At 39.0% G+C, this 57671-nt stretch carries 41 protein-coding genes, 4 tRNA genes, 1 other RNA gene and 1 pseudogene (2 of these 47 cut by a window edge); 19 read left to right on the forward strand and 28 right to left on the reverse strand.

The window, feature by feature from the left end; genetic code table 11:
* From rplD to AC13EX_RS23555, 21 genes are all read right to left on the reverse strand, one after another.
* Nucleotides 1–502: the 5' portion of a 50S ribosomal protein L4 gene (gene rplD, locus AC13EX_RS23455; protein ID WP_048642223.1), read on the reverse strand. Its footprint begins 128 nt before the window's first position; the window shows 502 of its 630 coding nt (coding positions 1–502); its start codon is at nucleotides 500–502; its stop codon lies off the left edge, out of view.
* A gap of 4 nt (nucleotides 503–506) precedes the next feature.
* A complete protein-coding gene (rplC, locus tag AC13EX_RS23460) occupies nucleotides 507–1139 on the reverse strand; it encodes a 50S ribosomal protein L3 (RefSeq protein WP_048642222.1) in 633 nt (210 codons plus the stop codon).
* 247 nt (nucleotides 1140–1386) lie between these two features.
* Entirely contained in the window at nucleotides 1387–1692 is a 306-nt protein-coding gene (rpsJ, locus tag AC13EX_RS23465) for a 30S ribosomal protein S10 (RefSeq protein WP_014020620.1), read from the reverse strand.
* Nucleotides 1693–1703: 11 nt separating this feature from the next.
* Nucleotides 1704–3851: an elongation factor G gene (gene fusA / locus AC13EX_RS23470; protein ID WP_048642221.1), complete on the reverse strand. Its 2148-nt coding sequence runs from the start codon at nucleotides 3849–3851 to the stop codon at nucleotides 1704–1706.
* 6 nt (nucleotides 3852–3857) lie between these two features.
* The gene (gene rpsG / locus AC13EX_RS23475) at nucleotides 3858–4325 is read right to left on the reverse strand and encodes a 30S ribosomal protein S7 (RefSeq protein ID WP_014020618.1); all 468 of its coding nucleotides are present in this window, start codon (nucleotides 4323–4325) and stop codon (nucleotides 3858–3860) included.
* Nucleotides 4326–4347: 22 nt separating this feature from the next.
* Entirely contained in the window at nucleotides 4348–4731 is a 384-nt protein-coding gene (rpsL, locus tag AC13EX_RS23480) for a 30S ribosomal protein S12 (protein WP_009053171.1), read from the reverse strand.
* A gap of 156 nt (nucleotides 4732–4887) precedes the next feature.
* Nucleotides 4888–5217: a DUF3467 domain-containing protein gene (locus AC13EX_RS23485; protein WP_048642220.1), complete on the reverse strand. Its 330-nt coding sequence runs from the start codon at nucleotides 5215–5217 to the stop codon at nucleotides 4888–4890.
* 70 nt (nucleotides 5218–5287) lie between these two features.
* Nucleotides 5288–9598: a DNA-directed RNA polymerase subunit beta' gene (gene rpoC / locus AC13EX_RS23490; protein WP_048642219.1), complete on the reverse strand. Its 4311-nt coding sequence runs from the start codon at nucleotides 9596–9598 to the stop codon at nucleotides 5288–5290.
* 48 nt (nucleotides 9599–9646) lie between these two features.
* Nucleotides 9647–13522 carry a DNA-directed RNA polymerase subunit beta gene (gene rpoB / locus AC13EX_RS23495; protein WP_048642218.1) on the reverse strand — a complete coding sequence of 1292 codons (3876 nt, stop codon included), beginning with the start codon at nucleotides 13520–13522 and terminating at the stop codon, nucleotides 9647–9649.
* A 157-nt stretch (nucleotides 13523–13679) separates the two neighbouring features.
* Nucleotides 13680–14060 (reverse strand): 50S ribosomal protein L7/L12, encoded by a 381-nt coding sequence (gene rplL / locus AC13EX_RS23500; protein ID WP_048642217.1) that lies wholly within the window; start codon nucleotides 14058–14060, stop codon nucleotides 13680–13682.
* 49 nt (nucleotides 14061–14109) lie between these two features.
* Nucleotides 14110–14652 (reverse strand): 50S ribosomal protein L10, encoded by a 543-nt coding sequence (gene rplJ / locus AC13EX_RS23505; RefSeq protein WP_048642216.1) that lies wholly within the window; start codon nucleotides 14650–14652, stop codon nucleotides 14110–14112.
* Nucleotides 14653–14655: 3 nt separating this feature from the next.
* Complete coding sequence (rplA, locus tag AC13EX_RS23510) at nucleotides 14656–15354, reverse strand: 50S ribosomal protein L1 (RefSeq protein ID WP_048642215.1); 699 nt, start codon at nucleotides 15352–15354, stop codon at nucleotides 14656–14658.
* Between the two features lie 10 nt (nucleotides 15355–15364).
* The gene (rplK, locus tag AC13EX_RS23515; RefSeq protein ID WP_048642214.1) at nucleotides 15365–15808 is read right to left on the reverse strand and encodes a 50S ribosomal protein L11; all 444 of its coding nucleotides are present in this window, start codon (nucleotides 15806–15808) and stop codon (nucleotides 15365–15367) included.
* 3 nt (nucleotides 15809–15811) lie between these two features.
* Complete coding sequence (gene nusG, locus AC13EX_RS23520) at nucleotides 15812–16369, reverse strand: transcription termination/antitermination protein NusG (protein WP_048642213.1); 558 nt, start codon at nucleotides 16367–16369, stop codon at nucleotides 15812–15814.
* Nucleotides 16370–16386: 17 nt separating this feature from the next.
* Nucleotides 16387–16575 carry a preprotein translocase subunit SecE gene (gene secE, locus AC13EX_RS23525; RefSeq protein ID WP_048642212.1) on the reverse strand — a complete coding sequence of 63 codons (189 nt, stop codon included), beginning with the start codon at nucleotides 16573–16575 and terminating at the stop codon, nucleotides 16387–16389.
* A 124-nt stretch (nucleotides 16576–16699) separates the two neighbouring features.
* Nucleotides 16700–16770, reverse strand: a tRNA-Trp gene (locus tag AC13EX_RS23530).
* Nucleotides 16771–16884: 114 nt separating this feature from the next.
* The gene (gene tuf / locus AC13EX_RS23535) at nucleotides 16885–18072 is read right to left on the reverse strand and encodes an elongation factor Tu (RefSeq protein ID WP_048642211.1); all 1188 of its coding nucleotides are present in this window, start codon (nucleotides 18070–18072) and stop codon (nucleotides 16885–16887) included.
* Nucleotides 18073–18131: 59 nt separating this feature from the next.
* Nucleotides 18132–18203, reverse strand: a tRNA-Thr gene (locus AC13EX_RS23540).
* 34 nt (nucleotides 18204–18237) lie between these two features.
* Nucleotides 18238–18310, reverse strand: a tRNA-Gly gene (locus AC13EX_RS23545).
* Between the two features lie 146 nt (nucleotides 18311–18456).
* Nucleotides 18457–18542: transfer RNA gene (locus AC13EX_RS23550), tRNA-Tyr, on the reverse strand.
* A 159-nt stretch (nucleotides 18543–18701) separates the two neighbouring features.
* A complete protein-coding gene (locus tag AC13EX_RS23555; RefSeq protein WP_482894549.1) occupies nucleotides 18702–21311 on the reverse strand; it encodes a M1 family aminopeptidase in 2610 nt (869 codons plus the stop codon).
* Nucleotides 21312–21803: 492 nt separating this feature from the next.
* Here AC13EX_RS23555 and AC13EX_RS23560 point away from each other — a divergent pair, with 492 nt between their 5' ends.
* The 8 genes and pseudogenes from AC13EX_RS23560 (at nucleotide 21804) to AC13EX_RS23595 (ending at nucleotide 38035) form a co-directional block, all read left to right on the forward strand.
* Nucleotides 21804–23351, forward strand: coding sequence for an ArnT family glycosyltransferase (locus AC13EX_RS23560; RefSeq protein ID WP_482894550.1), 1548 nt, complete (start codon nucleotides 21804–21806; stop codon nucleotides 23349–23351).
* A 482-nt stretch (nucleotides 23352–23833) separates the two neighbouring features.
* Complete coding sequence (gene pyrH, locus AC13EX_RS23565) at nucleotides 23834–24544, forward strand: UMP kinase (RefSeq protein ID WP_048642207.1); 711 nt, start codon at nucleotides 23834–23836, stop codon at nucleotides 24542–24544.
* A gap of 8 nt (nucleotides 24545–24552) precedes the next feature.
* Nucleotides 24553–25113 (forward strand): ribosome recycling factor, encoded by a 561-nt coding sequence (gene frr, locus AC13EX_RS23570; RefSeq protein ID WP_048642206.1) that lies wholly within the window; start codon nucleotides 24553–24555, stop codon nucleotides 25111–25113.
* Between the two features lie 1272 nt (nucleotides 25114–26385).
* A pseudogene (locus tag AC13EX_RS23575) lies at nucleotides 26386–29562 on the forward strand (SusC/RagA family TonB-linked outer membrane protein).
* A gap of 20 nt (nucleotides 29563–29582) precedes the next feature.
* Nucleotides 29583–31442 (forward strand): RagB/SusD family nutrient uptake outer membrane protein, encoded by a 1860-nt coding sequence (locus AC13EX_RS23580; RefSeq protein ID WP_482894572.1) that lies wholly within the window; start codon nucleotides 29583–29585, stop codon nucleotides 31440–31442.
* A 516-nt stretch (nucleotides 31443–31958) separates the two neighbouring features.
* The gene (locus AC13EX_RS23585) at nucleotides 31959–35297 is read left to right on the forward strand and encodes a VCBS repeat-containing protein (protein ID WP_482894573.1); all 3339 of its coding nucleotides are present in this window, start codon (nucleotides 31959–31961) and stop codon (nucleotides 35295–35297) included.
* Nucleotides 35294–36634, forward strand: a complete 1341-nt coding sequence (locus tag AC13EX_RS23590) for a vanadium-dependent haloperoxidase (RefSeq protein WP_482894551.1) — start codon at nucleotides 35294–35296, stop codon at nucleotides 36632–36634. Before AC13EX_RS23585 ends, AC13EX_RS23590 begins: the two co-directional genes overlap by 4 nt.
* A gap of 39 nt (nucleotides 36635–36673) precedes the next feature.
* Nucleotides 36674–38035, forward strand: a complete 1362-nt coding sequence (locus tag AC13EX_RS23595) for a vanadium-dependent haloperoxidase (RefSeq protein WP_482894552.1) — start codon at nucleotides 36674–36676, stop codon at nucleotides 38033–38035.
* Between the two features lie 16 nt (nucleotides 38036–38051).
* On the opposite strand, the gene nadD is transcribed toward AC13EX_RS23595, so the two are convergent.
* From nadD to AC13EX_RS23615, 4 genes are read right to left on the reverse strand one after another with little or no spacing between them, the layout of a single operon-like run.
* On the reverse strand, nucleotides 38052–38618 hold the full coding sequence (gene nadD, locus AC13EX_RS23600; protein WP_048642200.1) for a nicotinate (nicotinamide) nucleotide adenylyltransferase: 567 nt from the start codon (nucleotides 38616–38618) through the stop codon (nucleotides 38052–38054).
* Nucleotides 38619–38623: 5 nt separating this feature from the next.
* Nucleotides 38624–39196, reverse strand: a complete 573-nt coding sequence (gene gmk / locus AC13EX_RS23605; RefSeq protein WP_048642199.1) for a guanylate kinase — start codon at nucleotides 39194–39196, stop codon at nucleotides 38624–38626.
* Nucleotides 39197–39201: 5 nt separating this feature from the next.
* On the reverse strand, nucleotides 39202–39474 hold the full coding sequence (locus AC13EX_RS23610; RefSeq protein WP_048642198.1) for an anti-sigma factor: 273 nt from the start codon (nucleotides 39472–39474) through the stop codon (nucleotides 39202–39204).
* Nucleotides 39475–39497: 23 nt separating this feature from the next.
* On the reverse strand, nucleotides 39498–40088 hold the full coding sequence (locus tag AC13EX_RS23615; protein ID WP_020888676.1) for a sigma-70 family RNA polymerase sigma factor: 591 nt from the start codon (nucleotides 40086–40088) through the stop codon (nucleotides 39498–39500).
* A gap of 114 nt (nucleotides 40089–40202) precedes the next feature.
* Here AC13EX_RS23615 and AC13EX_RS23620 point away from each other — a divergent pair, with 114 nt between their 5' ends.
* The 8 genes from AC13EX_RS23620 to AC13EX_RS23655 all read left to right on the forward strand — a co-directional run bounded on the left by AC13EX_RS23620 (nucleotide 40203) and on the right by AC13EX_RS23655 (nucleotide 51281).
* Nucleotides 40203–41060 carry a lysophospholipid acyltransferase family protein gene (locus tag AC13EX_RS23620; protein ID WP_482894553.1) on the forward strand — a complete coding sequence of 286 codons (858 nt, stop codon included), beginning with the start codon at nucleotides 40203–40205 and terminating at the stop codon, nucleotides 41058–41060.
* A 192-nt stretch (nucleotides 41061–41252) separates the two neighbouring features.
* Nucleotides 41253–43499: an ATP-dependent helicase gene (locus AC13EX_RS23625; protein ID WP_482894554.1), complete on the forward strand. Its 2247-nt coding sequence runs from the start codon at nucleotides 41253–41255 to the stop codon at nucleotides 43497–43499.
* A 93-nt stretch (nucleotides 43500–43592) separates the two neighbouring features.
* On the forward strand, nucleotides 43593–44270 hold the full coding sequence (locus AC13EX_RS23630; protein WP_482894555.1) for a DUF4290 domain-containing protein: 678 nt from the start codon (nucleotides 43593–43595) through the stop codon (nucleotides 44268–44270).
* A complete protein-coding gene (gene murA / locus AC13EX_RS23635; RefSeq protein WP_482894556.1) occupies nucleotides 44270–45577 on the forward strand; it encodes a UDP-N-acetylglucosamine 1-carboxyvinyltransferase in 1308 nt (435 codons plus the stop codon). Before AC13EX_RS23630 ends, murA begins: the two co-directional genes overlap by 1 nt.
* Nucleotides 45578–45900: 323 nt before the next feature.
* On the forward strand, nucleotides 45901–46578 hold the full coding sequence (locus AC13EX_RS23640; RefSeq protein WP_339901768.1) for a response regulator transcription factor: 678 nt from the start codon (nucleotides 45901–45903) through the stop codon (nucleotides 46576–46578).
* The gene (locus tag AC13EX_RS23645; RefSeq protein ID WP_339901767.1) at nucleotides 46547–47851 is read left to right on the forward strand and encodes a sensor histidine kinase; all 1305 of its coding nucleotides are present in this window, start codon (nucleotides 46547–46549) and stop codon (nucleotides 47849–47851) included. Before AC13EX_RS23640 ends, AC13EX_RS23645 begins: the two co-directional genes overlap by 32 nt.
* Before the next feature lie 425 nt (nucleotides 47852–48276).
* Nucleotides 48277–49026 (forward strand): glycosyltransferase family 2 protein, encoded by a 750-nt coding sequence (locus tag AC13EX_RS23650; protein WP_339901766.1) that lies wholly within the window; start codon nucleotides 48277–48279, stop codon nucleotides 49024–49026.
* A complete protein-coding gene (locus AC13EX_RS23655; RefSeq protein WP_339901765.1) occupies nucleotides 49023–51281 on the forward strand; it encodes a lipid-A-disaccharide synthase N-terminal domain-containing protein in 2259 nt (752 codons plus the stop codon). Before AC13EX_RS23650 ends, AC13EX_RS23655 begins: the two co-directional genes overlap by 4 nt.
* Before the next feature lie 40 nt (nucleotides 51282–51321).
* Here AC13EX_RS23655 and AC13EX_RS23660 read toward each other — a convergent pair whose 3' ends face one another.
* Nucleotides 51322–51891 (reverse strand): DUF3109 family protein, encoded by a 570-nt coding sequence (locus tag AC13EX_RS23660; protein ID WP_339901764.1) that lies wholly within the window; start codon nucleotides 51889–51891, stop codon nucleotides 51322–51324.
* A gap of 371 nt (nucleotides 51892–52262) precedes the next feature.
* On the opposite strand from AC13EX_RS23660, the gene rnpB reads away from it, so the two are divergent.
* Both rnpB and AC13EX_RS23670 read left to right on the forward strand, forming a co-directional pair.
* Nucleotides 52263–52662, forward strand: an RNA gene (rnpB, locus tag AC13EX_RS23665) — RNase P RNA component class A.
* Nucleotides 52663–52690: 28 nt separating this feature from the next.
* Nucleotides 52691–53848, forward strand: a complete 1158-nt coding sequence (locus tag AC13EX_RS23670; RefSeq protein WP_048642191.1) for a sigma-54-dependent transcriptional regulator — start codon at nucleotides 52691–52693, stop codon at nucleotides 53846–53848.
* A 184-nt stretch (nucleotides 53849–54032) separates the two neighbouring features.
* Here the strand turns inward: AC13EX_RS23670 and AC13EX_RS23675 are convergent, their stop codons facing one another.
* Nucleotides 54033–55028, reverse strand: coding sequence for a LuxE/PaaK family acyltransferase (locus tag AC13EX_RS23675; RefSeq protein ID WP_482894557.1), 996 nt, complete (start codon nucleotides 55026–55028; stop codon nucleotides 54033–54035).
* Between the two features lie 77 nt (nucleotides 55029–55105).
* Here AC13EX_RS23675 and AC13EX_RS23680 point away from each other — a divergent pair, with 77 nt between their 5' ends.
* On the forward strand, nucleotides 55106–55777 hold the full coding sequence (locus AC13EX_RS23680; RefSeq protein WP_482894558.1) for a hypothetical protein: 672 nt from the start codon (nucleotides 55106–55108) through the stop codon (nucleotides 55775–55777).
* A 25-nt stretch (nucleotides 55778–55802) separates the two neighbouring features.
* Here the strand turns inward: AC13EX_RS23680 and AC13EX_RS23685 are convergent, their stop codons facing one another.
* Nucleotides 55803–57671, reverse strand: partial view of an alpha-ketoacid dehydrogenase subunit alpha/beta gene (locus AC13EX_RS23685; protein WP_482894559.1) — the 3' portion only. It continues 552 nt past the right edge of the window; the window shows 1869 of its 2421 coding nt (coding positions 553–2421); the start codon falls outside the window, past its right edge — the gene reads right to left on this strand; it ends in the stop codon at nucleotides 55803–55805.

A 57671-nucleotide genomic window follows, 5' to 3' on the forward strand; every position in this document is an offset into this window, starting at 1 on the left:
ATGACAAATAAACATTTGGGTTGTTTTCACCAACCACTAGAAGTGTCTTTTTATCTGATAAAGATAGTTTGGACAACAGATTGATATAATCCTTGGTCTTAGGTGCATCAAAAACCAAATCTTCCAAAATCACTAAACCGTTTTCTTTGGCTTTGTAACTTAGTGCAGACTTTCTGGCAACCTGCTTCAATTTCTTATTTAACTTAAAAGAGTAGTCTCTTGGCTTAGGGCCGAATACTCTTCCTCCTCCTCTGAAAATTGGAGATTTGATAGAGCCAGCACGTGCGCTACCGGTACCTTTTTGTTTTTTAATCTTTCTGGTAGAACCGGAAATTTCAGCTCTTTCTTTAGATTTATGCGTACCCTGTCTTCTATTGGCCAAATACTGTTTTACATCCAGGTATATGGCGTGATCATTGGGCTCCATGGAGAAAATATCTTCAGAGAGCGTGATCTTCCTTCCGGTCTCTTCACCGGTTTGTTTTAATATTGCTAATTCCATCTTATTACTTCTCTAGAATCACAAAAGAATTTTTGGCTCCCGGTATAGAACCACTAACTAATAGCAGGTTCTTTTCAGGATATATTTTAAGTACTTTTAAATTAAGTACTTTGACCCTGTTACCACCGGTTCTTCCTGCCATTCTCATGCCTTTAAAAACCCTTGAGGGCCAAGAGCAAGCACCGATAGAACCTGGATGACGTTGTCTGTTGTGCTGGCCGTGAGTGGCACCGCCAACTCCTGCAAACCCATGACGCTTAACAACACCTTGGAAACCTTTTCCTTTGGAAGTTCCTATAGCATCAATAAAATCACCTTCGACAAAGATCTTGTCAGATACCACAGTTTTACCCATGTCTACCTGACCTTCGAATTCCACTCTGAAATCCCTAAATTCAACAACTTTCTGCTTTGGAGTTGTACCAGCCTTTTTGAAATGGCCGATTAATGGTTTGGGCGTATTTTTTTCCTTACGCTCACCATAAGACAACTGTACAGCGTTGTACCCGTCTGATTCTACATTTTTTACTTGCGTCACTACGCAAGGACCAGCTTCTATTAACGTGCATGCGACATTTCGTCCATCGGCACTAAAAATACTAGTCATTCCGATTTTCTTACCTATTATTCCAGACATCTTTGGATATATGATATACAATGATTCACAAGTGTATACACACCTGTCCCCTTTAAAGGATTGCAAAGTTAGTAATTTAATTTCAGGTAACAAACTGCAACCTGAATATTTTCAAACAATTAGCTTAGGAAACATCCCCAAACAAATGAAAATTCTAAGATTTATTTAAAGCAAAGCGAAATGTTTGCTCCAAAAAAAAACCTGCACCACAATTGGTACAGGTTTTTCTAAATATTATAAGTGAAGATCACACTTTAATTTCAACATCTACTCCACTTGGAAGTTCGATTTTCATCAAAGCATCTACTGTTTTAGAACTGTTAGAGTAAATATCTACCAATCTCTTGTAAGTACAAAGCTGAAATTGTTCTCTAGCTTTTTTGTTTACGTGTGGAGATTTCAATACTGTAAATTTCTCTTTTTTAGTAGGAAGAGGAATTGGCCCAACAACTACTGCACCTGTAGATTTTACAGCTTTCACGATCTTCTCTGATGACTTGTCCACCAGGCTATGATCGTATGACTTTAGTTTTATTCTGATTTTTTGATTCATGTTCGATTATTTTAAGCCTTCTCTCCTTTTACTTTAGCAATAACAGCTTCAGCAATGTTACTAGGAACAGGGTCATAATGTGAGAAAGTAAGTGAGGCGGATGCCCTACCGGATGAAATGGTTCTCAAATCTGTTACATAGCCAAACAATTCTGACAATGGAACGGATGACTTGATAACAGTTGAAACACCTTTGGTATCCATACCTTTCATCAAACCTCTTCGACGGTTTAAGTCACCTGTAACAGGTCCTGTATACTCCTCAGGAGTAACAACTTCTACTGCCATGATTGGCTCCAATAATTGAGGCTTACATTTTTTAGCCGCTTCTTTGAAACCTAATCTTGCTGCCATTTCAAATGACACTGCATCTGAATCGACATCGTGAAAAGAACCATGAAACAACCTTACTTTCATAGCTTCAACCGGGTATCCAGCCAACGGACCATTTTTCATAGACTCTGCAAAGCCCTTCTGAATTGAAGGAATAAATTCTCTTGGAATCACACCCCCAACAATGCCATTTACAAAATCCAATCCAGCTTTGACTTCACCAGTTTCAGGATCAGCTTCTTTTGGTCCAATCTCGAACACAATGTCTGCAAATTTACCTTTACCACCTGTTTGCTTCTTGTACACTTCTTTGTGTTCAACACTAGCAAAAAGAGCTTCTTTGTAAGCTACCTGAGGAGCACCTTGGTTGATCTCAACTTTAAACTCACGCTTAAGTCTGTCTATAATAATCTCAAGGTGAAGTTCACCCATACCTCTCAAAATAACTTGACCAGTTTCATGGTCAGTATTTACGTGCAGTGTAGGATCTTCCTCAACCAACTTGGCAATGGCCATACCTAATTTGTCAACATCTGCTTGCGTCTTAGGCTCAATTGCATAACCAATAACAGGCTCAGGGAAAGTCATTTCCTCTAAGACCACTTTGTTCTTCTCATCACAAAGTGTATCGCCTGTTTTTATATCTTTAAAACCAACACCGGCACAAATGTCTCCAGCTTCTACCCTATCAATAGGATTTTGCTTGTTGGAGTGCATTTGAAGCAATCTTGATATTCTTTCTTTTTTACTTGTTCTTGTGTTGTATACATAAGAACCAGAATTCAACTGGCCTGAATAAACACGCATAAAAGCCAAACGACCTACAAATGGGTCAGTAGCAATTTTAAATGCTAAAGCAGCAAAAGGCTCATCACTGTCAGGATTTCTTACTACAGATTCTTCAGTATCAGGATTTGTTCCTTTTACAGGAGGCAAATCAAGAGGTGAAGGCAAATAAGCCATTACAGCATCCAAAAGCGCTTGAACTCCTTTGTTTTTAAAGGCAGAACCACACAATACAGGAGAAAAGTCCATGTTGATTACTGCCTTACGAATAGCAGTCATCATTTCTTCTTTGGTAATGGAATTTTCATCCTCAAAGAATTTGATCATTAAATCCTCATCATAAGAGGCTACCTGCTCAATAAGACTTTGTCTGTATTCAGTAACGGTCTCTTTAAGATCCTCAGGGATTTCAATAACTTTATAAGTCATCCCTTGATCTTCTTCATTCCATACTATGGCCTGATTCGTGATAAGATCAACTACTCCCTTAAATGTATCTTCAGCTCCAATTGGAATTTGAAGAGGTACAGGGTTAGCACCTAATTTATCCTTAATTTCATTAATGGCATTAAAAAAATCAGCTCCGGCACGATCCATTTTGTTTACAAAGCAGATTCTTGGAACGTGGTATTTATCAGCTTGTCTCCAAACTGTTTCGGACTGAGGTTCCACACCTGATACAGCACAAAATAAGGCTACAGCACCATCCAGCACTCGAAGGGATCTTTCTACCTCAACGGTAAAATCCACGTGACCAGGAGTATCAATCAAGTTGATTTGATATTCTTTAGTATTTTCTAAAGGCTGTCCCTGATCGGTAGGGTACTTCCATTTGGTAGTAGTAGCAGCTGAAGTGATGGTAATCCCTCTCTCCTGCTCTTGCTCCATCCAGTCCATAGTAGCAGCTCCATCATGTACTTCACCAATTTTATGTGACAAACCAGTGTAATACAAAATACGCTCGGAAGTTGTTGTTTTTCCGGCGTCAATGTGAGCCATGATACCTATGTTTCTTAAATATTTTAAGTCTTTCTTAGCCATTACTTATTAAAATCTAAAATGCGAGAATGCTTTATTGGCTTCCGCCATTCTATGCGTATCGTCTTTTTTCTTCACAGCTGCGCCTTCTCCTTTAGAAGCCGAGATGATCTCTCCAGCCAATCGATCCATCATGGTTTTTTCTCCTCTTTTTCTAGCAAAAGTAATCATCCACTTAATACCTAAGGAAATTTTACGGTCAGGCCTCACTTCCAAAGGTACCTGGAAAGTTGCACCCCCAACTCTACGACTCTTTACCTCTACAGCAGGAGTAATATTGTTAAGCGCTTTTTTCCAAACCTCAAGACCATTCTCACCTACTTTTTCTTCTACTTTGCCTATGGCATCATAAAAGATTCTGTAAGCAATACTTTTCTTACCATCCACCATAAGACAATTGACAAACCTGGTGACCAAAGTGTCATTGAATTTGGGGTCAGGAAGAATATACCTCTTTTTTGGTTTCGCTTTTCTCATTTTATTCTGTTATTAAATTATATTATTTTTTAGCGGCCTTTGGTCGCTTGGCTCCGTATTTAGAGCGACCCTGCTTACGGTCTTTTACACCTGCAGTATCCAGTGCTCCACGGATAATATGGTATCTTACTCCTGGTAAATCTTTAACCCTTCCACCACGGATCAACACAATAGAGTGCTCTTGAAGGTTGTGACCTTCTCCAGGGATGTAAGCATTAACTTCCTTACCATTTGTCAATCTAACTCTTGCCACTTTTCTCATGGCTGAATTAGGCTTCTTTGGTGTAGTAGTGTACACACGGGTACACACACCTCTCCTTTGAGGACATGCATCCAAAGCCCTTGACTTGGATTTGCTCTCAAGAGTGGTTCTACCTTTTCTAACTAACTGTTGTATAGTAGGCATTAATAGATAAATTATTTAATCTGCTTTAAACTTATAAAATTCGGATTGCAAAGGTAAACAAATCAATAAAACAAACAAAATTAAGGAGTTATAATTTTACGCGACTCAAATCAACTATCATTACAATAATTGAGTTTATCACCTTATTCCTCCTTATTATGCTTCTCCTAATGTTCCCCCAAAATTCATTGGGAATTGAGGGGCATCCTTCCCTCCTTGTATTTTTCCAAATGCTTTTTCGTACTTCTCAAGATTGTCTTTCAATGCATGTAAAAGTCGTAAAGCATGATCTGGCGTCATTATAATTCGTGATTTAACCTTTGCCTTAGGTATTCCAGGCATTAAACGGATAAAATCCACCACAAATTCTGAGTTCGAATGGGCTATCATCGCCAAGTTGGAATAAATTCCCTCAGCAATTTCGTCTGTTAGCTCCACATTTATTTGTTGCTTTTGCTGCTCCTCAGTTTTTTTATCATCTTCCATAATAAATCTCGAATAGGATAAAAAAAGGTCTGCTCCACAAAGCAGACCTTCTGTATTTAGGAATTAGTTTTTATTTAACTGTCTCTCGAACTTTCTTGCTACCCGCCTCTTTTTCAGCAGTCAACAACTCATATTCTTCTTTTGATCCAACGATCAAATTATTGAATTTTCGTTGCCCTGTTCCTGCTGGAATAAGGTGACCCACAATGACGTTCTCTTTAAGTCCAAGTAGCTCATCTCGCTTGCCTCTAATAGCAGCCTCACTAAGTACCTTAGTGGTCTCCTGGAATGAAGCAGCAGAAATAAAGCTTTCAGTACCCAATGACGAAGCCGTAATACCTTGCAAAGTAGGTCTGGAAACAGATGTTTGTGCATCTCTTACTTGAACCACTTTAAGGTCTTTACGTTTTAGGCTAGAGTTCTCATCTCTAAGTCTTCGCGCAGTGATTATCATACCCGCTTTAAGCGTGGCTGAATCTCCAGGCTCTACAACTACCTTCTTGTCAAGGATCATGTCATTTTCCTCACGGAAAGCCCACTTGTCTACAATTTGATTCTGAAGGAAACCTGTATCTCCAGCATCAAGTATTTCAACTTTCTGCATCATCTGGCTAACAATTACCTCGATGTGCTTGTCATTGATTTTTACACCTTGTAGACGGTATACTTCCTGAATCTCATTTACCAAGTACTCCTGAACAGCTGTTGGGCCTTTGATAGACAATATATCGTTAGGCGTTATCGCTCCATCAGAAAGTGGTTCTCCAGCTCTAATGAAATCATTCTCTTGAACAAGGATGTGCTTAGAAAGAGATACCATGTACCTTTTCTTAACTCCATCTTTGGATTCAATGAAGATCTCACGATTACCTCTTTTGATACCACCGTACAATACAACTCCATCAATCTCAGATACCACTGCAGGGTTTGAAGGGTTCCTTGCTTCGAAAAGCTCGGTAACTCTTGGAAGACCACCGGTAATATCTCTTGTCTTACCAACAGATCTTGGGATTTTCACAAGGATTTGACCTGCTTTCACATCCTCTCCTTTTTCTACGGAAAGGTGTGCCCCTACTGGAATGTTGTAAGACTTGGAATCATCTCCATGTTCTACTACAACCGCAGGGTTTTTGGTTTTATCCTTAGTGTCTATAATTACCTTTTCTCTATACCCAGTTTGATCATCAGCTACTTCCTTGTAAGTTATCCCTTCAAGAATTGCTTCAAAATCAACCTTACCGTCAAACTCAGAAAGAATAACCGCATTGTATGGATCCCAGGTACATAAAGAATCACCTTTGGTAATTTTCTGACCATCTTTTACATTAAGAATCGCTCCGTAAGGAACATGGTTAGAAACCAAAGTTTTTCCTGATTTTACATCATTAATCTTGATTTCGCCTGATCGGCCCATTACGATAGAAACATCTTCACCATCTTTATTGGTGGTTTTGATCCATCTAAGCTCTTCTTCGAATTCTACAATTCCATCAAATTTGGAATTGATGTTCGCTTCAACCGATATATTGGAAGCTGTACCACCAACGTGGAACGTTCTTAAGGTCAACTGAGTACCTGGCTCACCAATAGACTGTGCTGCGATTACACCTACAGACTCTCCAACTTGTACAATACTACCAGTTGTAAGGTTACGTCCGTAACATTTACAGCAAACACCTCTTCTGGTTTCACAAGTTAATACAGAGCGAATTTCTACTTCTTCTACTGCAGATTCATCAATGATCTTAGCAATATCATCACTGATTTCTCCACCAGATTCAAGAATTAACTCATCTGTTAAAGGATCTATTACATCATGAACTGCGATTCTACCAACAATTCGTTCAGATAATGGCTCAACGATCTCATCATTGTCTTTCAATGCTTGAACTACAAGCCCTCTCAAAGTACCACAATCCTCTTCAGATACAATCATATCCTGCGCTACATCCACAAGTCTTCTAGTCAAATATCCAGCATCAGCAGTTTTTAGTGCTGTATCCGCTAGACCTTTCCTTGCACCGTGAGTAGAGATAAAGTACTCCAATACATCCAATCCTTCTTTAAAGTTGGATAGAATAGGGTTTTCAATAATTTCTCCAACAGATCCTTGAAGATTTTTCTGAGGCTTGGCCATTAGACCACGCATCCCACCCAACTGTCTGATTTGCTCACGAGAACCACGGGCTCCGGAGTGCATCATCATGTAAATGGCGTTGAATCCTTGATTATCTTCCTCCATCTGACGCATAAGGATATTTGTCAGGTTAGAGTTGGTTCGGGTCCATATATCGATGACCTGATTGTAACGCTCGTTATCAGTGATCAATCCCATCAAGTAGTTGTTCCATACCTGATCTACATCAGTGGTAGCTTTCGCTATCAATGGATCTTTCTCATCTGGGATAATTACATCATCAAGTCCCATAGAAAGTCCACCTTGGAAGGCTGTTTGGAACCCTAAGTGCTTGATATCATCAAGAAACTGTGCAGAACGAGCAATACCACAAATCTTAACCACTTCAGCAATGATTTGCTGTAATTTTTTCTTGGTCAATAATTCGTTTACGAATCCTACCTCTTCTGGCACAAACTGGTTGAAAATCAATCTACCAGCCACTGTCTCTATTATTTCATCTGCTAGAGAACCGTCGTCTTTTCTAACTTTAACTTTACACTTGATGAAAGCATGTTTTGAAATGGCACCTTCATTCAGTGCGATCAATACCTCTTCAAGTCCATAAAAAGTCATTCCTTCACCTTCTACTACCTTCTCAGGAGTAGATCTCATTCCCTTGGTTACATAATACAGTCCCAAAACCATATCCTGTGAAGGAACAGTAATAGGTGCACCATTGGCAGGGTTAAGGATATTGTGTGAAGAAAGCATCAATGTAGAGGCTTCCAAAATAGCTTCATGTCCCAAAGGAACGTGAACGGCCATCTGGTCACCATCAAAATCCGCATTAAAGGCAGTACAAACAAGTGGATGAAGTTGAATTGCTTTTCCTTCAATCAACTTTGGTTGAAACGCCTGAATACCTAGCCTGTGCAAAGTTGGTGCACGGTTTAGCATTACAGGGTGGCCTTTCAGAACGTTTTCAAGGATATCCCAGACAACTGGGTCTTTCCTATCGACTATTTTCTTAGCAGATTTTACAGTTTTTACAATACCTCTTTCTATTAGTTTCCTGATAATAAAAGGTTTGAAAAGCTCCGCTGCCATATTCTTAGGCAATCCACATTCATGTAGTTTAAGCTCAGGCCCTACTACTATCACAGAACGTCCGGAATAATCAACCCTTTTTCCTAAAAGGTTTTGACGGAATCGACCCTGCTTACCTTTCAACATGTCGGACAGGGATTTTAATGCCCTGTTTCCATCAGATCTTACCGCATTGACTTTCCTTGAATTGTCAAATAAGGAATCAACAGCTTCCTGAAGCATACGTTTCTCATTTCTAAGAATTACTTCTGGTGCCTTAATATCTATTAGTCTTTTTAGACGGTTATTTCTAATAATAACCCTTCTGTAAAGGTCATTCAAATCCGAAGTAGCAAATCTACCACCATCGAGAGGAACCAAAGGACGAAGCTCTGGTGGAATAACTGGTACCATTCGTACAATCATCCATTCAGGCCTGTTTTCTATTCTTGTCCTGGCATCTCTGAAAGCTTCAACCACTTTAAGTCGCTTCAATGCTTCAGCTTTTCTTTGCTGCGAAGTATCTGTAGCGGCCTGGTGTCTAAGGCTATAAGATAGATCATCCAAATCAAGTCTTGCCAAAAGCATTTCAAGCGCTTCAGCACCCATTTTGGCAATAAACTTATTCGGATCATCGTCATCCATCATTTGATTTTCCTTAGGAAGCTTATCCATTATATCAAGATATTCATCCTCGGTTAGGAAATCCAAGTATTGTAACCCATCATCTGCTTTAATTCCAGCATTGATGACTACATACCTTTCATAATAAACGATTTGATCCAGCTTTTTTGTAGGCAGTCCCAAAAGATAACCAATCTTATTAGGAAGGGATTTGAAGTACCAGATATGCGCTACGGGCACAACCAATTCTATGTGGCCCATTCGCTCTCTCCTTACCTTCTTCTCGGTAACCTCTACACCACAACGGTCGCAGATGATTCCTTTGTACCTTATGCGCTTGTATTTCCCACAATGACATTCCCAGTCTTTTACCGGCCCGAAAATTCGCTCACAAAACAATCCACCCATTTCAGGCTTGTAAGTTCTGTAATTGATCGTTTCAGGTTGTGTAACCTCACCATGCGAACTGTCCAAGATGGACTCAGGTGAAGCCAAACTAATGGTGACTCTGGAAAAGTCGTTGTTTAGTTTTTTATTTTTTCTGAACGCCATAGTTTTTATGTGTAATTGAAGGCCATTAAAGGCCTAATGGTTTCTAAGTTAGTCAAGCGTAATCTCCAATGCTAGTCCTCTAAGTTCATGCACAAGTACATTGAACGACTCAGGGATGTTAGCTTTAGGTAAATTCTCACCTTTTACGATCGCTTCATAAGCTTTAGCACGTCCTATAACATCATCAGATTTCACTGTTAAGATTTCTCTTAGTACATGAGAAGCTCCAAATGCCTCGAGTGCCCAAACTTCCATCTCTCCAAAACGCTGACCACCAAACTGTGCTTTACCACCCAATGGTTGTTGTGTTATAAGGGAATATGGTCCAATTGATCTTGCGTGCATCTTGTCATCTACAAGGTGACCCAATTTCAGCATGTAAGAAATACCAACTGTTACCGGCTGATCAAATTTCTTACCTGTAAGTCCATCAAATAAGTAAGTCCTACCAAATGAAGGCAAGCCTGCTTTTCCAAGTTCTTCAGCAACTTCTTCAGTAGTAGCTCCGTCAAAGATTGGAGTAGCATAGGTTTTACCTAGAATCCTTCCTGCCCAGGCAAGAACGGTTTCATAGATTTGACCTATATTCATCCTAGAAGGTACACCAAGTGGGTTCAACACAATATCCATAGGCTGTCCGTCAGCAAGGAAAGGCATGTCTTCATCCCTTACAATCCTTGCAACAATCCCCTTGTTACCGTGTCTACCCGCCATTTTATCTCCTACCTTCAACTTACGTTTCTTGGCAACATATACTTTGGCCATCTGAACAATACCAGCAGGTAATTCATCACCTACTTCTAAGGTAAACTTGTTCCTTTTGAAGATACCTGAAATTTCATTTCTTGTATTGGTATAGTTTTTCACCAATTGCTGAACCAAAGAATTGGTATGCTCATCTTCTGTCCAGTCATCCAAAAGGATATCTGAAATAAGATTCACTTCTTCAGGAACATTGTAGTTACTTTCATCCCTATAAGGGTTCTTAGCAGGGAATAGGTTGTTTTCAATGTTTTGATAATTGAATTTAACCCCTTTGCTAATTATTTCATCTCCAAATTTGTGTTTAACACCTTTAGAGACTTTATCTTCTAGAATGGTAACCAATTTTTGGATCATTCTAGATCTAACACCTAACAAATCTTTGCTATACTGCTGCTTAAGTTTTTCAACGTCAGCTTTCGCTTTTGCACGAAGATCTTTGTCTTTTTTAGGTCGAGAGAATAATTTGGTATTGATCACTACACCATTCAAAGAAGGTGAAGCTTTCAATGATGCATCTTTTACATCACCAGCTTTGTCACCAAAGATTGCACGAAGCAATTTCTCTTCCGGGGTAGGATCAGTTTCACCCTTAGGTGTTATCTTACCAATGATTATATCTCCTTCTTTTAGCTCAGAACCAACTCTAATAATACCGTTTTCATCAAGATTCTTAACGGCATCTTCAGAAACGTTAGGGATTTCAGAGGTTAACTCTTCTTCACCACGTTTGGTATCTCTCACTTCGAGTTGGAATTCTTCGATATGTATGGAAGTAAATACATCTTCCCTTACTACCCTTTCGGATATTACGATTGCATCCTCAAAGTTATACCCTTGCCATGGCATATAAGCCACAAGAAGATTTTTACCCAATGCCAATTCACCTTTATTGGTAGAATAACCTTCTACCAATACTTGACCTTTGACCACCTTTTGTCCTTGTAATACAATTGGGGTGAGGTTTATCGTGGTGTCCTGGTTGGTTCTTCTGAATTTAATCAGTTTATAAGTCTTGTACTCATCACTGAAATTTACCAGTAATTCGTCATCAGACAATTCATATTTAACGGTGATTTTCTCAGCATCTACATAATCAATCACGCCATCAGCTTCGGCCAATATTAGCGATCTTGAATCTATGGCTGCTTTTCCTTCCAAACCGGTACCTACTATAGGTGCTTCGGCTTTTAATAAAGGAACTGCTTGACGCTGCATGTTGGAGCCCATCAATGCACGGTTGGCATCATCATGTTCCAAGAACGGAATTAAAGATGCGGCAACAGATACAATTTGATTAGGAGCGACATCCATATAGGAGATCTCTTTTGGCTCAAGTACAGGGAAGTCACCTTCAAATCTGGCTTTTACTTTATCATTGATAAAGACGCCCTTGTCATCAAGTGGAGCATTTGCCTGGGCGATATTATTATCATCCTCTTCTTCAGCCGTAAGGAATACGACATCTTCAGGCTTCATACTTACTTTTCCTTCACTTACTCTACGGTAAGGAGTCTCTAAGAATCCCATGCCATTGACTTTGGCATGTACGCAAAGAGAAGAAATCAATCCAATATTAGGACCTTCAGGAGTTTCAATGGTACAAAGACGTCCATAGTGAGTATAGTGAACATCACGTACTTCAAATCCTGCACGTTCCCTGGATAGACCACCTGGACCTAAAGCAGAAAGTCTTCTTTTATGGGTCAACTCCGCAAGTGGGTTGGTCTGATCCATAAACTGACTAAGCTGATTCGTGCCGAAGAAGGAATTGATTACAGAAGAAAGCGTTCTAGCATTGATAAGGTCAACGGGTTTAAAATCCTCGTTATCCCTAACATTCATTCTTTCTCTAATGGTTCTGGCCATTCTAGCCAAACCAACACCAAATTGGCTATATAGTTGTTCCCCTACAGTTCTAACCCTTCTATTGCTTAAGTGATCAATATCATCGACTACAGCTTTAGAGTTGATGAGACCAATAAGGTATTTAACGATAGAGATAATGTCCTGAGTAGTAAGGACAATTTTTTCGGAATCAATATCTAAACCTAATTTTTTATTGATTCTATACCTACCTACTTCACCTAAATCATATCTTTTGTCAGAAAAGAAAAGACCGTGAATAACTTCTCTGGCTGTAGCTTCATCAGGAGCTTCAGTATTTCTAAGCTGACGGTAAATTACCTCTACAGCTTCTTTTTCAGAGTTAGAGTTATCTTTTTGGAGGGTATTATAAATAATGGAATAATCAGCAATATTGACATCCTCCCTATGAAGGATGACACTTTTAGTACCTGACTCTTGAATTAAATCTATATCTTCATCAGTTAAGATACTGTCTCTTTCCAATAGCACTTCATTCCTATCAATAGAGACAACCTCTCCTGTATCTTCATCTACAAAATCCTCTACCCAAGTACGAAGTACCCTTGCAGCTAATTTTCTTCCGATGATCTTTTTCAGATTGGATTTATTGGATTCTACTTCCTCAGAAAGTCCGAAGAGGTCCAATATTTGTTTGTCAGATCCATAGCCTATAGCCCTCAATAGGGTAGTAACAGGGAATTTCTTCTTCCTGTCTATATAAGCATACATCACATTATTGATATCGGTAGCAAATTCAATCCAGGAACCTTTGAAAGGAATAATCCTGGCAGAGTATAACTTGGTACCGTTGGTATGTTTACTTTGGGCAAAGAAAACACCAGGTGAACGGTGTAATTGAGAAACAATTACCCTTTCAGCACCATTGATGACGAATGATCCTTTTTCCGTCATATAAGGAAGATTTCCTAAGAAAACTTCTTGTTCTATGGTTTCAAAGTCTTCGTTGTCCTCATCGGAGCAAAGCAATCTTAATTTTGCTTTTAATGGGACAGAATAGGTAAGACCACGGTCAATACTTTGAGAGACATTGTATTTTGGAGGATCTACGGTATAGTCGATAAATTCAAGGGTGAAATTTTCCCTAGAGTCACTAATGGGAAAATTTTCTGAAAAGACCTTGAAAAGACCATCCTGCCTTCTTTTCTCTGCAGGAGTATCCAACTGAAAGAAATCTTTAAAAGATTGCAGTTGAATATCTAAGAAATCCGGATAGTCTTTGACTACCTTAATGGATGAGAAACTTTTCCTTCCGGTTTGATTCTGGATAGCCAAGGCAGTATATAGTTTTAGTGAAAATTTATATATTTATAATACAATCTGCACTTAAAAAAATGCAATTGTTTTGATGTCCATAAACAGGAAAAGACCTGACTGAAAAGTCAGGTCTATTTCTGCTTAACCAATCCTAAGAGGAGTTGGTTATTCAATTCTATTTAAGCTCAACTTCAGCTCCAGCTTCTTCAAGTTGTTTCTTAAGAGCTTCAGCTTCTTCTTTGCTTACGCCTTCTTTAACAGCTTTAGGAGCGCTATCAACTACTTCTTTGGCTTCTTTTAGTCCAAGACCTGTCAATTCTTTAACAAGTTTTACGACTGCCAATTTTTGTCCACCTGCAGCTTTCAAGACAACATCAAAAGAAGTTTGCTCTTCTTCAGCAGCACCATCGCCAGCGGCTCCACCAGCAGCTACCACAGTAGCAGCAGCAGCAGCAGGTTCGATACCATAATCATCTTTCAAAATTGCGGCTAACTCATTTACCTCTTTTACAGTTAAGTTAACTAACTGCTCAGCGAATGCTTTAAGATCTGCCATTGTATTAAATATTTAAATTGATTGTTATTTACTAATTTGAATGTTTTTATTAAGCTTCTTCTTTTTCGGCTAGTGTTTTCACTAGACCTGCAAGAATATTTTTCCCGCTTTGAAGCGCTGAAACCACGTTTGTAGCTGGAGATTGAAGAAGAGAGATAACCTCGCCCAACAATTCCTCTTTGGATTTCAGTTTTGATAGCATTTCCAGATTTTCTTCTCCTAGAAACTGAGCACCTTCGATAGAAGCACCTTTAAACCAAGGTTTTTTATCTTTAGTAGCTACCTTTTTCCTGTAATCTAAAATTACTTTAGCAGGAAGGTTTCCAACTTCTGGTGAGAACAATATACCTGAAAAGCCTTTTAAGGCATTTTCTGCAAATTCAGAATAATCTGTATCGAGATTTTCCAAGGCCTTTTTTATAAGCGTATTTTTATATATCTTATATTCCAAACCTTTATCGAAGCACATTTTTCTGAAACCATTTACCTGAGCTACACTAAATCCTGATGCATCGGAGATATAGAAATGCGGAGTAGACTTTAGCTTTTCGGTAAGTTCGTCAATTATGCTTTTTTTGTTTTCTCTAGTCATAATTTATAAACCTTGAATACTACTCTTATCAATAACGATACCCGAAGACATAGTGCTGGATAAATGAATACTTTTAAAATAAGTACCTTTAGCAGCGGTTGGTTTCAATTTGGAAATGGTAAGAATTAACTCTTCCGCATTTTCCTGTATTTTCTCAGCAGAGAAAGAGGCTTTACCAACACTTGCGTGGATAATACCAAATTTATCTACTTTAAAATCTATTTTACCAGCCTTTACTTCATTAACTGCTTTCCCTACATCCAGGGTAACAGTACCAGACTTTGGATTAGGCATTAGTCCACGAGGACCTAACACTCTACCAAGTCTACCTACTTTTGCCATTACGTTAGGAGTTGTGATAATGACATCAATGTCAGTCCAACCTCCCTCAATCTTTGTAATGAACTCATCCAAACCAACAAAATCAGCTCCTGCTTCTTTGGCTTCTTCTTCCTTATCAGGACTACAAAGTACTAAAACCTTAACTTCTTTACCTATACCGTGAGGCAAGGCCACTACACCTCTAACCATTTGGTCAGCTTTTCGTGGATCTACACCAAGACGAATGTCTAGGTCTATAGAAGCGTCAAATTTAGTTGTTGTTATGTCCTTAACAATGCTAGAAGCCTCCGCCAAGGAATATTGTTGGCTTGGGTCGTATTTAGAAAGAGCTTCTTTTTTCTTTTTTGTTAACTTAGCCATTTTTTACGTATTATTCCTCCCAAGGAGCTTTTCCTGAAACCGTGATCCCCATACTTCTAGCTGTACCAGCCACCATTCGCATAGCAGAAGGTATTTCAAAAGCATTCAAATCGGGCATTTTCACTTCTGCAATTTCTTTGACTTGATCCCAAGATACAGAGCCTACTTTTTTCCTATTTGGTTCGGCTGAACCACTTTTTAATTTTGCTGCTTCCAAAAGCATTACTGCTGCAGGAGGCGTCTTTACGACAAAATCAAAAGACTTGTCCGAATAAATCGTAACAAGAACAGGAAGAACCTGGCCCATTTTTTCCTGAGTTCTAGCATTAAATTGCTTACAGAACTCCATTATGTTCAACCCTTTTGAACCAAGGGCTGGACCAACTGGAGGAGATGGGTTAGCCTGGCCACCCTTTACCTGTAGTTTCAGATAACCAGAGATTTCTTTAGCCATTTCCTAATCTAGTTTTTCTACTTGAATAAAGTTTAATTCAACAGGAGTATTCCGACCAAAGATCTTAACCATAACGTTAAGTTTCTTCTTGTCATCAAATACTTCTTCAATCATTCCCGAGAATCCACTAAAGGGACCGTCCATTACTTTAACAGTCTCTCCAACTATAAATGGTGTATCCAGTTTTTCTGCAAACTCATCAATCTCTTCAACTCGTCCTAAGATTCTGTTGATTTCTGATTGACGTAATGGCTCAGGGGTTTTGGAAGCCCCCCCTTGGTTTGACCCTAAAAAACCGATTACTCCCGGTATACTCGTAATTACGTGATTGGCTTCTCCATGTCCGAGATCCGCATTGACCAATACATATCCTGGAAAGAAATTTCTTTCCCTGACACGCTTTTTGCCATTGCGCATTTCATATACTTTCTCAGAAGGTATTAAGACTTCAGGAATATAATCCTCCAACTTTTGTCGGGCAATTTCATTGTCCAAATAAGTCTTTGCTTTTTTTTCCTGACCTGCCACTACCCTGAGCACGTACCAATTGTGATCTGCCATCCCGTTATTTAATATTCTTAGAATAAATCATAAAACCATGTCATGATATTTTCGAAAGTCAAATCGATAAGACCGATGACCAATGCGAAAATTAATGAAGCCACCAATACCAAAACAGCACTGTTTTGAAGTGTAGAGTATTTAGGCCATGTGACCTTATTCCTCATTTCATCAATGGACTCAATTACAAAATTTTTAACATTCATCCTTGTAAAATTTGTTTTTCAAAAGCTCCTTTCACCCTATAAAGATTAATCAAACTCTTGATTATAACATGTAAAGATTCGGCTTCCTTGCCTTACTCTTCATGGTTTTATCTTCCTTAGATTGCACGGGCGGAGAGATTCGAACTCCCATCAACGGTTTTGGAGACCGCTATTCTGCCATTGAACTACGCCCGTGAGTATTACGTACCTCAAATAAGGAACGCAAAAGTAGTGAATCTATCCCTAAGAAACAAATGCGATCCCGAAAAATTCAAGATCGCATTTGTAATAAGGTCTATCAATAAATGATTAGTCCAGTATTTCAGTTACTTGACCCGCACCTACAGTTCTACCACCTTCTCTGATGGCAAATCTTAGTCCTTTTTCCAAAGCGACTGGGTTGATCAATTCAACTTTTATAGTGATGTTATCACCTGGCATTACCATTTCAACATTCTCAGGAAGAGTAATCTCTCCTGTAACGTCAGTAGTTCTTAAGTAAAACTGAGGTCTGTACCTGTTAAAGAATGGAGTATGTCTTCCTCCTTCTTCTTTGGAAAGAACATAAACCTCTGCATTGAAAAGCGAGTGAGGTTTTACTGAACCAGGCTTACAGATGATCATTCCTCTTCTGATTTGGCTCTTCTCAATACCTCTTAGCAACAAACCAACGTTGTCACCAGCTTCTCCTCTATCTAGGATCTTACGGAACATCTCTACACCAGTAACGGTAGATTTTAATCCTTCAGCTCCCATACCTATGATATCAACTGCCTCACCTGAATTGACAACTCCTCTTTCAATTCTTCCGGTTGCTACAGTACCTCTACCTGTGATAGAGAATACATCTTCAACTGGCATCAAGAAGTCTTTATCAACTGCTCTTTCAGGAAGTGGAATGTGTGAATCCACAGCTGCCATCAATTCCATTACAGTATCTTCCCATTTGGCTTCACCGTTAAGTGCACCAAGAGCAGAACCTGCAATTACAGGAATATTGTCTCCATCAAACTCATAGAAAGAAAGAAGTTCTCTAACTTCCATTTCTACTAATTCAAGTAATTCGGGGTCATCCACCAAATCTACTTTGTTCATGAATACTACCAAAGCCGGTACACCTACCTGACGGGCAAGAAGAATGTGCTCTCTGGTTTGTGGCATTGGACCATCAGTGGCTGCAACTACAAGAATTGCACCGTCCATCTGAGCAGCACCAGTTACCATGTTTTTAACGTAGTCAGCGTGACCTGGACAATCAACGTGGGCATAATGTCTTGCCTCCGTTTGATATTCTACGTGAGAGGTGTTAATTGTAATACCTCTTTCCTTTTCTTCCGGCGCGTTATCGATGGAAGCAAAGTCTCTTAATTCAGAAAGACCCTTTCTGGCCAATACAGTGGTAATGGCAGCAGTCAAAGTAGTCTTACCATGATCGACGTGACCAATCGTACCTATGTTTACGTGTGGTTTGGAACGGTCAAAGGTTGCTTTTGCCATGCGTGAAAATCCTCTGTTTAGTTAAAGATTAAATTTCGTTAAAATTGATAAATGTTCAGAGCCAACGACGGGATTTGAACCCGTGACCTCTTCCTTACCAAGGAAGCACTCTACCCCTGAGCTACGTCGGCTTTTTACATCCAGTTATGCCTTTAATAAGCATAGAGCGGGAGACGAGGCTCGAACCCGCGACCTGCAGCTTGGAAGGCTGCCGCTCTACCAACTGAGCTACTCCCGCTTATTAATTAATCTGCCAATTTTTCAATTGGCCCACAAATTCTTTATTTAATTTTTAGAATCCAAAAATTTCCAGCTTTATAACAAAAAAATTGTTCTAAACCAGAATATTTTGTGCCCTATTCTCGGCAATTCCCGTTAAGAAATTGGTGGGGGAAACAGGATTCGAACCTGTGAAGACATAAGTCAACGGATTTACAGTCCGTCCCAGTTGGCCGCTTTGGTATTCCCCCAAAAACTCAATAAATGTTACTCACGAATTCTTCTTTTAGATTTCTTTGTTGTCGTAACGGATGGCAAAATTATACCCTTTTGTTAAACATTCAAAATATTCTAAAAAAAAATCTTAGCTTTTTTTCAAAAAGAAAAGTATCTCACTAATCATCAGCATTTTAATTATTTTCTAAATATGGAGAAATATAATACTCCTGGTATTGTCGAATCATTTCATCCTCCTCAGCAGCCTGAATTGACTTGACAAGCGTTAAGACACCTGCCTCATCAATAAACCCAAACAAGGACTGAAATGCGGCCAGCCTTACATAATTCTGCTTATGACCAGATGCAAGCTCACCTAATGTGGAAATCGCCTGAGCAGTGGACACCCCTTCTACACTAGCGAAAAAGTCCCCGTAATAACCCAGAAAATAATACAAAGACTCCCCATCCAGCTTATCCAACTTCTCTTGCATCCATACTGCTTCTACTGCTATTTTCTCCCTAGTTAAATAATCTGCCAAGGGAGCTATGATTCGTATGTTCTCCTCTTCTTTCAACCTTTGGTACAGCTCCCTTTTCTCCGACACATTGTCCTCAATATCCAAATAAGCAGTCAAAGCTGCACCGGCAACCTGATAAGATGGGGCATTGATCAACCTGTAAAACAATTGCTCAAACTTACCACTGTTCATCCCCGCCAAGGCCTCAATAGCAGCTGCCCTCACTGCATTATTAGGGTCTTCCTCAGCCATTTTAAGCACTTTCTGTTCCAATTGTAGTACTTCCCCCGCCTCTGCTTCCAAGCGATTTAGACGATGCAAGGCCAGTTCCCTTACCACTGAAAAAGAATCCTCCAAGGCTGCCTGCATGGTAGCTAAGAAATCTAGCTCATCACTGTAATTACTGGTTAAACTATCCAAAGCTTCTACCCTCGACAAGCCCGAGGTAGACCAGCGGAACTGCTCCTTCATTAATTCCCCTCCACGGCGCTCCTCTCTCGTGCTTAAAATTTCACTAAACTCATCAAAAAGCACCAAGTCTGTACCCGGCCCATTCTCCAAAGCAAATTGCTGCATGGCGCGATCCATGGTATAGCTTTGCTCTATTCGTTTCCCTTCTTTGTAAATACTTACTTTAAACGGGATTTGAAATACTGGAAACCTGGAAACATCCTGAAGCTGTTCTAATGTCAGTTTAACATTGTCAGGTTGTGAGTAATCCCAACTGACTTTCAATTGTGGATGACCTGCAGAAAGAAACCATTGGTTAAAAAACCAGTTTAAGTCCTTACCTGAAACTTTTTCTAAAGCCAGCCGAAGTTGGTGTACCTCTACACTATTGAATGCATTGTCTTTCAAATAAATCCTTAACCCTTCAAAAAACACCTCATCCCCCAGTAATTTCCTTAACATATGCAGTACCCGACCACCTTTGGCATAGGTGTGACTGTCAAACATGTCCTCACTGTCTTCGTGATAAAAGCGAATCAAATCGACCTGCTTTTCCTCTGCTTCACCCATGTATTGTTCTATGGCATTAAAATGATGCATATCTGCCTGGTCTCGCCCTTCTTTATGCTCAAGCCACAAGTATTCAGAATAATCAGCAAAGGCTTCGTTCATGGCCAAATTAGCCCATGATTCGGTGGTAACATAATTGCCAAACCATTGATGAAAAAGCTCATGGGCGATGATATAATCCCACTCGCTATCCAATGCCTCTCTTTCATTCAGGTTAAGGGCTTCCATGAAAATAGAAAGGGTGGTATTCTCCATGGCTCCAGAAACAAAGTCCCTGACAACCACCTGATCATATTTCTGCCAGGGAAATGGCATTTGAAGCAATGAAGAAAAGAAACTTATCATTTCAGGGGTGTTCTCAAATACTTTCTTTGCACCTTCCTCGTATATTGGTTCAACAAAATAACGCAATGCCAAACCATCAATACTATCCTCAATGACTGCAAATTCTCCCACAACAAGGGCTGACAAATAGGGTGCATGAGGTAAATTCATCTGCCAATGGTCTGTTCTTGTGCCATCAGCATTTGTTTGACTGTCTACCTTATTCCCATTGCTAAGACTTATGTATTGGTCTGGTACCTTAATGAAAAAATCATGGGTTTGTCGCTCATTGGGACTGTCAATGGTTGGAAACCACTTGGAACTATGCACTGTCTCTCCCTGCGTCCAAATCTGTACGGGCTTGTCTTTTTCCTCTCCCTCCGGATTGATAAAGTACAATCCTTTGGTGTCCGTAATGGCTGCACTGCCCGCTTTTCCTCCCCTTTCTGGAAATGCAGTATAGGCAATAGCAACTTGAAGGGTATCGTATCGGTTCACTTGCTCCGGTAAAAGCAAAATCAATTTCTCTTGATCATACTTATAAGTTAAAGGAATTTCTTCCGCTCCTATAAGAATGCTGGTATTGTGTATATCAAAATCTTTAGCATCCAAAACCAACACATCCTGAGGATAGGCATATGGTTTTAAGGTCAGTAAAGCCTCTCCATTTACAGTTTGCGAGGAATAATCAAATTTAACTTTTAACTGGGTATGCAATAAGTCGAAGTCCCTATTATTACTAGCTTGGTACCCTTTAATTTTCGCCTCTTTTTCTCTAATTAATCTTTCCCGAGCTGAATTATCAGATGTTTTTGTGCTATCCACCGACTCAATTGGGGCGACATCCACTGCATCTCCTCTGGTCGATACTGTTTTACATGAAGTAAAGATGAGCGAAAGAGCCAGAAAATAACCTGTAGTTCTAAAGATAATTGGCATGAATATTTTGCAATTTGATGGTAAAAAAGGGTTTGCCAATGCCCTACCTCTAGTTTTTAAACCCATACAGCAAGACAATTTGGTTACTTGTCAAATGTAAAGAAAGGATTAAAATTAAACCAAGCATTTCGTTTATATAATCTTTCCAGTCCTCAAATGTTTTTCGCTAACGTCAGAACCTTGAAAATAGTATTATTGGATTGAATCCGAATAGGGCAATAGAATTCGGACTAATCAGACTTCCACTAATTCAATTATAAGCAACCTACTAGTTATAAACAATATGATTAGAGAAGGCATTGAAAACCCATCAAACTGAAATTGACTTTCTTCATCCCTCCCAAATTCATCTGGGATGGGCTAATTGAGGTTTTTGTTCGATCTATTGTAATAGCATTTAACTCAAATTCAAAAGGTTAAATAAAAACAATCTCAATAAAGAAAGGAATTGCATAGCCCGTAATTTTAGATTTTTTCAACTATTTTTATGAAATGCGCCAACCATCAGTAAATACTAAAACATGGGTTTTGGGTAGTTTTATACTACTGAAGTTTTTATTGCAATATTTTCTGATAAGCCCTATATACGAATTACACCGTGATGAATTCCTTTACCTGGACCAAGGGCATCACCTAGCTTGGGGCTATCTTTCCGTTCCTCCAGCTACTTCATGGTTTTCTTCAATCATTATTTTTCTGGGCAATGCTGTATTTTGGGTGAAATTTATTCCAGCATTGTTTGGGGCATTGACCATGCTGCTGGTTTGGAAGGCTATTGAAGAACTTAAAGGCGATTTATTTGCATTGACTCTTGGCGCTACATGTGTATTGTTTTCCTCTTTACTTAGAATAAACACTTTGTATCAACCGAATTCTTTAGACATCTTGTGTTGGACAACCCTTTATTTTATTCTCATAAAATACTTCAATACTCAAAACGCTAAATTCCTTTATTACGCGGCAGTGATTTTCGCTTTAGGTTTTTTGAACAAATACAATATCGTTTTTCTTGTGCTCGGTATTTTTCCAGCCCTACTATTGACTCCGCAACGAAAAATACTATTAAGAAAGGATTTGTATTATGCGATTGCATTGGCCTTGTTACTAATAAGTCCCAACTTAATATGGCAATTCTTTAATGATCTTCCTGTTGTTTGGCACATGAAAGAGCTGGCAGAAAAACATCTAGTCCATGTTGACAGGCTTGATTTTCTTAAATCACAATTTCTATTTTTTGCAGGCTCCTTAGTGGTGATTGTTTCTGGATTATATGCCCTTTATTTTCATCCGCCCTACCATAAATTCAAAGTGTATTTTTGGTCTTTCTTTTTTACACTTCTCCTCTTTCTATCCCTAAAAGCCAAGGATTATTACGCTATAGGCCTTTATCCTATATACATTTCCTTTGGATCAGTCTACTTATCTGGCTTGTTAAAAAACAATTGGAAATATTCCCTCAGGCCAATAATCATAATGATTCCTTTATTGGTTTTTATCCCTTTTTATAATATTTCATTCCCGAATAAGACGCCTGCCTATATTTTAAGTCAAGCAGACAGCTATAAAAAATCAGGAATGCTTCGTTGGGAAGATGGCCAAAACCATGACTTACCTCAAGACTTTGCCGACATGCTTGGTTGGAAGGAGCTTGCTAGTAAAGTGGATGCCATTTACGAGAAAATAGCGTCAACTTCCTCATATCAAACGCTAGTTCTCTGTGATAACTATGGTCAAGCAGGAGCAATAAATTATTACAGTAAACATTCCATCAGAGCCGTTTCTTTTCATGCAGATTACATCAATTGGTTTGATTTTGATCAGCAATACAAACATTTGATAAGGGTTAAAACTTTCGAGGAGAAGGACAGTGAACTGGAAAAAACTGTCCCCTATTTTTCAAATGGTGAATTGTCGGACTCCATTTCAAATCCGTATGCAAGAGAATTCAAAACGATGATTTACACCTTTAGAGACGCCAAGATTAATGTTAATAAGCGGATAAAGCAGGAAATTGAAACTATTAAAAACAAGAAAAAATAAATGGCTTGAATTCCTATTGTAAACCAATACAGCGGACAGGCTATTTCGGACTGGGTTTGTCCCTTCCCTCAAATTCCCTTGTTGAATTCTTGCAACAGGCAATGGTAATTATCCAAGATTTTAGCTTTATCCTAAGGAAATTTAAGCTGCCATTTACTTCTCGCTTGGAAGAAACTGGTTTTTTGGAATTATTCTAAACAAAGTGCTCCGATTACTTAATTCGACATCATAACGGGTATTCAATTGTTTTTTTTATTTATTTTAATCCATTTTCTCCTAACTTAGTCGCTTAAACAAAAATATTCTTCAAAGCGAAAACTTTAGACCAAAGCACAAAATTCGCATGATTTGTGCCATTTTTACCCTTAAGATTTAGTATTCTAAAAACAAGGATTTATATTTGTCGGGCTTATTGAGATCAATAAATTTTTAATAGTCCTAATCAAGGCCTTTCACTAGTAAAACAGAAAATAATTCGCAAGATGAAATACAAACGAATACTCCTTAAGCTTAGCGGTGAAGCCCTGATGGGAGACAATAGCTATGGCATTGACTCAAAGAGACTTCAAGAATATGCAACCCAAATCAAAAGCGTTCATGACCTTGGCGTAGAAATCGCCATAGTAATTGGAGGTGGAAATATCTTTAGAGGTGTACAAGCCGGCAAGGTAGGTATAGACAGGGTTCAAGGTGATTACATGGGCATGCTTGCTACCCTTATCAACGCAATGGCATTACAAAGTTCTCTTGAGCAAAATGGCATGTACACACGTCTAATGTCAGGGATCAAAGTAGAAAGTGTCTGCGAGCCTTTTATTAGGAGGAGAGCAATTCGCCATTTGGAAAAAGGGAGAATCGTTATTTTTGGTGCAGGTATAGGTAACCCTTACTTTACTACCGATTCTACAGCCAGTCTTAGAGCAATTGAAATTGAAGCAGAGGTAGTACTGAAAGGCACTCGTGTAGATGGTGTATACACAGCAGATCCTGAAAAAGATGCTACAGCAACCAGGTATACCAATATTACTTTTCAGGAGGTTTACGAGAAAAACCTGAATGTTATGGACATGACTGCCTTTACCCTTTGTCAAGAGAACAACCTTCCAATTATCGTTTTTGATATGAACAAAAAGGACAACCTTTTGGACCTGATTAACGGTAAAGAAGTAGGAACATTGATTACATCTAAATAAAATAACCCATGGAAGAGATCCAGCTATACTTAGAAGAGGCAAAATCACTAATGGATAAATCGGTGAAACATACTGTAGCCGAATTGGTGAAAATCAGAGCCGGAAAAGCAATGCCTAATTTTTTGGACGGAATTATGGTATCCTATTATGGCAATCCTACTCCGCTTCAACAAGTAGCTTCAATAACCACTCCTGATGCCAGAACCCTGGCCATCAAACCATGGGAGCAAAAGTTGATTCCTGAAATAGAAAAAGCCATCATCAATTCAGACTTAGGCCTAAATCCTCAAAACAATGGAGAAATGGTTTTATTGACCGTGCCACCACTTACTGAGGAACGAAGAAAAACACTGGTAAAACAGGTTAAGAATGAATGCGAAAATGGTAAAATAAGCATCAGAACCATTAGAAAAGACACCAATGTAGGTTTGAAAAAGCTTCAGAAAGAAGGCGCATCAGAAGATGAGGTCAAGAGAGCTGAAGACACTGTTCAAAAAATGACGGACCAACATTCCACTAAAATAGATGAGCTTTTTAGTAAAAAGGAAGAAGAGATCATGAAAATCTAATAGCCTGACAATAGGATAAAAACCTAAGCCCTGCATTTTCAAAATGTCAGGGCTTTTTATTTTTTAATCGCTTTCGAATTCTAACCCTTACAATTTTTTTCTCTATAAGGGAAAACAGTATTCTATTTTAATCCGCAATAATCATCCGTCTTTCTAATACATTATGGGATCTCATCTTGAACCCGAAATATGCAATAGACATTCTATTACGTGCTGAAATCGCTTTAAACTCAGCCACTTCGTTGCTGTTTTCAATTTCACCATAGCGGTGTTATACTAAAATCTCCAAACAGTCTGATTTTCTTGCGATTGCAACACTTCCCGTAAACACGGGACAGGCTTCACCCCTGACCATTGTCAGGGCGGAGAAATTCTATTACATAATCCGGGTTGAATAAAGAAATCTTATCATAGGGTTTTTCTTTAAAAAGAAGGGGATTCTATTTTTAAAATATTTCAATGAGCTTTGATTGCTCTTTAAAGAAATTGCCTTAACAAAGCTTGAACCAGAGGATTAATAATTTGAGCCCAAAGGCCTATTTGAATTGGTTGACCAATAAATACAGCTTGACAAGAAAAGAATTGATCATTTGGAAAAGCAGGAGCTGCAAGATGGAAAAATTCCTTTCGGGATTTTAGATAAGCTTAAAAAGAAATAAAGAACAGGCAGCCATAAGCCGACTATTCTTTTCTGTATTAAACCTTATAAGGCAAATATAAGCAAATAGCAGGAGATAAAAAACCTGACCAATAGGCTCTGAAAGCACATCCAATAAACCTACTGTTAGAAGGCTTAGCTAATAAGCAAAGTGTTTATTTGACAATTAATAAATTGAAATAGTAAAACAAAGCCAAACCCAATTTCAAATAAATCAAAATTTAAGCGCAATCACATAGGAACTCTTGTGATATACGATAGAATTTATTGTTCAGCAGACGTACTTTTTGGTAACAGAAACCTAAAAACAAAGCTAATTTACCTTTCAAACCATAAATAAACCTTAATCAGCATTTAGCTCTTACTTTTATTATATTTTATCACAGAATCCCTATTTATAGTTTTAATAATTTTTTGGTCATAATAATACAGATAAAATATTTAATTAACAGTATTTTTAACACTTCAATAGAATAATCGTGCAATATTAACATTAAGAAATACCAGCTAAAAACGCAGCTACAGCATCCTATTGTTTATATTAAAAATTACCATCAACTTTAAAGTGTCGATTTAACATTAACTTAATTATTTTTAACCTAACTAAATAAAGAATGCAAAACTATTTACCCAAAACAAAATTGTTTTTGCTAGGTCTGGCCTTGCTTTTAGCAAGCAGCCTAACATTGCATGCCCAATCCAGGGAAGTGACAGGGACAGTCATTTCAGGAGAGGATGACCTCCCTTTACCGGGTGTGTCAGTATTGGTAAAAGGTACCGTAAGAGGTGCTGTTACTGATATTGATGGCAAATATTCTATCTCACTTCAAGAAAGCGATCAAACAATCGTTTATTCTTTCGTTGGTTTTGAAAGTCAAGAAGTGACGGTAAATAACCAAAGTACGATTGACATCACCCTACAACCAGACATGCAGTCATTGAGTGAAGTAATTGTAGTTGGGTATGGCGAACAGAAAAAAGAAACCATAACAGGCTCCGTAGCCACTGTTAAGGGTGCTGATCTGGTAAAATCACCCGCCATGAACCTTTCTAACTCAATCGCAGGTAGAATGTCTGGGGTAATTGCTGTCAATAGAAGTGGTGAACCAGGCTATGACGGTGCTGGAATTAGAATTCGTGGATCCAACACCCTTGGAAACAACGACGCACTGATTGTGATTGATGGTATTCCCGCTAGAGCTGGTGGTATTGACCGATTAAACCCTAATGACATTGAGACCATCTCCGTTTTGAAGGATGCCTCGGCAGCCATTTACGGTGCAAGGGCAGCGAATGGTGTTATTCTGGTTACAACCAAAAGAGGTAAAGAAGGCAAACCAGAACTTACTTACCAGTTCAATCAGGGTTTTGCTCAACCTACCACTATACCTTAATTGTCTGATGCCGCACAATACGGCGAAATGTTAAATGACCTGAATGTTTATGAATTACCTACCAACGAATGGCGAGCTGCTACAGACGCCTATCGGTCTACTGGCACTTATTTAACACAGGGTGGACAGGAAAGAACTGCCCCATTTAGTCCAGAAGCATTGGCTTTGCATAGGGCAGGTACTGACCCATGGAACTACCCCAATACTGACTGGTATGGTGAAACTTTAAAAACATGGTCTCCTCAAACAAGGCACAACCTTCAACTGAATGGTGGTTCCGAAGGTTTGAGATACATGGCTTCATTGGGTTACCAAAATCAGGATGCCTATTATAAAAACTCCGCGACAGGATTTAAGCAATATGACATGCGAATCAACCTTGATGCAAAGATCAATGAATACATCGATCTGCAAATAGGAGTATTGGCACGTCAAGAATACCGTTTCTTCCCTACAAGAGGAGCAGGAGCTATTTTCAGAATGCAAATGAGGGGAAAACCACATGAGCCAGCTTACTGGCCTGACGGCAGACCTGGTCCAGATATTGAAAACGGTGAAAACCCAGTAGTGATCACTACCAATGCCACTGGTTATGACAGAGATACCAGAAACTATTTCCAAACCAACGGTGCATTGAACATTAAAATACCTGGAATAGAAGGGTTGAAATTTCAAGGAACTGCAGCAGTTGACAACCTTAGCAGATTACAGAAAAGATGGGAAACCCCTTGGACGCTGTACCAAAGAGGCAATGGTTTTGAGGCAGATGGAGTAACTCCTATCTTGGTTCCAAGTCAAAGGGGACCTGCTGAGCCTAGATTAAGACAAACCAACATTAATCAGCTAAACATACTATTAGGTGGTTTGCTTACTTACGAAAAGAAAATTGGAGACCATGGCTTCAATGCATTGGCCGGTGTCAACAAAGAAACCGTAGAAGGCAATGACTTCTTTGCCTACAGAAGGTACTTTATTTCACCTGCCATTGATCAGATGTTTGCCGGTGGAGACTCTGAAAAAGACAACGGAGGTGGTGCTTTCACCAGAGGTCGTTTAAATTACTTCGGTAGGGTAGCCTATAACTACCAAGAAAAATACCTTTTTGAATTTCTTTGGAGATATGACGGCTCTTACATTTTCCCTGAAGCCTCTAGATTCGGTTTCTTTCCAGGCGTAATGGCTGGTTGGGTAGTATCTGAAGAAAGCTTTTGGAAAAACAATATTTCAGCCATGGATTTCTTTAAAGTCAGAGGTTCTTGGGGGCAAATGGGTAATGACCAAATCTATTACGATGGATCCTTACAGGAATACCAATTCCTAGCCACTTATGGTTTCAGAAGTCAGATATTAGAAAATACAGAAGCCAAAACCTTGTACGAAACAAGGGTTCCAAACAATGCCATTACTTGGGAGGTAGCAAACAATTCTAATATTGGTATAGAAGGCCAAATGTATCAAGGCAAAGTTTTCTTTGAATTCGATTATTTCTATAACAAGCGTACCAATATCCTTTGGAGAAAGAACGCTTCAGTACCTCAGTCAAGTGGATTAGCTTCTTTATTGCCTGCTGAGAATATCGGAGAAGTAGAAAACAAAGGTTTTGATCTAAACATTGGTTACAGAGGACAAAAAGGAGACCTCTCCTATAGCATCAGTGCCAATGGTGGTTATGCCAAAAACAAGATCCTATTCTGGGATGAGCCTCCAGGAGCACCGGCATGGCAGCTTTCTACCGGAAAGCCAATGAACACTCCAAACCCAGTTTACTTGTATGATGGAGTATTCCCTAACCAAGCCGCTATAGATGCAGAAACTTTAGATTATTCTGATATTACCAACAACCTTCGTCCAGGCGATATGAAGTTTGTAGATTATGATGGTGATGGTTCTATCACTCCTCTAGACAGGGTAAGACTTGATAAAAACAATATCCCAAGGTTTCAGGGCGGTGTCAATATTAACGCCTCTTACAAAAACTTTGACTTAGCAATTTTGTTTCAAGGAGCAGCCGGGGCAATTGCACAGGTAAGCCTTGGAGAATCAGGAAACATTGGTAATTATCTGTTAGAATTTTATGAAAACAGGTGGACCATAGACAATGAGAGTACTGAATATCCTAGAATTGCCAACAGAAGTGACCAGTATTATTCCAATGGAAATGATTTTTGGTACAGAAGCTCAGACTATATTCGATTGAAGAACTTCGAAATAGGCTATACTGTTCCTCAGCAATTTGGAGAAAGGTTTGGCATCAGCAATTTAAGGTTCTATGCCAATGGACTAAATCTCGTTACTTGGGATAAATTAAAAGTCTATGATCCTGAATCTGACAACGCTACAGGACAATATTACCCTCAAGCAAGAGTAATCAACGCAGGTCTGTCTGTAACATTCTAAATCCTAAAACATTGAATATGATGAAAAATATAAAATATCTAGGGTTGGCATTAACGATCTCTTTTCTCAATTTTTCTTGCGATGAAGAGTTTTTAAATGCACCGCCCCAAGGAGAAGTTTCTGAATCTGCCGTATGGACAGATCCAGGGCTTGCAGAAGCGTTTGTGACTGACCTTTACCGAGGTTTAGGTCAGGGCGGATTTAGCGAGCAAGCATTGGCCTCATTAACCGATGAAGCCATTTTCACCCATCCAGGTAGAAATATCACCACAGTAACTGAAGCAAGATCTAATCCACAAGAACCAGGTTGGATGGATTACACGAGGAACTGGCCCGACTTATACAGTAATTTAAGAGCGACCAACATCGCCATCGACAACCTTACCAGCCCTTCTTTTTCTAATGATGGAGGTATAGCAGATCGATTACTAGGTGAAGCTCACTTTATGAGGGCCTACTTTCACCACCAATTATTAAGGAACTTTGGAGGTATACCGATTGCCAACAAAACCTTTACATTGGAGGAGGAAACTTACGAACTTCCGAGAAACAGCTATGAAGAGGTGGTAGATTTTATCGTCGCTGACCTAGACAAAGCGGCTACTTTATTGGCAGGAAAAGACCTCACCAGAGGTAGGGCCAATGAAATTGCAGCGCTTGCCTTGAAATCAAGGGTATTGATTTATGCAGCATCTGACTTGCATGACATGGCAGCAGCTTCTTCAAAATCCTCAGTTATTTCAGCTTACCAGAATAAGGAACTGATTGGCTACACAAGTGGTAGCCAGACAGAGAGATACCAACAGGCAGCAGCAGCAGCCAAAGCGGTACTTGACAAAACTAGTGGAAACATGCTTGATTTGTCAGCGCCTTTGCCTCGGGAAGAAGCCATACAGACCTATATGAACAATTCACTTTCAAGGAATGGGGGAGAGAATGAAATAATCTTCGGAAGGTATTTCTTGGCTCAAAAGCCAGAAACTGGTGGACGTCATGGTCTCCACAATGGCCCCAATGGATACAATAACTGGGCAGGAAACACGCCTGTACAGCTACTAATCGATGACTATCAAATGATGGATGGTTCTGACTTTGACTGGGCTGATGATGAGCATGCAAGTGCGCCTTATGAAGACCGTGAACCTAGATTCTACGCTACCTTCCTTTACGAAGGAGCTCCTTGGAAGCCACGTTCTTCTGCCAATCAGGCAAGGGATCCACTGGGACAAATCCAAACAGGAACCTACGAGGTAGTTAATAGCGAAGGTCAAAAAGTTACTCACTTTGGCCTTGACACCAGAAACAGTCCCATTGAAGATTGGAATGGTAGTTATACAGGCTATTATATCCGTAAATTTATTGAGCCAGATCCAAATTTCGTAGACCAGAATACCTGGCAAGAAATTCCTTGGCCAAACATTAGATTTACCGAGGTTGTATTTAACTATGCGGAAGCCAATATTGCCCTTGGCAATGACGAAGAAGCGAGAATGTGGTTAAATAAAATCAGATTTAGAGCAGGCCTACCGGCTCTGACCGCTTCAGGTGAAGAATTAATGGAAGCTCTTATCGATGAAAAACGAAAAGAGATGGTCAATGAAGAACAGCGTTACTATGATGCAAGACGCTGGATGATTGCACCAGAAACCCTGGGAAGACAACCTAATGGAATCAATATAGTTGGCACACTAAAATCCGGGAAAAATGTTGAAATTTACAGTTACAATACTGAAAATTACGACTATTCCTATGAGGTGATCGACATAGATCCAGGTAAGGAAAACCGACTCTGGTTGGATAAAATGTATTTTATGCCAATTAACTTTGATGAAATGCAGCGGAACAGAGAACTTATCCAAAACCCAGGATACGAAGATTAAAACTTTCTAATTTAAACAATATAAAAGAGCGGTCACTTGATCGCTCTTTTTTTGATTATCTTAAAATCAAAAATCAGGATTACTAATAATCCTCCAACCTTAATTTGGGCAGAAAAGCTACTCATAAAAAAAGACAGGCTCAGATCCTTTCCTCTTGTGATTAATCCCGGATTATAATAGGATTTCTCCGTCCTGACAATAGTCAGGGATGAAGCCTGTCCCGTGTTTACGGGAAGTATTGCAATCGCAAGCACAATCAGCCTGTTTGGATATTTTAGCATAGCACCGCTATGGTGAAATTGAAAACAGCAACGAAGTGGCTGATTTTAAAGCGATTTCAGCATGTAATAGATTATCTATTGCATATTTCGGGTTAATACAAGCCTTACCCCCATTAACAATTAGAAATGAGTATTTAAGCTTGAATTATAAATCTAAATTTAACAGATAAGCCCAGCCTTTATAAGGAGAAGCTGTCAAAACTCATTATATTTGTCTCTCCATCTTATCATCCCTATGTCCAATATTCTACGCAGTAAAATACAGTTTATTCTCCCTCTATTGGTATTGATTGGCTGTCAAAAGGTATCCATTGAAACGAATGAATTAAAGCAATTTACGCTTTTAACCCCTCAGGAATCTGGGGTGATGTTTGAGAATACACTTACTGAGGGATTGAACACTAACATACTCATGTATGAATATTTTTATAATGGCGGAGGAGTAGCTGTTGGGGATCTTAATGGGGATGGATTGGAGGACCTGTATTTTTCTGGAAATATGGTTGAAAATCGGCTCTACCTCAACAAAGGAAACATGCAATTTGAGGACATTACAGCTCAGGCAGGGTTGGCCACCAGAGCTGCTCCCTGGAAAACAGGAACAGCCATGGCTGATGTAAATGGAGATGGCCTTTTGGATATCTATGTTTGCTATTCGGGCAGCTTACCACCTGAAAAAAGAAGAAATGAACTTTACATCAACCAGGGGAATAATGAAAACAATTTGCCTTCTTTTAAAGAAATGGCATCCCATTATGGGGTAGATAGTGAGGCCACAAGTACTCAGGCCAGTTTCTTTGACTATGACAATGATGGCGATCTGGACCTTTTTCTACTTAACCACAATCCTAAATCGCTACCCGTGTTGGATGAAGCCAATACCACAGAAATTTTGAGAAAAACAGACCCCGCCGGCCCTCAACTTTTCAGAAATGATGGAGAAACTTTTACAGAGGTTACAGAAAAGGCGGGAATTTTAAAGGTGGCTTTATCCTATGGCCTAGGAGCCGGAATAGCAGACATCAATGGTGATGGCTGGCAAGACATTTATATCAGCAATGACTATACAGTTCCTGACTATTTGTATCTTAATAATGGTGACGGAACCTTTACAAACAATATTGACAATGCTTTGGGACATATTTCTCACTTTTCTATGGGAAATGACATTGCAGACATTAACAACGATGGACATGCAGACATTTTCACTTTAGATATGTTGCCTAAAGACAATAAAAGGCAAAAGCTTTTAATGGCTCCAGACAACTACGAAAAATTTGAGTTCGGTCTAAAAATGGGTTTTCATCACCAATACATGCGCAACATGTTGCACATTAACAATGGCAATGGGGATTTTAGTGAAGTTGGACAAATGGCAGGCGTATCAAATACAGACTGGAGCTGGTCTGCCTTGTTTGCTAATTTTGACAATGATGGATTAAAAGATTTGTTCGTCACCAATGGTTATGCCAGAGATTACACCAATCAGGACTTCCTGAAATTCATGGCCGATTACCTAAAAAACAATAAAAACGGACTTAGAAGGGAGAACATCCTAGATTTAGTCCATCAAATGCCCTCTTCAGATCTGCATAACTACATCTACAAAAACCTAAACGGCTGGCAGTTTGAGGAAAAAGTGGAAGCGTGGGGCTTCGATCAAAAAATAAACACGAATGGCACAGCTTACGCTGATCTGGACAACGACGGAGATCTGGACCTGATAACCAATAACGTCAATCATCCAGCTTCTATTTATAGAAACAATTCGGATAGCCTTGCCAGTAAAAATTATTTAAAGGTAGATTTAAAAGGAGACCGTAAAAACAGCTTTGGCATAGGCGCAAGAATACGTATTTATACCAATGGTGAATTGCAACAGCAGGAGCAAATGCCTGTCAGAGGCTACCAATCTTCCGTGAGTCCAACCCTACATTTTGGCTTAGGAACAACTAACAGTATAGATTCTTTGGAAATTCTATGGCCAGGCGGTCAAGTAGAGCGCCTACAAAACATTAAAGCAAACCAAACCCTCACCCTTGCTCAGCAAAATGCGGATGACAAAGTATATAAGCAGGAAAAGACACTAACTTTGTTAGCTGAAATCCCTTCCCCTATTGACTATAAACCCATTTCGAAATCAACCAATGATTTCAAAAGGCAGCCATTAATGGTAAACCCAATATCTTTCTCGGGGCCGGTGATGGTCAAGGCTGACATCAATAATGATGGCTTGGAGGACATTTTTATCGGAGGACAAGCCGGCGAATCAGGCCGATTGTGGATGCAACAGCAGAAAGGTGTTTTCAAAGAAAAGAAAACACCAGCCTTTGAAACTGACCGAGATCACCAAGACACCGATGCCATATGGGCTGATTTTAATGGAGATGGAAACATTGATTTGTATGTAGCTAGTGGAGGGTATGGGGATTTCCTCCCAACAGACGAACGCCTACAGGACAGATTATATCTAAGTGACGGAAAGGGGAACTTGACCAGAAATAAAAAAGCCCTTCCAACAATGCTTAACAGCACCGGGACAGTAGCCCTAAATGACCTTAATAATGATGGCTTTCCGGATTTATTTGTAGGTAGTAGAGTGATTCCAGGCCGCTACCCCGAAATTCCAAAAAGTTACCTCCTAATAAATAATGGAAAAGGCCTTTTTCAGGATAAGACGGACCAATGGAGCAAGGAACTTCGTAGCCTTGGTCTGATTACCGATGCAGAATGGGTAGATTTGAATGGAAACGGCAATGCAGAATTGATTGTAACCGGAGAATGGTTACCTCTTACCGTATTTGAAAATGATGGTCAAAACCTCCACAATGTCAGTGCAGACTATTTTAAACAAGAATATAGTGGCTGGTGGAATAGTCTCCACATCTCAGACCTGAATTCAGACGGCAGACCAGATATTATAGTCGGCAACCAAGGCTTAAATAGCCAAGTGAAAGTTAGTCCCGAGGAACCTGCGGAAATGCATTACAAAGATTTTGATAATAATGGAGCTATAGATCCCATTTTGAGTTTTTACATTCAAGGAAAAACTTACCCTTTCCTTACAAGAGATGAGCTTCTGGATCAAATCTCCATGATCCGTACCCGTTTTACGGATTATGAAACTTATGCTGAAGCTGGATTAGAAAATATTTTCAGCAAAGAGGAATTGGAAAATGCAGGATACTTCAAGGCAACCTTATTAGAAACAAGTCTTTTTCTTAACAATAAAGAAGGATTTCAAAAAACTACCCTACCTTCGGAAGCTCAAATATCTCCTGTATTTGCCATAGAAAGCTTGGACATTAACAAGGATGGTCATTTGGATTTGATTCTGACAGGAAATATTTCCAATGCCCGTCTCCGCTTTGGTAAATATGATGCCAACCATGGCCTGGTATTTTTAGGCGATGGCAAAGGCAGTTTTGAATACCTCCCTCAACGGTTTTCAGGATTAGATTTAAAAGGAGATGTTCGAAGTATTTTAGCAATTGATGACCTACTCCTATTTGGCATGAATCAAAAAACGATAAAAGCTTACCAAGCGGGGCAAAATAAAACATACTTCAAATGAATTCCTTAAAGACATACATTATTACATTTGTTTTCGTCCTAACAGGCTTGCTGGCATTAAATTCCTGCCAAGGGCCTCTACCCAAACAGGAAATTCCTGCTAAAAGCATCGCATGGATCACTGAGAAAATGACTGAATTGATGGTTCACGACATCACCAACCCTCCCTTAGCAGCAAGGTTTTATGGATATGCTTGTCTTTCTGGCTACGAAACCATTGCAAGTAAGAATAAAGATTACCCATCATTTGCTGGGTTTTTAAATGAACTACCTCTAATAACAATCCCTGAAAAAGAAAGCCCTTCCATAGAAATAAGCGCACTATTTGCCATGCTTCAAACGGCAGCTGCCATGCAACCTTCTGGATCGGAGCTAGAGTCATTAAAGCAATCCATCTCTGATTCATGTACAGTATGGGGCTATTCAAAAGAAGAGATTTCTGCTGCAGAACAATATGCCACAGAAATCAGTGAACAAATCTTAAACTATGCGCAGAAAGACAAATACCGGGATATAAGCAATTACCCTAGGTATCAACCTTCAGAAGGAGAAGGAAATTGGTACCCTACCCCACCTGGATATTTTGCCCCGGTGGAGCCCTATTTTAATACGATCAGGCCATTTACCTTAAAAGCGGCCGACCAGTTCAAGCCCTTACCTCCAGTACCATTTTCTACAGATCCTAACTCGGAATTTTATGCTTTGATGCAGGAGGTTTATTCTCTAGAAATGAACCAAGTACAACGAGAAATCGCAGGGTTCTGGGATTGTAATCCATTCGCTCTGGAGGAAACAGGACACCTTATGGTAGGAATCAAACAGATCTCCCCTGGCGGGCATTGGATGGGCATCACCGCAATTGCTTGCCAGCAATCAAACTTGGATTTTTATGAAACTTTAAAAATCAACTCTCTGGTAGCTATCGGCTTAATGGATGGATTTATTAGTTGTTGGGATGAAAAGTACAGGAGTGACAGGATAAGACCTGAAACAGCCATCCGCAAGTACATAGACCCCAACTACCGGCCCATGCTTCAAACACCACCTTTTCCTGAATACCTTAGCGGACATTCGACTATATCAACCACTTCAGCTGTCATTCTCACTCACTTTTTTGGTGAAAATTACAAGTATACAGATACTGTAGAGGAACAATACGGTTTGGGCAGTAGAAGTTACACTTCATTTATGCATGCATCGGAAGAGGCAAGCATCTCCAGATTATATGGAGGCATACACTATATGGACGCCATCACTAGGGGGCAGGATCAAGGCAAGGAAGTCGGCAATTGGGTCATTAGCAGCTATGAGAAACACATAGAAAATTCGAATAATTAATAAATAAGTAATAAAATCACTTTTATCATCATTACAATTATGGCATCATTAAATACAAAACCTTTTTTAAAAACCCGCCTTTTAGGGCTGGGTTTTGTGTTCCTATTTTTACTGGGTTCATGTAATAAAAGTGACAACTATAAAAAGCTTTTGACGGAAAGTTATTACCTGATTGAAGCCAATGAAAGTTTGACAGAAACACTGGTTCATGATATTTTCTCACCACCGGTAGCGAGTCGGGTTTATGCCTACCCTTCTATAGCTGCCTACGAAACGGCTGCACTTGAAGCCCCAGATCAATACAATTCTCTAATGGGGCAAATGAATGGTTCAAAACCACTTTCAATAAACCCCTCCAACTATTCAGAGGCAAACTTTCAACTAGCAAGTTTAGCTGCCTATTACAAGATTGCCATTCAATTAACATTCTCAGAGCAATTCCTTACAGGTCAGCGAGATGTCTTGTTTAAAGAATTAAAGGATGCCGGGATGCCAGAAAAAGAATTTCAGGCTTCAATAGAATTAGGCGATGCTGTAGCAGATGAAATCATGGCTTACGCTTCAGAAGACAATTACCACCAAAGCCGTTCTTTTGGGAAATATAATGTAAAAAATGACTTAGGAACTTGGAAACCTACCCCTCCTGCCTATATAGAGGCCATAGAACCACATTGGAATAAAATAAGGCCATTTTTCCTTGACTCTGCAAGCCAATTTGTACCCGATGCACCGCCGGCATTTGACACTATTCCATCAAGCACCTTTTACATTGATGCCAAAGCGGTAATGGATGCTCGGATAAATATAAATTCGGAAGAAGAAGAAATCGCTTTCTTTTGGGATTGTAATCCTTATAAAATGAATGTGAAAGGTCATGTAATGTTTGCCGAAAAGAAAATCACTCCTGGAGGCCACTGGATGGGTATTGCAGGGATTGCAGTGAAAAACAAAGGTTTAGATTGGAAAGGAGTGGCTGAAACCATGGCTACTACCTCTATTTACCTATTTGATGGTTTTATCTCTTGTTGGGATGAAAAATACCGAAGCTCACTGATTAGGCCAGAAACCTATATTAACCTTTATATGGACAAAAATTGGTTACCATTATTACAAACCCCTCCATTCCCTGAATACACTAGTGGGCATAGCGTAGTGTCTAGCGCTGCTGCCGAGGCTTTGACAAGATTATTAGGTGAACCTTTTCATTTTGTTGATTCCACAGAAATAAAATTTGGACTTGGGGTAAGAGAATTTGACTCTTTCCGCATTGCCTCAGAGGAGGCGGCTATCAGTCGTTTTTATGGAGGTATTCATTATCTTCCTGCCATTGACAATGGGGTAAAGCAAGGAAAAGGAGTAGCCAATTTGATCAATCAAAAAATAAAGACCAGAAAAGAATAAGTTTTAATACAAGAATTTAAATGAAGAATTTTTTATCCCGTATATAATCCATTACATGCGGGTGTAGCAAGTATTTAACGGAGCCACCTTTACTTATTGTTTTGCGGATAAATGTCGCAGATATATCTAGTAGAGGTGCCTCCACAAATTCAATATTTTTATGGTCTACCGATTTGTTTTTTCCCGGACGGGGGTAAACGTAAATCTTGTATTGGTTTAGTAACTCCTCACTGTTCTTCCACTTGTGAAAATGATTCAGGTTATCTCCTCCCAGAATAAGAGAAAATTCATGAGAAGGATATTGCTCGGAAAGGTAAGTAAGGGTGTCAATGGTATAACTAGGCCTAGGCATATGAAATTCCACATCCTTTACTTTAAATTTAAAATGATCGGCTGTGGCAAGCTCCACCATTTTGAGTCTATCAAACTCATGTAACAGGGACCTGCTTGATTTCAATGGATTTTGTGGAGATACAATAAACCAAACCTCATCCAAGTCTGTTTGATCCTGCATGGTATCAGCAATGATCAGATGACCAACATGAATTGGATTAAATGATCCAAAATACAACCCTACTTTCAAAACGGCTATTTATTTATAAAATCCTTTACCAATTTTTCAGCTTCTTTGAAAGAGCGCTCCAAGTCTTCATTGACAAGGACAACGTCGAATTCTTTTTCAAACCCCATTTCAAATTTGGCTTTATAAATCCTCCTGGAAAGACTTTCTTCAGATTCTGTCCCTCTGTCACGCAGCCTTTGGGCCAAATCCTCCATAGAAGGGACTTTTACGAAAATGGAAAGGGCTTTGTCTCCAAAATAATTTTTAAGATTTATTCCTCCCTTTACATCAACATCAAAAATCACATGCCTTCCTTGGGCCCAAATTCTATCAATTTCTTCTTTTAGGGTTCCATAGAAGTTGCCTGCATAGACTTCTTCCCATTCAATAAAGGCATTCTGATTGATCTTTTCTCTAAATTCATCGGGTGATAAAAAGTAGTAGTCTTTACCATTCTCCTCTTCCCTTCCTCGCTTGTCTCGGGTACAAGCCGAAATAGAAAAACCAAGAAGTGGCTCATATTCTAACAGATGCTTTACTATAGTTGTTTTACCAGATCCGGAGGGAGCTGAAAAAATAATTACTTTTCCCTGAGACATATACCTTATTTTAATTCCTGAATTTTCTGCCTGATGGTGGCTGCCAATTCAGAGGGAACCATCTGCTTGGTACACTTATTTTGCAAAATCTCTTTGATAACTTTTTCCAAATGGTAATGCTCAAAACAAGGTTGACATTTTGCTAATTTTTCATTTAGCATCTCCTTTGAACCAACCGCTCCCTCTCCATCCAAAATGCTTTCTAATAGTTCAAAGCATTTATTTTCATCGCTACAGTTTTGCTTTCTTTCGCTGGATGTGTTTAGATTCTTGTCCATTTTAAGTATTTTCGATGCTATTTTTATTCTTCTTCAGTATCATAACCCATATTTTCAGCATAAGAACGAAGTTTATCCTTTAAAAGGTTCCTCGCCCTATGAAGTCTTGATCTGACAGTACCTATAGGGATGTCCAATATCTTTGCCATCTCTTCATAGGTAAAACCTTCCAAATCGCAAAGTATAATCACCGTCCTGAAATCTACAGCAAGACTATTGAGCGCATTTGATATCTCATCGCCCAACATGTCCTTGACTGCATCCACTCTCAGATCAGAGGTCATACTATAGTCAACATTATCAGAGTTATAATAAGTTTCCACCTCCTGATAATCTACCTTAGCGGGTTGCTTACTCTTCTTCCGATATTCATTGATAAAGCTATTTTTCAATATTCTAAATAGCCAAGCTTTCGCATTGGTCCCTTTCTCAAAAGAATTAATAAACCTATAAGCCTTAAGGTAGGTATCCTGTACCAAATCTTTGGCATCATCCTCATCAAAAGTCAACCTGTACGCAAAATTGTACATAGAGTCTATATGAGGCATGAATTCATGGTCAAATATGTTATTTTTATCTTTATCAGAATATTTTTTTCTTTGTACTTCGGACATAGACCATAAAATTACTAATTGGGTTTATTTATAACTAATTTTCCTCAAGAAAGTCGCTATTATTTCATTATTTTGACCCACGATGAATTTTCATTAAATCTCGCAGATAGTAATATGCTCTTATTTCGGCTGTTTTCCAAACTACCATTGGAAGTCTTATTTATTTTTTCTGACCTATTATACCTTTTGGCCTATTATGTATTGGGGTATAGAAAAAAAATTGTACTCAGTAATATCAAGCATGCCTTCCCAGAAAAAAGCGATAATGAGGTAAAGTCCATTGCACGAAAATTTTATAGAAATTTCACTGATTCAATGGCTGAAACTGTCAAACTATTGACAATGAGCGAAAAAGAATTGAGCCGAAGGTTTGTAGCAAAAAACACTAATTTGGTCTTTGACAAGGTAGACAATGGGGAAATAGTAATCGGCATGTGCGGTCACTTTTTCAACTGGGAAGGACATTTAGTAGCTGTTTCCTCAAAAATTTCCAGTAAATGCGAAACAGTTTACACCAAATTGAGTCAACCATTTTTTGAAAAAGTAATGAAATCCATTCGCAGCAGATTTGGAGCCATGCTTACTGAACGAAAATCATTTCAACGGGCCTTTTTAAGACAACGAAACCAGCCCCGGCTCATCGTACTTGCAGCAGACCAAAGACCTAACCTGTCGGATATTAGATACTGGACAGAATTTATGAATAGGGAAACCGCATTTTTCGAAGGCGGTGAAAAATTAGCGAAAAAATTCAACTGCAGAGTGATTTACGCTCATACCAGCAAACCCAAAAGGGGACATTATATTTTTGAATACCAGGAAATAGCCCTCCCTCCCTACACGGATGATTCACCCCATTCCATTACGGATAAATTTATTTTTCACCTTGAAAACAACATCAGAGACTGTCCTTCACTCTACCTTTGGTCCCATAATAGGTGGAAACAAAAGAAGCCTTCCTTAGTAAATTAAAGGTAAACAGGCCAAAACAATTTGCCTATTTAATAAAAACAGAGACGTGGATTAAAGACAAAAAACCATTATCTTATATCTACAGTTTAAAAATAAAGACATTAAAAGAGTAACAAGGCGTATGCTGGAAAAGAATTGATAACTTTGAACCAGTTATTACTGCCGCTCTGAATACAGAAAATCGAATATTATATGGATTATTTAGCCACCCTCAACCCTCCTCAATTGGAAGCTGTAGAAAAAACAGATGGTCCAGTTATGATTATTGCTGGAGCAGGGTCAGGAAAGACAAGGGTACTAACCTATAGAATTGCCCATTTAATCCGCCATAAAAAGGTGGATGCATTTCAAATACTTTCACTCACGTTTACCAATAAAGCGGCGAGTGAAATGAAGCAGCGAATTGAAAGGCTCATAGGATTGGAAGCGAGAAACACCTGGATGGGGACTTTTCACTCTGTGTTTGCAAAAATCTTGAGAGTAGAAGCCGAAAAATTAGGCTACCCCAGTAATTTCACCATTTACGACAGCGATGACAGTAAATCTCTCATCAGGTCCATTGTAAGAGAAATGAAACTGGACGATAAGGTCTACAAAGCCAACACCGTTCTATCCAGAATCTCTGGTGCCAAAAACAGGCTAATAGGGTGGGAGGCTTACCTTAATGACCCGTATATAGCAGCAGACGATGAAGCAGCCATGAAACCCAAAATGGGGGCCATCTATAAAACTTACCAAAACAGGTTGTTTAGATCTTCAGCAATGGATTTTGATGACCTGCTATTCAATACCAATATTCTGTTTCGCGATCATCCTGATGTTTTGTACAAATACCAACAGCGATTTAGATACGTAATGGTAGATGAGTTTCAGGATACCAACCTATCCCAATACCTTATCACAAAGAAGCTGGCGGCTGTTCACCAAAACATCTGCGTAGTAGGTGACGATGCTCAAAGTATCTACGCTTTTAGAGGGGCTGATATTCAGAACATCCTCAATTTTGAAAAGGACTATCCTGATTTATTTGTGGTCAAATTGGAACAGAACTACCGGTCCACAAAAAACATCGTAGAAACAGCCAATTCCATCATAGCCAAAAACAAGTCACAGCTGCAAAAGAATGTCTGGACACATAATGATTCAGGAGACCTGATAGAACTTATGAAAGCCTCTTCTGACAATGAAGAAGGCAGAATGGTTGCAGCGACAATTTTCGAAGAGAAAAACAACAAGCAGTTAAGCAATAGCGATTTTGCTATCTTATACCGGACCAACTCCCAATCAAGGTCCATGGAGGAAGCCCTAAGAAAATCAGGGATTGCCTATAGAATCATTGGGGGCCTTTCCTTTTACCAGAGAAAGGAGATCAAAGACTTGATGGGCTATTTTAGGTATGTGGTCAATCAAGAAGACGAAGAGGCCTTCAAAAGAATTATCAATTACCCTAAGAGAGGGATTGGCAATACCAGCGTAGAAAAGCTATTGCTTGCGGCCTATGAGCATGATATTTCATTGTGGAAAGTGCTTACAAATAGCCAAAGCTTCCTATCAGGAAGAGGTGCCAATGCAGTTTCCGACTTCTGCACAATGATCAACAGTTTTAAAATGGAGATAGAAAGAAAGGATGCCTTTGAAGCGGCAACTTCTATAGCCAAACAATCTGGATTATTGCGAGACCTTTATGAAGACAAAACAATAGAGGGGTTAAATAGGTATGAAAACGTTCAGGAATTACTCAACGCCATCAAGGAATATGTGGACAATGATGAGAATGAAGACAAATCCTTAGGTGCATTTCTTCAGGAAATCGCCTTGCTAACAGATGAAGACCAGAACAAAAACGACCAAGACGCCGTTACAATGATGACCATCCACTCCTCCAAAGGGCTGGAGTTCAGGTATGTCTTTGTAGTAGGAATGGAAGAAGATCTTTTCCCCTCACAGATGATGATGCAAAGCAGAGAGGATCTGGAGGAAGAAAGGCGGCTGTTTTATGTAGCCACCACAAGAGCCATGGAAAAGCTTTATTTCAGCTATGCGCTCACCAGATACAGGTACGGTAGGTTACTTAATTGTGAGCCCAGCAGGTTTTTGGAAGAAATTGATCCTACCTTTATTAAGGTTAATAAAAAAATAAGTAGCAAGCTTTCAAGTTCATTCCGAGAGAGCGAGGGAAAACAGGGCTTTGTAGGTTTAAAGAAAAAGCCTGCCGTGAGAAGTACTACCACGAAATTGCACAACCCGGGTCCTGATTTCAAACCCTCTAATACCAATGCTTTGCAAGAAGGAATGAAGGTAGAACATCCTAAGTTTGGCTTTGGAAAAGTCAACGCCATTGAAACTGAAGGAACCAACAGAAAAGCACATATTCATTTCGACCATTTTGGAGATAAAACATTATTACTTAGCTTTGCAAAGCTTCGCATAGTAGAATAAAGAACGATCATAGATGCCAGAAGTGCCAGGGACTTACTAATGCGTATTTTTTAGTATATTCACAGAAGTTCAGGAAACTTAAATGCAGGTGTCATGGTAAATAATGAAAAGCCTAAAAACAAAGTTATTTTGAAAGAATACGGAAAAAACATCCAAAAATTAGTGGATTATGTAAAAACTGTTCCCGAACAGGATAAAAGGACAGAATATGCATACGCACTTGTGGAGTTGATGAAACAACTCAATCCACTATTAAAAACCGAAAGTGATCAAAAACTTTGGGATGACATGTACATAATGTCAGATTTCTCACTTGAAGTTGACGCACCTTTCCCAATGCCTGCCAAGGAACTTTTAGGCAAAAAGCCGCTTCCTATAGGCTACCCAAAGGGAGAAGTACGCTTCAAGCATTACGGAAGAAACATTGAAAAGCTCATAGCAAAAGCCATTGAGATTGAAGATGATGGAGAGCAGGAAGTCGCATTGATCTATATTGGTCAGTTGATGAGAAGCTTTCATTCTACCTGGAACCGAGAAAACTTTGATGATGCCATTATTATAGATGACATTAAAACCCTCTCCAAAGGTAAACTTCACATCGACCTTGAAAAGGTCAGGGAAAACGGACTCTTTGAAACCAGCATGCGTAGAGACTTCAAAAGCAATGTTCCTACTACTCCTTCAAACAACAACTCCAATGGTGGAAGAAGGAATTATTCCGGCGGAAAGAGAAGAAATAACGGTTCAAATAGCAAAAAAAGAAGAAATTAATGGCATCATTCCGGGTAAACGGAGGGACGAAACTCAAAGGTGAAATCACTCCTCAAGGCGCAAAAAATGAAGCCTTACAAATCCTCTGTGCCGTATTACTTACACCTGAGGAAGTCATCATTAACAAAATCCCCAACATTAGGGACGTTAATAAATTGATTGAACTACTCTCTGATATGGGAGTAGTCGTTCAAAAACGCGGGCCGGAAAGTTATTCCTTTACCGCCAAAAACATAAACCTTTCCTATCTGGAAACAGAAGAATACCTAAAACAAGCTTCCAGCCTAAGAGGATCAGTGATGCTTCTAGGCCCATTACTCTCAAGGTTTGGAAAAGGCCGAATTTCTAAACCCGGTGGTGACAAGATTGGAAGAAGACGTATGGATACGCATTTTACGGGTTTTCAAAAGCTTGGTGCAAAATTCCATTATGATGCTAAAAATGAACTCTATAAAATTGATGCCAGTCAATTAAAAGGGACCTATATGTTATTGGATGAGGCATCAGTCACAGGTACAGCCAATATCATTATGGCTGCCGTAATGGCTGAGGGAAAGACCACCCTATACAATGCGGCCTGTGAGCCATACATACAGCAACTTTGCCTAATGATCAATAGCATGGGAGGTAAGATATCCGGCATTGGTTCTAACCTATTGGAAATTGATGGGGTGAAAAATCTAAAAGGTACAGAGCATACCCTCCTTCCTGACATGATAGAGATTGGATCCTTTATTGGCTTAGCTGCTATGACCCAATCTGAGATCACTATCAAGGATGCTAAGGTTGACAAACTAGGAATAATACCCGACACTTTCAGAAGACTGGGTATTCACCTGGAAATCAAAGGAGATGACATCTACATCCCTGCAAGGAAACATTTTGAGATAGAAACTTTTATAGACGGCTCTATTTTAACTGTCTCAGATGCCATATGGCCGGGTTTCACCCCTGATTTACTAAGCATAGTGCTGGTGGTGGCTACCCAAGCCAAAGGAACTGTTCTGGTTCATCAAAAAATGTTTGAAAGCAGGTTGTTTTTTGTGGACAAATTAATTGACATGGGGGCCCAAATCATCCTTTGCGACCCGCACAGAGCCACTGTAATAGGCCTGGACAGAAAGTATCCGCTAAAGGGTATCCGAATGACTTCACCAGACATAAGAGCGGGGGTATCACTTTTGATTGCGGCCATGTCCGCTGAGGGTGTTTCAATAATCGACAACGTTGAACAAATTGATAGAGGCTATCAATACATTGACCAGCGCCTGAATGCGCTTGGAGCTGACATTGTAAGGTTTAATTAACAGATGCTATTTACAATCAAAGGTGGAAAAAACTTCATCTTGATTGTATTTTTGTATATAAATAATCATTTCCTTTTAACCGAAAACTGCAACAGTCATTTTTACTATTGCAATTTTCGGTTTTTTTTTCGTCCAAACGGTAATAGACTTGCAATTTTGACAATCCCTATAACCCATTTTACAAAATTTTGATACCTGAAAGTGATTTCATATTAAAATAGAAGATCTATTGGGCATTTCGGGTTTGAATAAAATAAATGGGTTTATTTCCTGTACTTTGATAAATGCTTTAAGTCTTCAATATAAATTTATATCTTAAAACCATGAAAATCCTGGTAATAGAAGATGAGAAAGAATTGGCAACAGACATTGTCAATTACTTGACTTCGGGAAATTACCTTTGCGAAGTAGCTTATGATTTTTATTCTGCATTAGAAAAAATAAGCTTGTACATGTACGATTGTATTTTGCTCGATCTCATGCTACCAGGAGGAGATGGCTTTCAAATCTTAAAAGAGTTGCGTAGCCAAAACAAGCAGGATGGTGTAATCATAATTTCTGCTAAAAATGCTTTAGAAGACAAAATAAAAGGCCTGAATATTGGTGCTGACGATTATTTAGCCAAACCTTTTCATCATTCTGAATTGGCAGCTCGAATCCACTCCGTCATACGGAGGAAGCAATTTGATTCCTCCAATTTAATTGAATTTAACGAGCTAAAAATTGACCTACTTTCTAAAACAGTAACAATAAATTCATTACCCATAGTCCTTACCCGAAAGGAATACCAATTATTATTATTTTTTATAGGAAACAAAAACAGGGTTTTGTCCAAGAGCGCATTGGCAGAACATTTGTCAGGAGATGTAGCGGACATGTTTGATAGCTTTGATTTTGTATACGCCCATGTGAAAAATCTTAAGAAAAAGCTAAATGAACAAAACTATGGCGGCTACCTTAAAACCATCTATGGAACGGGATACAAATGGGAAACATCATAAACTTCTGGATGGTCCTTTTAAGGCATTTTCGATTTATTCTCTTGCTATTTTGGTGCTTAGTATCCCCAGTTATTTTCTGGTGGTAGATTGGATTTGGGTAACCGAAATCGACGACAATCATGAGATAATAATGGAGCGGATAGAAAATAGATTTGATCAGGTACATGTATCAGATCAGGATCTAGAAACGATACTTAATACATGGAATATTTTACAGCCAAGTTCCACCATCACTAGTATAAACAACCTTCCATCCAAACCTGACAGCATCTATGAAATCACCAAATACAATGAATATGAACAGGAATGGGATCGTTTTCGAGGATTGCAATCTGTAATAGAAATAAATAAAAAGCCTTATTTACTAAACGTCGAAACCAAAATCGAGGAATCCTATGAAACAATTTTTGCAATTGGTTTAATTACTTTACTGATGTATGGGTTCCTAGTCTTTGGCTTTATCCGGTTGAATAAAAGCATCTCAAAAAAAGTTTGGAAACCCTTTTACCTTACCCTCTCCAAGTTAAGGGAATTTGATATCAATGAGGAAAAAAAGGTGGTATTTGAAGAAAGTGAGATTGAGGAATTTAATGAATTGAATCAAACCATTGGTGCCCTTATCAATCAAAGTATAAATGCGTATAACCAGCAAAAATCCTTTGTTGCGAATGCTTCTCATGAACTCCAAACACCTATCGCTTTAGTAAAATCTAAGTTGGACATTCTCCTTCAGCAGAAAAGTCTCTCGCAGGAATATGCTGATTTAATACAAGAAATTCAACTCCCATTATCCAGATTAACTCGGGTAAATAAAAACCTTCTCTTACTTGCCAAAATTGAAAATAGCCAGTTTGGCGATTTGGAAAATGTAGATTTCCTAGTTCTTCTAAATAAAAGTGTGGACTTGCTCCATGATTATATTGAAGAGAGAAATATCAAGTTTGAAAAACAAATCGGAGATTTTGAAACCGTTTCTTGCAATAAATTCTTAGCGGAAACTTTAGTCAACAACTTACTCTCCAATGCAATCAGACATACTCCTGTCGGTGAATCTATTACAGTTAAATTATTCAATAGGGTTTTGATTGTTTCAAATTCCGGTAAACACAAATTAGAAGAAAAAGCACTTTTTAAAAGATTTTCAATAAGTACTACCGCTACCACGAATAGTGGCTTGGGTTTGGCTATTGTTAAGGAAATATGCAAACAAAATGGTTGGACTATAAGCTACGAATTTGAAAATTCTACTCATTTTTTTTCAATACGATTCTAAAATTCAAAATATCTTCCAAATTCATTACCACATTTGATCAATTAAAATCTTACTAAGCAGATACAAGTCAAGTCAGCTTTTTCGGTAGAAAACCTTCACCCTTATCCCCACACCTTCAGCGCAGCTAGGGAGGAGCTCTTCTCCGGGAATTTTAAATTGAATTCTAGGTTTAAGTTCTCAGAATCCACAACAGGCCAGTTGACCTTAATTTACCTTGCACAGGATATCTTTCTTCAAGGTAAAACAAAGCATAGGTAAAGCATAGGTTTTATTGGATATAGGAATAAAAAAGACACTCCCAAAAGGGAAGGGCGATTTGTTGATAAATGCCACTGATTAATTAAATACTATGGTTATTCAAAAAAATAATTTCAGTAATAGCAGTGCTGAGAATAGACTATAATTACAGTTTTAACCATTTCACTATGAAAGAAACGCCTAATAGTATCACCATAATTATTCCGGTTTTCAATGAAGAGGCTGGTATTAAAATGATTATCCCTGCTTTTGAGAATTACCTTAACCATACCAATTTAACTGCTAGTATTCTTTTTGTAAATGATGGTTCAACCGACGCTAGTTTGGTTCAGATTAAAAAAGCTTGCTCTCAATATGATTTTGCGAATTACATATCATTTGATAAAAACACTGGGCTTAGTGCTGCCATTAGGGCAGGGTTTCAAACCGCAGACACCTGGTGGGTGGGGTATATAGATGCTGATTTACAAACCAATCCATCTGACTTTTTAAAACTGGAGCCCCTTATTCATAATTACGACCTGGTAACTGGAAAACGACAAGTCCGGAGAGACAGCCGAGGAAAAAAAATAGCTTCAGAATTTGCCAATTGGTTTCGGAATTCCTTGCTACACGATAACATTAGCGATTCAGGTTGTCCCCTAAAAATAATTCGACGAAAAGTGGCTTTAGACATGCCCTTCTTTAAAGGTAACCACCGTTTCTTTCCTGCATTGGCGTTACTTCAAAGAAAAAACATTACCGAAGTCCCTATTAATCATTACCCTAGGTTAACAGGGAGGTCAAAATTTAACGTTTGGAATCGACTATTGTCTCCATTGCAAGATACTTTAGCAATCAGATGGATGATGAAAAGAAAAACTCCCTATATCATTTCTGAAAGTTCCATCAGAAAAGACAAAATTGGCATAATGTGAAAAATTGGCCTTTACTTGGAATTGGGTTTCTTGCCCAAGGACTTTTCTCTGCCAGATTCTTAATTCAGCTTGTTAAGTCGGAAAAGGCAGGTAAAGTATTGTCTCCTGTGATTTTTTGGCAATTGAGTTTAATGGCTTCTTTCCTCCTGCTTGTTTATGGGACCTTCCGTGAGGATATGGTTATCGTTGGGGGACAGTTGATAGGTTACTATATATATATCCGTAATTTACAGATCCTCAACGCATGGAAAGCTTTTACCACTACATTAAGGTTGGTTTTTTTGCTTCTTCCCCTGTTTTTTTTACTCTACCTGCTATTTGTAGCACATTATGACTTTTTTATATTGGTAAATAACCCTGAGATTAGTAAGGTTTTATTAACCTGGGGCACCTTTGGTCAAGCCATATTCACCTTACGTTTTGTTGTACAATGGCGCCATGCAGAAAAGAAAAGGAAGGCTGAGTTTCCATTAGCTTTTTGGTACATTAGCCTAGTTGGTGCACTACTCATCGCTTCCTATGCCATCTATAGAAAAGACAGTGTTTTGTTTATCGGCCAAGCGTTTGGTATCATCGTCTATTTGCGTAACCTTATGATTAATTCTGGAAAAGTAAATCTCAGTCGACAACCTTACTTATACAGGTTAAAAAGAATCCGACTCTTTCTTCTAATCTTATTTACAGGTTTGGCCTTATTCTTTAACCTTGGTTCATGGTCGGTAACAGAATCGAGTGAGGCAAGATATGCTGAGATTTCCAAAGAAATGCTAACTAATGGTGACTTATTACATCCACAATTGATGGGCATCTATCATTTCCATAAACCTCCAGTAACTTATTGGCTGACAGCTCTCAGCTTTAAGCTTTTTGGCACTTCGGCTTTTTCTGCCCGCCTGTTTCTCCAATTGGCCGCTTTGATATTGATTTGGCTAGTTTATAAGATCGCACTGGTCTTTTTTAACAACCCAAATCAAGCATTCCTCGCGGCTATGCTCTATGCCTCGTTTCCTACTTTGATTATAGGTAGTAGGGCCCTGACGACTGACATGTATTTGACTTTATTTGTCACTGCAACCATGTATTTTTGGTTTTTATATTGTAAGAAACAAAAACCCATTCTTCTTATCTTATGTTATGTATTCCTTGGCTTTGGTTTTTTGACCAAAGGACCTGTGGTATTAATTGTACCGGCTATGGTCAGCTTGTTTCAGGGATTGGTGCAAAAACAGAATCTCGGATCTTGGAAGATACATGTAATAGGCATTTTTTTAATGTTGGCAATAGGATTAAGTTGGTTTGTGTATTTGTATTTGGAGGATGCCCGATTTTTAAATTATTTTCTTTTTAAACACACTATCCAACGGTTTGCAACAAACACTTTCCAAAGGGGGCAACCATTTTGGTTTTACATCGCTGTTTTATTGGGAACTGCTTTTCCTTGGGTAATCCTATTATTCAAGCAATTCCCCGTTAGATGGAAAGATTTTCAAAACAATGGCACCCTTCTGCTTATGTGGGTACTTTTGCCTTTGTTATTTTTCTCTATGAGCCAATCAAAATTGGTTTTGTATATTTTACCCATTTACCCTGGGTTGGCAATTGGTACAATTTATTATTGGGAAAAGCTGAAACCTACCCAGCATAAGATATGGGAGAGGTTTCAATCCGCTTACCACATAGTACTGATGATTACCCTTTTAAGCTTGCCATTAATGGACACTAGAATTTCCCTTAATTATAAATATTATTTCATCTGGTTTATACTCGCTTCTCTTTTGGTCACTATACAGCAGGTAAATATCAGAAAATTAGATCGAACAGTAATTTCAGCCTTTATTTTTACATTAGGTCTAACGTGCATGTCTACCTATTTCTTGAGCCAAAACCCGGGAGTCATTAACGATACCCATCGCGTCACGGATTGGATTTTAGATCATGAACAAGCTGAATCCCGTGTTTACATTTATGATAAACGTATGCCATCAGGACTTTTCAATTCCAATCTTCAGGTAATATCTGTTTTTGATGGAGACGAAAGTTTAAATAGAGAAACCCAATTTCAACAAGATCAAAGCTGGAAATCTCAACTTATAAACATGGAGTCAAACCCTGATTGGATTACTTCATCAGCTCCACATAGGTCCATTTGGATAATGAAAAGTAAAAAGAAATTACCCCAAACCGATGAAAACTTTAGTTGGGTACAACTAAAGGAAATAGATGGATGGAAAATAGTAAGACTCGTAAAAAAATAAAGCTTTAAATACAAAGGCTCTTAATAAAACACAGGAGGGATTATTCCTCCACTCCGATTTCCTCAAGAAGCTCTGCATACCATTCTTCTCCATACTTCCTTATAAGCGCTCCTTTTAAAAACCTATAAAGCGGTACCCCTAAGGAGTTTCCTAATGAGCAGGCAGGATCACAAATTTCCCAGCGATCATAGTTCAAGGCCTCATATTCATCATACCTGGTGATCCTAATGGGGTATAAATGACAGCTAACAGGTTTTTTAAAAGTGGTTTCGCCGTGATTGTAGGCATCTTCTATTCCACATTTCAAAATTCCTTTTTCATCCGTTGTAGCAAATGCGCAGGCTCCATTTTCACCGATAGTAGTCGTCCCTTTTTCATTTTCTTGGTCGATTACCCATGTTCCTTTGTCAGCAATTGCTTTTCTACCTTCATCTGTAAGAAATGGGGCTATGGAAGGGTAATCTTTTTCAAGAATTTCTATTTCATCATCTAAAAGAGGCGCCCCGGCATCTCCCTCCACACAACAGGCTCCTTTGCACTTTTCCAGATCACAAACAAAAAATTGTTCTTTTATATCATCACTGATTACCGCATTACCAACTAATATCATATGCTCATTTTTTTACAAAGGTATAGTTTTCCTAAATAGGTTAAAAATAAAAATTAACCTATAGCCTAATAAGTCCTACACACTTTTAAAATCACAAGCTTATGTACATTGCCCCAAAAGGAACCAAAGCAAAATAAAAATCAATACAGTACTGAAGCATCCTCCACCTAATTTGTAGGCACCATATCCCGCGATTAATCCTTTGAATAAACCTTTCATAGCCCTTTGTCAGTTAAATTATCACATACCTAATAGAAAGATACTCAATAAATTTGAAGGGAGAAATAGATTTAATGGATATGAAAAGGGTAAACCATTAATAAAAACCGATATCATTGTGAATTATGGCTTTATTTAATTTATTTTTGTGAAGTGCAGGCTGGTTTGTCGCTGTTCTTGGTGATTCATCAAGAAAAGAGGAAAGTCCGGGCAACATAGAGCACCATACTTCCTAACGGGAAGGTGTACTGGTAGCAATACCAGTATAACAGATAGTACCACAGAAAAGAAACCGCCCCGGCTGGTTATCCAAATGGGGTAAGGGTGAAATGGTGGGGTAAGAGCCCACCGGGTACCGGGTGATCGGTATTGCAAGGCAAACCTTATGGGTTGAAAGACCAAATAGGCTTCGGTCATTGGGCTGCTCGTCCAAATCTAACAAGATAACCGAAGTGGGTAGGTCGTTGGACCTTTTCTGTGAAGAAAAGGCTAGATAAATGGCAAACGCTTTGTAAAAAGTTACAGAACCCGGCTTATAGGCCTGCACTTTTAATTTTACTAATTAACGGATAGCATTAATATGCCGAAAATTTTGATAATAGATGACGAAAAAGTCATCAGGTCTACGCTTAAAGAAATTCTTGAGTATGAGAAATACGAAATCTTTGAAGCCCAAGATGGTGAGAAAGGTCTCGAAATGATAAAAAACGAGGATTTTGATTTGGTCCTATGTGACATCAAAATGCCAAAAATGGATGGAATGGAAGTGCTTTCTAAAGCCAGCGAGCTTAGCAAGCAACCTCAATTCATTATGATTTCTGCTCATGGATCTATCGAAACAGCGGTAGAAGCTACCAAAAAAGGCGCCTTCGATTTTATCCCAAAACCCCCTGATCTCAACAGGCTATTATTAACGGTTAGGAATGCCCTAGACAAAAAAGAACTGGTTCAGGAAACAAAAGTGCTGAAGAAAAAGCTTTCTAAAAAGCTGGACATGGTCGGTGAGTCAAAAGCCATTTCTATAGTAAAAGAAACCATAGAAAAAGTAGCACCAACAGATGCTAGGGTTTTAATTACAGGCCCAAATGGAACTGGTAAAGAACTGGTGTCCCATTGGATCCACCAAAAAAGCAGTAGAGAAAAAGCACCTTTTATCGCTGTCAATTGCGCCGCAATACCTGCCGAATTGATCGAAAGCGAATTGTTTGGTCATGAAAAAGGAGCCTTTACCTCGGCGAACAAACAAAGGCAAGGGAAATTTGAGCAAGCCAATGGCGGCACACTTTTCCTTGATGAAATTGGCGACATGAGCCTCTCTGCTCAAGCGAAAGTACTAAGAGCCCTACAGGAGCACAAAATTACCCGCGTAGGGGGAGACAAGGACATAAAAGTAGATGTCCGGGTGCTCGCAGCCACCAACAAAGACCTCAAAAATGAAATCGCTGAAGGTAATTTTAGGGAAGATCTTTACCATAGAATAAGTGTCATACTTATCCAAGTCCCTCCATTAAAAGACAGAAGAGATGACATACCATTACTGGTAGACAAATTCTTAGGAGATATTGCCGGAGAATATGGTACCACCAAAAAAGAAATTGAAAAAGCTGCTATTCAAAAGTTGCAAGAATTTCCTTGGACAGGAAATATCAGAGAACTAAGAAATGTAATCGAAAGGTTAGTTATACTTGGAGGTAAAAGCATCTCTGCCGAAGACATTAAAAAGTATGCAGATTATTAAATAAGCGCATTGGTGCTTAGCCATTTGCTTCTACACTCCCTACCTTCGCATATGCAGGGCAGGGTTTGCTAGATGCACATGAAGACAATACCAAAATCGCACAAGCCACCAAAATTGTCATTAAAGTTTTCATAATATTAAAAGATTTAAGCCAAATATGTGTAAATACTAAATAAATACAAAATTAATTGATCATTAAATTACAGCCTCTGGTTTCGCTGTTATCCATTCTCCCTAAAACGGTGAAACTTCCATCTTTATTTTTTAAGCCAAGATCTTCCGTTTCAATAAAGGAACAAGAGTGGAAATTTGCCAAATCTATGACATTAAATGCGCCCGTAGTCCCAAAGGTGTAGGTAAATGGATCATAAACATCCCTTACCATTACCTTCATAAAAGGAGAGCACCAAAACTTACCCTCTCCAGGAGAATAGGCTTGTGACATTAGTTCAGTCATCCCATATTCTGAATGAATATTGTCCACCTTGAAAGCTGTTTTGAGCAGTTGGTGGACTTCCTCTCTGATCATCTCCTTTCTTCTTCCTTTCATTCCGCCAGTTTCCATCACAATCACATCTCCAAAATCGGTAGAAGGACTTGTGGTTTCTGCCAAATCTAACAAAGCAAAAGTCACACCAAGTAATAAAGTTTTTTTACCATTCTCTTTCAGACTTTCCAATTTCTCCTTTAAAGCCTCATGTTCATACAAATAAAAACCTGATTGATCAGAGTTACTTTCTTGGATAAAATGAGCCGCCATATCAACAAGAGAACTGCCTTCTCTTTCCAAATAGGAAGGAAGCAATGCTAGCACATGGAAATTTTTCAAAGAGCCATAAACGGCCTCAAAATTATTAACACAATGCTGCAAGTAGAATTCTTTAGACCAAATATAGTGCCGACTGTTTTCCTGACCTGTAGTTCCACTACTGGAATACCAAGAGGTATATAAATCCTCAGGCCCTGAAATCACCTTTGCTGTTTTGAATAAGGAGATGGGCAGGAATGGTATTTCCTGTACCTCTGCAATGTTTTCAGATTGAATCCCCCTAACTTCAAGATACTTGCGGTAAATTTCATTATGCGTAGATTGGTACCTAAATACATCCATTGCCAAGGCTTCAAAATCCTGGATTTTTCCTGATTTAATTTTTTCACAAAAACTTTTAAAAGAATTCATCGTTATTTTATGGTAAAACCCAAAATTTGATCATTTTTACATTCAAAGAGGCGGAAGTGTAAAATTACGGATTACCTATGAAGTTAAAAAATCACACCATCATTACCCTGCTCCTACTTTCAGTTTGGGTTGGATGCATTTCCCCACCGGATAATTTCCCAACCGTACCACAAATTGATTTTAACAATCTGGAATTTGTTCAGACGTCAGGGTCCGATTCATTGATCATCACCTTGGACTTTCGTGATGCAGAAGGAGATTTGGGTTTAAATGCAAAGGATATATTCCCTCCTTTTAATGAACTTAACTATTTCACCAATGATGCCGGTGAGTTTATTACCTATGGTGAGAGACCCGATGATGCCCCAGACTTCAACAACAGAGATTGGGTTATTTTTCCATTGATCAACAATCAGGAAATAAAAGACACCTTGTGGGTATCCGAAAATGAGGATTACTACAATATCTTGGTTAAATTTTTCATTAAAAGAGGTGGAAATTACACCGAATTTAATTGGTCAGATCCACCTTACTATACAACCTTCAATGGCCGCTTTCCAAGAATGCTTGAAGAGGATCAATCACGCGCTATAGAAGGTAAAATAAGGTACGCAATGTTGTCTCTGGGATGGAATAGTATTTTCCGAAATGACACTATAAAACTAGAGTTAAAAATCAAAGACAGGGCTTTAAATGAAAGCAATGTGGTAAGCACTCCTGATTTCACTTTATCTCAGATCGAACGCTGATCGCAGATTTAAAATTTATTTTTAATTAAAAGATTGCTGGGAAGTTTTTGGGGTCAGCTTCATGCATCATAGCATAGACTTTCTCCACAACATCGTCAGCACTTGGTTTGGAAAAGTAGTCCCCATCTGACGAATAAGCCGGCCTATGTTCTTTAGCTGAAAGTGTCATAGGTTGAGAATCCAGGTAATAGTAAGCTTGTTGCTCTTCGATGACTTGTTGCATCATATAGGCAGAAGCTCCTCCAGGAACGTCCTCGTCTGCAAAAATAACCCTGTTGGTTTTCTTAATAGAATTCAAGGCAACCTGATCCAAATCGAAAGGTAACAGAGTTTGTACATCTATAACCTCAACAAAAATCCCTATTTGAGCTAGTCGCTTAGCCGCTTCCAACACTATTCTGCACATGGAACCGTAAGTCACTATTGTGATGTCTTTACCCGACTGTAAGATCTCAGCCTTTCCTAAAGCAACTTTAAAATCCCCAATATTGGAAGGCATTTTTTCTTTTAGCCTGTATCCATTCAGTGATTCTATAACAATAGCAGGCTGATCAGCTTCCAATAAAGTATTGTACATACCTGCTGCTTGGGTCATGTCTCTAGGCACACATAATAGAATCCCTCTGAGACTACTCAAGATCATACCAATAGGAGATCCAGAATGCCATACTCCTTCAAGTCTGTGCCCTCTGGTACGAATAATCAAAGGTGCTTTTTGCCCCCCTTTAGTCCTGTAATGCAGGCAAGCCAAATCATCCGACAAGGTCATTAATGCATAAATCAAATAATCTAGGTATTGAATTTCTGTAATAGGCCTTAGACCTCTCAATGCAGCACCTATTCCCTGTCCTATAATGGATACTTCGCGAATACCCGTATCTGTGACACGCAACTCTCCATGTTTGGCCTGTAGGCCTGCAAATGCCTGATTCACATCTCCTATCAAACCTACATCTTCACCAATCACAAAAACCCGGGGATCTCTTTCTAGAATGGCATCAAAGCAGGCCTTAAGAATTTCACGGCCATCCAAAACAGAGGGTTCCTCAGAATACTTCACCTCCACGGGAGGAACGGCATCAACCCTAAATTCAGACTCACTGTATTGATGACTTGAATACCTTTCTTGGTTTAGTTTCTGTTGGCTTTTATACCAGCTTTGAAGCCTTGCCTTGACTTCTAAAGGTTCTGTTCGAACCAGTAATAAAGCTTTTCGGACAGTACTGATTACATCCATCCTAACGGGATTTAGGGTACGCCTAAGCTCATGAACCATTTGAGTTAGTTCCTTATTCCCTTTGCATTTATCTGCCAATTCAATCAGCAGCACTACTGCTTCGTCTAATTCCTTTTTTATCGTAGCTGAAAAGGCTTTCCAAGCTTTGTCCTTGCTTTCTTTAACAAGTTGCTTTGCCTCAGCATTTATTTGATCCAACTCTTCCTCAGAGGCAATTTTGTTGGACAATATATATTCTTTAAACTTAACAACGCAGTCGTATTCTGCCTCCCACTGAAGTCGCTCTTTGCTTTTGTACCTTTCATGAGATCCTGAGGTAGAATGCCCTTGTGGTTGGGTCATTTCCGTCACATGGACCAGAACAGGCACATGCTGCTCCCTGGCCACTTTATTTGCCCTGCTATAGGCATTTACCAAGCCCTCGTAATCCCATCCTTTTACGACTAATATTTCATAGCCCTTTTGTTCGTTATCCCTTTTAAAGCCTTCTAGTGCAGCCGAAATGCTTGCTTTAGTTACTTGTAAATCATTTGTCACAGAAATGCCGTAATCATCATCCCAAACAGAAATAACCATTGGCACCTGCAAAACACCTCCTGCGTTAAATGTTTCAAAGAACATTCCTTCGGCAGTTGATGCATTTCCTATTGTTCCCCA

The sequence above is a fragment of the Cyclobacterium sp. L-R genome, assembly GCF_056859355.1.

Excerpts from the sequence above, each read along its gene's own strand:
- rplC (WP_048642222.1), bottom strand. The coding sequence starts at position 1,139 with ATGTCTGGAATAATAGGTAAGAAAATCGGAATGACTAGTATTTTTAGT.
- rpsJ (WP_014020620.1), bottom strand. The coding sequence starts at position 1,692 with ATGAATCAAAAAATCAGAATAAAACTAAAGTCATACGATCATAGCCTG.
- fusA (WP_048642221.1), bottom strand. The coding sequence starts at position 3,851 with ATGGCTAAGAAAGACTTAAAATATTTAAGAAACATAGGTATCATGGCT.
- rpsG (WP_014020618.1), bottom strand. The coding sequence starts at position 4,325 with ATGAGAAAAGCGAAACCAAAAAAGAGGTATATTCTTCCTGACCCCAAA.
- rpsL (WP_009053171.1), bottom strand. The coding sequence starts at position 4,731 with ATGCCTACTATACAACAGTTAGTTAGAAAAGGTAGAACCACTCTTGAG.
- AC13EX_RS23485 (WP_048642220.1), bottom strand. The coding sequence starts at position 5,217 with ATGGAAGATGATAAAAAAACTGAGGAGCAGCAAAAGCAACAAATAAAT.
- rpoC (WP_048642219.1), bottom strand. The coding sequence starts at position 9,598 with ATGGCGTTCAGAAAAAATAAAAAACTAAACAACGACTTTTCCAGAGTC.
- rplL (WP_048642217.1), bottom strand. The coding sequence starts at position 14,060 with ATGGCAGATCTTAAAGCATTCGCTGAGCAGTTAGTTAACTTAACTGTA.
- rplJ (WP_048642216.1), bottom strand. The coding sequence starts at position 14,652 with ATGACTAGAGAAAACAAAAAAAGCATAATTGACGAACTTACCGAAAAG.
- rplA (WP_048642215.1), bottom strand. The coding sequence starts at position 15,354 with ATGGCTAAGTTAACAAAAAAGAAAAAAGAAGCTCTTTCTAAATACGAC.
- rplK (WP_048642214.1), bottom strand. The coding sequence starts at position 15,808 with ATGGCTAAAGAAATCTCTGGTTATCTGAAACTACAGGTAAAGGGTGGC.
- nusG (WP_048642213.1), bottom strand. The coding sequence starts at position 16,369 with ATGGCAGATCACAATTGGTACGTGCTCAGGGTAGTGGCAGGTCAGGAA.
- secE (WP_048642212.1), bottom strand. The coding sequence starts at position 16,575 with ATGAATGTTAAAAATTTTGTAATTGAGTCCATTGATGAAATGAGGAAT.
- tuf (WP_048642211.1), bottom strand. The coding sequence starts at position 18,072 with ATGGCAAAAGCAACCTTTGACCGTTCCAAACCACACGTAAACATAGGT.
- AC13EX_RS23555 (WP_482894549.1), bottom strand. The coding sequence starts at position 21,311 with ATGCCAATTATCTTTAGAACTACAGGTTATTTTCTGGCTCTTTCGCTC.
- AC13EX_RS23560 (WP_482894550.1), top strand. The coding sequence starts at position 21,804 with ATGCGCCAACCATCAGTAAATACTAAAACATGGGTTTTGGGTAGTTTT.
- pyrH (WP_048642207.1), top strand. The coding sequence starts at position 23,834 with ATGAAATACAAACGAATACTCCTTAAGCTTAGCGGTGAAGCCCTGATG.
- frr (WP_048642206.1), top strand. The coding sequence starts at position 24,553 with ATGGAAGAGATCCAGCTATACTTAGAAGAGGCAAAATCACTAATGGAT.
- AC13EX_RS23580 (WP_482894572.1), top strand. The coding sequence starts at position 29,583 with ATGAAAAATATAAAATATCTAGGGTTGGCATTAACGATCTCTTTTCTC.
- AC13EX_RS23585 (WP_482894573.1), top strand. The coding sequence starts at position 31,959 with ATGTCCAATATTCTACGCAGTAAAATACAGTTTATTCTCCCTCTATTG.
- AC13EX_RS23590 (WP_482894551.1), top strand. The coding sequence starts at position 35,294 with ATGAATTCCTTAAAGACATACATTATTACATTTGTTTTCGTCCTAACA.
- AC13EX_RS23595 (WP_482894552.1), top strand. The coding sequence starts at position 36,674 with ATGGCATCATTAAATACAAAACCTTTTTTAAAAACCCGCCTTTTAGGG.
- gmk (WP_048642199.1), bottom strand. The coding sequence starts at position 39,196 with ATGTCTCAGGGAAAAGTAATTATTTTTTCAGCTCCCTCCGGATCTGGT.
- AC13EX_RS23610 (WP_048642198.1), bottom strand. The coding sequence starts at position 39,474 with ATGGACAAGAATCTAAACACATCCAGCGAAAGAAAGCAAAACTGTAGC.
- AC13EX_RS23615 (WP_020888676.1), bottom strand. The coding sequence starts at position 40,088 with ATGTCCGAAGTACAAAGAAAAAAATATTCTGATAAAGATAAAAATAAC.
- AC13EX_RS23620 (WP_482894553.1), top strand. The coding sequence starts at position 40,203 with ATGCTCTTATTTCGGCTGTTTTCCAAACTACCATTGGAAGTCTTATTT.
- AC13EX_RS23625 (WP_482894554.1), top strand. The coding sequence starts at position 41,253 with ATGGATTATTTAGCCACCCTCAACCCTCCTCAATTGGAAGCTGTAGAA.
- AC13EX_RS23630 (WP_482894555.1), top strand. The coding sequence starts at position 43,593 with ATGGTAAATAATGAAAAGCCTAAAAACAAAGTTATTTTGAAAGAATAC.
- murA (WP_482894556.1), top strand. The coding sequence starts at position 44,270 with ATGGCATCATTCCGGGTAAACGGAGGGACGAAACTCAAAGGTGAAATC.
- AC13EX_RS23640 (WP_339901768.1), top strand. The coding sequence starts at position 45,901 with ATGAAAATCCTGGTAATAGAAGATGAGAAAGAATTGGCAACAGACATT.
- AC13EX_RS23645 (WP_339901767.1), top strand. The coding sequence starts at position 46,547 with ATGGAACGGGATACAAATGGGAAACATCATAAACTTCTGGATGGTCCT.
- AC13EX_RS23650 (WP_339901766.1), top strand. The coding sequence starts at position 48,277 with ATGAAAGAAACGCCTAATAGTATCACCATAATTATTCCGGTTTTCAAT.
- AC13EX_RS23660 (WP_339901764.1), bottom strand. The coding sequence starts at position 51,891 with ATGATATTAGTTGGTAATGCGGTAATCAGTGATGATATAAAAGAACAA.
- AC13EX_RS23670 (WP_048642191.1), top strand. The coding sequence starts at position 52,691 with ATGCCGAAAATTTTGATAATAGATGACGAAAAAGTCATCAGGTCTACG.
- AC13EX_RS23675 (WP_482894557.1), bottom strand. The coding sequence starts at position 55,028 with ATGAATTCTTTTAAAAGTTTTTGTGAAAAAATTAAATCAGGAAAAATC.
- AC13EX_RS23680 (WP_482894558.1), top strand. The coding sequence starts at position 55,106 with ATGAAGTTAAAAAATCACACCATCATTACCCTGCTCCTACTTTCAGTT.